Here is a 55,790-nt window from a genome sequence, read left to right on the forward strand (position 1 = left end):
GCGGCCGGGGAGGTGAACGAGAAGCTGTAGGTGTCGGCGACCACCAGCCCGGGCAGGGCGTAGCAGCCGGCGATGGCGGGCACGTCGCCGGCGGTCAGCGCCACGCCGTACCGGTCGAAGAAGTCGGTGAGCGTGTCGAGATCCGTCGAGGCCTTCACGAGCGTCTCAATTGCCGTCCGCCGGGCCCGTCAAACCTGCTCAGCGCGGCGGGATCCGCACCTCGATCTCGGCACCGAGCTGGGCACCGCCGGTGAGGTCGAGGTCGTCGCCACTCCAGAAGCGCCCCGGGTCGTACCAGTTCGGCCGGCGGCCCGCGGGAAGCAGCCCCATCGCCTCGTACGTCACCGCCACCACCTCGGCGCAGTACGCCGTCTCCAGCGCCCGGTCGCGCACCGGCACCCCCGAGCTGTCCGGCGTGGAGGGCCCCTGACGCCGCACGGCGGGCACCCGCCCCCGCGCCCAGCGCCAGGCGAGCTGCGCGGTGGACGGGAACGGGGTGCCGTCGAGCCGGGCCACGGTACGCAGCACGGCCTCCTCCATCGCCGCGTCGGCCGGCGGTTCGAGCTGGCGCAGCCAGGCGCGCTGCCCGTACCGGTTGGCCCACACGCAGACCGCGTCGCGCAGGTTGTGCAGCTGCACGCCCCGCTGGTGGGTGCCGGTCCACAGGTCCGGCAGCGACCGGCCCAACTCGGCGTGCCACATCAGCGGCGGCATGTCGTCGAGCACCACCGCCATCCCGACATGGTTCACCGGGCTGTTGGTGGTGAACTGGATGGCGCGGTCCGGCACGCTGCGCCCCCGGAACACCCACACGTCGCCGGTGCGGGTCAGCTCCACGGCCTCGTCCAGGCTGATGCTCATGGACGACTACCCTAGGCGGATGCGGCAACGGATGCGGTGGTGGAAGGTGCTCGGACTGGCCGGTCTGGCCGGCGTCGCGGCGTCCGGGGTGGTCATCGCCCGGGCCGAGCGGCGGCGGCGGGCGTACACCCCGGAGGAGATCCGGGATCGGCTGCGGGAGCGGCACGCGAAGGCCGCGGGGAGCTCGACCCCGTCCGACGACCGGGCCTGACCCGGCGCCGCGCCGCTCACCCGTCGTCGCGGGCCGCGCGGCGCACCGCCTCGTCAAGCGCCACCGGGTTACGCCCGACCAGCGCGCCGCCGTCGTCGAACAGCAGGATCGGGCGCTGGATCAGCTCCGGGTGCGCCACCATCGCCGCGATCCAGCGGGGTTCGGCGGCGTCGTCGCGGGGCCAGTCCGCCATGCCGAGGGCGACCGCCGCCGGCTCCCCGGTGCGGCAGATGTCCCACGCCCGGGCGCCGAGCCGGCGCAGCACCTCGGTCAGCTCGGCCGGGCCCGGCGGCTGCTCCAGGTACGCCCGCAGCCGATAGGGCACCCCCGCCTCGTCCAGGGTCGTCCGCGCGGCGGCGCACTTCGAGCAGGCCGGGTTGTGCCAGATCTCCATGACCGACATGGTGACAGATCCGCCGCTGGCCGCCGAATCGATCCACCGTGGACAACGGACGGGTACATGAACTCGGGAGTCGCCTCTACGAGGAGCTTCCGCCGTCTACACCGATGGGTCGGCGTCAGCGGTCGCTGCCGGCGCGGACCGGCTGGGGCTCGTCGACCCCGTCCACCGGCTCCAGCCGGTGGGCCCGGCGGCGCAGCCACCAGGTGCTGCCGATGCCGGCCAGGACCGCGATGACCAGCCCGGCCCAGGAGATGTCCTTGAGCCAGTGCTCGGCCGCCCGGCCGAGCGTGAAGAGCAGGTAGGTGGTGCCGAAGGCCCAGACCAGGCCGCCGGCCGCGTTCGCCACCAGGAACCGGCGGTACGGCACGTGCAGCGCGCCCGCCAGGGGGCCGGCGAGGATCCGCAGCAGCGCCACGAACCGGCCGAAGAAGACCGCCCAGACGCCGTGCCGGGCGAAGCTCTGCTCCGCGCGGGCGAGCTGTGCGGGACCGAGGTGGCGGGGGAAGCGCCGGCCCAGCCGGGCCAGGAGGGGCCGGCCACCGCGGCGACCCACGGCGTACCCGACGGAGTCGCCGACCACCGCACCCACGGCCGCGGCGGTGGCGACCCACTCGGGTTCGACCACGCCGGCGGCGGCCAGCAGGGCCGAGCTGACCAGCACGATCTCGCCGGGCAGCGGGACACCCATGCTCTCCACGCCGATGACCCCGGCGACGATCAGGTAGACCACGCCCGGCGGCAGCGCCGAGAGCCAATGCTGTACCTCGACCACCGTCACCCCTTCCGGTTCGACCTCGAACCCTACCTGCGCCCGCGCGTGAGAGCCGCCCGCTCAGCCCGGTACCACCCGGCCCCGCCAGTCGAGCGCGGGCACGCCTCGGAGCCGGGTGGGCAGGCGGGCGGAACGTGATGGATCATGGAGGCGCCTCGTCGTCCCGAACCCCGGCACGAGGTTGCGCCAATAGCAAGACGGACGTACGGTTTTGTTGACGATCAGAATCGGCGGTAAGTGCCACCTAACCTGGGCGGCGCCCCAGCCGGTGCGACAGACTGCTCAGGACTACTCACGGTCGCTGGTGTGAAGGAGTACGACGTGGCGAGCCTCGACACCTTCGGTGCGAAGACCCAGCTACGCGTCGGAGACGCGAGCTACGAGATTTTCAAGATCGGCAAGGTGGCGGGGCACGACCGACTGCCCTACAGCCTGAAGATCCTCCTGGAAAACCTGCTGCGGACCGAGGACGGCGCGAACATCACCGCCGACCACATCCGGCAGCTCGGCGGCTGGGACCCCACCGCCGACCCGAGCGTGGAGATCCAGTTCACCCCGGCGCGGGTGCTCATGCAGGACTTCACCGGCGTGCCCTGCGTCGTCGACCTGGCCACCATGCGGGAGGCCGTCCGCGACCTCGGCGGCGACGCCAGCAAGGTGAACCCGCTCGCCCCGGCCGAGCTGGTCATCGACCACTCCGTCATCGCCGACCTGTTCGGCCGTGAGGACGCCTTCGCCCGCAACGTCGAGCTGGAGTACGAGCGCAACAAGGAGCGCTACCAGTTCCTGCGCTGGGGCCAGACCGCGTTCAACGAGTTCAAGGTCGTCCCGCCGGGCACCGGCATCGTGCACCAGGTCAACATCGAGTACCTGGCCCGCACGATCATGGAGCGCAACGGCCAAGCGTACCCGGACACCGTGGTCGGCACCGACTCGCACACCACCATGGTCAACGGCCTGGGCGTGCTGGGCTGGGGCGTCGGCGGCATCGAGGCCGAGGCCGCGATGCTCGGCCAGCCGGTCAGCATGCTGATCCCGCGGGTCGTCGGCTTCAAGCTCTCCGGCGAGATGCCGGCCGGCACCACCGCCACCGACCTGGTGCTCACCATCACCGAGATGCTGCGCAAGCACGGCGTGGTCGGCAAGTTCGTCGAGTTCTACGGCCCCGGCGTGAGCGCCGTGCCGCTGGCCAACCGGGCCACCATCGGCAACATGTCCCCGGAGTACGGCTCCACCGTCGCGATCTTCCCGATCGACGCCGAGACCATCCGCTACCTGGAGCTGACCGGCCGCGACCCGCAGCAGGTCGCGCTCGTCGAGGCGTACGCCAAGGAGCAGGGCCTCTGGCACGACCCGAACCGCGAGCCGGAGTACTCGGAGCGCCTGGAGCTGGACCTCGGCACCATTGAACCGTCCCTGGCCGGCCCGAAGCGCCCCCAGGACCGGGTGCCGCTGGGCAGCGCCAAGACGCTGTTCCGCGGCGCGCTGACCGACTACGTGGCGGACGACTCCGCCGGTGAGCGTGACCTCAAGCCGGGCGTCGCCCGCGAGCAGCTGCCGCGCGGCGCCAACGGCCCGGCCGACGAGGCCAGCGCCGAGTCCTTCCCGGCCAGCGATCCGCCGGCCAACGAGTTCAGCGACCCGGCCGACGAGCCGCGCGACCTGGAGACGGCCGCGGCCGGCGCCGGCGGGCGCGCCACCAACCCGGTCCGGGTGACCAGCGCCGACGGCGTCGAGTACGAGCTGGACCACGGCGCCGTGGTGATCGCCGCGATCACCTCCTGCACCAACACGTCCAACCCGCAGGTGATGATCGGGGCGGCGCTGCTCGCCCGCAACGCGGTCGACAAGGGCCTGACCCGCAAGCCGTGGGTGAAGACCACCCTGGCGCCGGGCTCCAAGGTCGTCATGGACTACTACGACCGGGCCGGCCTCACGCCGTACCTGGACAAGCTCGGCTTCAACCTGGTGGGCTACGGCTGCACCACCTGCATCGGCAACTCCGGCCCGCTGCCGGAAGAGGTCTCCGCCGCGGTCAACGAGGGCGACCTCGCCGTCGTCTCGGTGCTGTCGGGCAACCGGAACTTCGAGGGCCGGATCAACCCGGACGTCAAGATGAACTACCTGGCGTCCCCGCCGCTGGTGGTGGCGTACGCGCTGGCCGGCACGATGGACATCGACCTGGCCAACGAGCCGCTCGGCGAGGACAGCCAGGGCAACCCGGTCTTCCTGCGCGACATCTGGCCGAACAGCACCGAGATCCAGGACGTCATCGCCCAGGCGATCGGCGCCACCGGCTTCAGCGCCGCGTACGCCGACGTCTTCGCCGGTGACGAGCGCTGGCAGTCGCTGCCCACCCCGACCGGTGACACGTTCGCCTGGGCGGACGACTCCACCTACGTCCGCAAGCCCCCGTACTTCGAGGGCATGCAGCAGGAGCCGAGCGCGGTCGTCGACATCACCGGCGCCCGGGTACTGGCCAAGCTGGGTGACTCGGTGACCACCGACCACATCTCCCCGGCCGGCTCGATCAAGGCCAACTCCCCCGCCGGGAGGTACCTCGCCGAGCACGGCGTGCCGCGCCACGAGTTCAACTCGTACGGCTCGCGCCGGGGCAACCACGAGGTGATGATCCGGGGCACCTTCGCCAACATCCGGCTGCGCAACCAGCTGGTCCCGGGCGTCGAGGGCGGCTTCACGGTCAACCACCTGACCGGCGAGCAGACCTCGATCTACGACGCCTCCACGGCCTACCAGGCCGCCGGCGTCCCGCTGGTCATCCTGGCTGGCAAGGAGTACGGCTCCGGATCGTCCCGCGACTGGGCGGCCAAGGGCACCATGCTGCTCGGCGTCCGCGCGGTCATCGCCGAGTCGTACGAGCGGATCCACCGCTCCAACCTGATCGGCATGGGCGTGCTGCCGCTGCAGTTCCCGGTCGACACGAACGCCGAGTCGCTCGGGCTCACCGGTACGGAGACCTTCTCCATCACCGGCGTGACGGCGCTGAACGACGGCGACACCCCGCGCACGGTGAAGGTCACCACCGACACCGGCGTGGAGTTCGACGCGGTGGTCCGGATCGACACCCCCGGTGAGGCGGACTACTACCGGCACGGCGGCATCCTGCAGTACGTGCTGCGTCGCATGATCGCCAGCTGACCTACCGGATCAGCGAAGGGCCCCTTCCCGCGCCAGCGGGGAGGGGCCCTTCTCGGCGTACCGGAGAAACTCAGCCGCCGGCGCGGCGGCGGGCCTCGCGGGTCTTCATCGCGTGTTCCAGCAGCGTGATGAGCACTTCCTTGCTCGACTCCCGGCGCCGCGCGTCGCAGAGCACGACCGGCACCCCCGGATCGAGGTTGAGCGCCGTCTGCACCTCGTCCAGTCGGAACTGCGTGGCGCCCTCGAAACAGTTCACCGCCACCACGAACGGTGTGCCCCGCCCCTCGAAGTAGTCGATCGAGGGGAAGCAGTCGGCCAGCCGGCGGGTGTCCGCGAGCACCACCGCGCCGATCGCGCCCAGCGCCAACTCGTCCCAGACGAACCAGAAGCGGTCCTGGCCGGGGGTGCCGAAGACGTAGAGCACCAGGTCGTCGCTGATGGTGATCCGGCCGAAGTCCATCGCGACGGTGGTGGTGCGCTTCTCCTCCACCCCGGAGAGGTCGTCGATGCCCACCCCGGTCTCGGTCAGCACCTCCTCCGTCCGCAGCGGACGGGTCTCGCTCACCGCGCCGACCATGGTGGTCTTGCCCACGCCGAAGCCACCGGCGATCAGGATCTTGATCGCCGTGGGCAGCGACGCGGCCCCCGCCGGCCGCTCAGAGGGCCCGTAGTCCATTGATAACCGCCTCGAAAACGCTGTCGTCGGGAAGGCCGGCGGGAGTGGCGCGCGGCTCACGGACCTGCACCAGACTGCGGGCCACCAGGTCGCCGAGGAGGACTCGGACGGTACCCACCGGCAGGTCGAGGTGGGCGGCGACCTCGGCCACGGACTGCATCCGCTGGCAGAGGCCGACGATGGCCATGTGCTCGGGGCCCAGCCCGGACTCCGACCCCACGTCAGTCCGGGTCGCCATCACCAGGGAGATCAGGTCGAACGTGCCGGTGACCGGGCGGGCCCGGCCACGGGTCACCGCGTACGGGCGCACCACCGGGCCCGCGTGGTCATCCACCCACTCGTGCTCCGCGGAGTCCCCCTGGCCGGTCATCGCGTCGGGGTCTCGCCGGTCGACTGCTCGGGTGTCCGGGTCGGCGAGGCGACGAACTTGCCGACCCGGGTCACCAACATCGCCATCTCGTACGCGATCAGGCCGACGTCGGCGTCCTCGGTCGCCAGCACCGCCAGGCAGGCGTTGCGCCCGGCCGCCGTGACGAAGAGGAACGAGGACTGCATCTCGATGATCGTCTGCTGCACCTGGCCACCGCCGAAGCGTTTGCCCGCGCCCCGGGCCAGGCTCTGGATGCCGGCCGCCATCGCCGCCAGGTGCTCGCCGTCGTCCCGGCTCAGTCCCTTCGAGGCGGCCATCAGCAGGCCGTCAGTGGAGAGCGCCACGGCGTGTTCCGCCTGCTTCACCCGGCCGACCAGATCGTCCAGCAACCACGTCAGGTCCGCGCTTGAAGCCGTCTTCTGCGCCACTCGTCGTCCTCTTCTCCCCCGGCTGGTGTCGCCGTTGCTCGTCTGCGCTCCGCCGTACCGGCCGGCACCGGGTGCCGCCCGGCCGGGTCGTCCTCAGGTCGCCGGCTCGTCGCCGGTGTCCGGCCCCGTTCCGCGGGTCGCCCCGCCCAGGAGTCGTGCTGCGTCGGTGCGGCCGCGCCGAGTTCCGCTCTGGTAGGAGCTCATCATCCGGCGGACCTGCTCCGGCGGACGCATCTCGTCGTCCTCCGGGTCAGCGTCCGACATGGACGGATCGTCACGCAGCTCCGGTGCGATGCTCGCCTGCCGGACCCGAACCGGCAGGCCGGAGTCGGTCCGGGCGGGTTCCGAGCCGGCGGCCGGTCCGTCGGCCACCGCCGCGGCGTGCGTCGGCGTCGGGGCGACGACGCCGTCCCCGAGGGACCGTCCGGCGGTGATCGGCAGGCCGGTAGGGAAGGTGGGGCCGTCCAGCCCCGGCGGCCCGGTCCGTCGCCTGGTACGAGCCGGCAGCCCCGACTCCGTGACCGGCGACTCGCCCGCCCCGTCCACGTCGGCCTCGTCGCTCTCGTCGGCCTCGTCGGCCCAAACGCGCACCGGGTCCGGCCGGGTCGGCGGCTCCTCCGACGTCGTCGCCGGACCCTCGGCCTCGGGGGTGGTCGGCTCGGCGAGCGCCACCGGCGCGCCCGGCTGCTCGCCGGTCGAGGCGGTCCGCCCGGGCGTGCTGTCCGCCGTGCCGCCACCCGCGCCGACCCGAAATCCGCCGGAGCTGATCGGGTCCGGGCCCTCGTCGGTGACCAGTTCCAGCGGGATCAGCACCACCGCGGTCGTGCCGCCGTACGCGGACTCCTTGAGCTGTACCCGCACGCCGTGCCGCTCGGTGAGCCGGCTGACCACGTACAGGCCGAGCCGGGCGGCGTTGGCCAGGTTCAGCTCGGACCGGTCGACGATCCGGTGGTTCGCGGCGGCGAGGTCCTCCTCGTTCATCCCGAGGCCCCGGTCCTCGATCTCGATGGCGAACCCGTTGCCGACCAGTTGGCCACGCACCTCGATGGTGGTGTGCGGAGGCGAGAACGACAGGCCGTTCTCGATCAGCTCGGCCAGCAGGTGGATAACGTCGCCGACGGCCCGGCCGGCCAGCGACACCGGGCCCAGCGGCAGCACGTTGACGCGGGTGTAGTCCTCCACCTCGGCCACCGCGCCGCGGACCACGTCGACCATCGGGACGTTGCGGCGCCACGCCCGGCCTGGGGCGGAGCCGGAGAGCACGATCAGGTTCTCCGCGTTGCGCCGCATCCGGGTGGCGAGGTGGTCGACCCGGAACAGGTCCTCCAGCTCCTCGGCGTCGTGCTCGCGGCGTTCCATCGCGTCGAGCAGGGTCAGCTGGCGGTGCACCAGCGCCTGGGTACGCCGGGCCAGGCTGAGGAAGACCTCGCGGACGCTGCGGCGCAGCTCGGCCTGCTCGACGGCGGTCCGGATCGCGGTCTCCTGCACCGCGTTGAAGGCCTTGCCCACCTGACCGATCTCGTCGTCGCCGAACTGCAACGGCGGCGCCTCCCGGGCGACGTCGACCTCCTCGCCCCGGCCCAGCCGCTCCACGACCCCGGGCAGCCGCTCGTTGGCCAGCCGGAACGCGGCCTCACGCAGCCGTTCGAGCTGCCGGACCAGCGATCGGGCGGTGGTGATCGACACCACGATGGACGCGATGACGGCGAGCAGGCCGAGGCCGGCCGCCAGCACCATCCGGATGATGACGCCGACCGCGACCGGCGTCGCCCGCTGCACCACGTCGTCGCCGCCGGCGAGCACCACCTGACCGGTCTCGCTGAGCGCGGACCCGATCGTGCCCTCCCAGGCGGCGACGGTCACCGGCACCCTGTTGTGGGCGCTCTGCATGACCCGGCTCTCCAGGTCGGCCAGCCGCACGTACGTCGGACCGGCCAGCATCCGCTCGTAGCGATCCTGGTCGGCGGCCGGGAGCCGGACGATGGACTGGCCGGCGGTGAATCGTCGGGCACCCACCACCTGGGCGAACTGCGCCTGCTCGGCGGGGGTGATCCGGCCAGCCGCCAGCACGCCGGCGAGCAGCGCGTCCTCCTGGGACAGCAACTCGCGGGCCCGGTTCAGGCCGATCAGCGCCGCAGTGTCCTCGGCCACCTGCTCGTCGTCGAGGTTGCCCAGCGCGTCGTAGACCCGGTAGATCCCCTCGATCAGCCCGGTGAAGGCGACACCCGCGCCCGCCCGGTCGATGCTCTTGTTGTCGACCGCGGCCCGGGTCGCGGGAAGCTCACCCAGCCCGGTGATCAGCTCGTCGATCCGCTGGTGCAGCTTGTCCGCGCCGAAGAGACCGACCTGCCAGTTCCCCGTGGACTTCGCGAACTCCGTGGTCAACTCGTCGGTGCGCTGCCGGACCTGGGCCAGTTCGGACCGCCGTTCGTCCCCGGAGCGGCCGAGGTAGCTCAGCGACGTCCGGCGCTCAAGCTGCAACTGGAGCAGCAGCGGCTCGGTGGGGTCGAAGACCCTGCTGTCCAGCGCCTGCACCCCGAGCAGGTTGATCCCGTCCCGTACGGTCACCCACGCGGTGAAGGACCAGAGCGCGACCAGGGAAGCGAGCAGGGCAACAACCTTGGTACGCAGGTTTGAGCTGCGGAAGCGCATTACACCGTCCCTGGCGTGGCCCGTGCGGATCGAGAGTCGGCGTGCCGCGACCTACACGCATCGACCCCGGCGCACGCTAGCAGTGTCACGGACGTCACTCAAGCGTTCCTGATCATGACGATAGCGTCCGGCGGCCGGTCGGCGCCGGCCCGGCCAGCTCGGGCCGGGCGGCGGCGAGATGCTGAGCGGCGACAACGGCCGAGCGGACGATGAGGACCGGAGCGTAAAGGTCCTTGTCGTGCCACAGTGGTGGGTCGTCCTGCCGGCCGGTCGTCGCGGACAGGTAGGCCACGCCCCGCCGCGCCGACTCGGCCACCCCGGGCCGCACCGGCCGGCTGACGCCGAGCAGCACGTGCAGCGCGTACGCGGTCTCCTCCCGACTGCCCGACCAGCGGCCCCACGACCCGTCGGCGCGTTGGGTGCCGACCACCCAGTCGACGGCCCGGTCCACCGACTCCGCCGCGACGGCGGCCGGCGCGTACCGGTCCAGCGCCATGACCAGGCACGAGGTGGCGTAGTACGGCGAGGCGTGCCAGCGGTCGCACCAGCGGCCGTCAGGGTGCTGCTGCTCCCGCAGCCAGCGGGCGAGGCGGAGCAGTCGACGGGCCGCGGGATCACCGTCGGCGGCGCTCCGGCCGGCATGCCAGCCGAGCGCCTCGAGCACGTGCGCGTTGGTGGTGACCGACCGGCCATCCTCCCCCGGCCAGGTGCAGAAGTGACCGTCCTGCTCGTAGCGGATCAGGCTGGCCGGGTGCACCGGGTGGCCGGCCCGGGCGAGCGCGTACAGCGTGACGGAGGTGGTGTCGGCGTCGGCCGGCAGCCCGGGTCCGGTCGGCGTGCCCTCCGGCCCGAGCGCCGCGGTCAGCTCGGCGATCAGGCTGGGCGCCGGACGGGCGCGCAGCCCCGCCCGGGCCAGGTTCGCCAGCACCCAGGACCGCTCGAAGACGGAGATCGGGGTGCAGCAGGGCACCGGCCCGTCGTGCCGCTGGACCGCCTCCTCCAGGTAGGCCACGCTCGGGTCGGTCGTGCCCCCCGGCTCGCCGAGCCAGGCGGCGGTGGCCGCGGGCGACGCGCCGACCGCGCCCACGACCGGTACGACGTCCGCGCGGTGCCGCGCGGCGGGCCCCAGCACCTCCAGGGCGTGCAGCAACTTCTGCGGCACGGGTCGACCGGCGGCGAGCAGTCCGCGCAGGGCGTCCAACCGCCGGCGGTCCATGCCGGCGGGCAGCAACAGGGGCGCCGTCGTGGGCAGCCACCGCGGGTCCGGCTGGTCGTCGAGACCGCGCAGGTGCCCGTTCACCGCGTCGACGAGGGTGGGCACGATCAGGTCGGCGGCGGGGGTGTCCGGCACCGACATCCGCAGGGCGGTACCGAGCCAACCGGAGAGCGCGGCCACTCCGCGCCGGGCGGCGGCGCGCAGCTCGTCCCGGGGCACCCCGGCGGGTCGGCCGGCCGCGAGGGTGCTCAGCAGGGCCTCGACCGCGCTCAGCGTGGGCACCAGCGCGTACCCCTCCGGCGCGCCCCAGCCGCCGTCGGCGCGCTGGTGGTCGACCAGGTGGCGCAGCCGCTGGTCGTGGCCGCGCAGCCAGGGTGCGAGGGTGACCAGCCGGCCGGTCTCGTACACCGAGGGGGTGAGCTGCCCGGCGGGCTGCCGGAGCAGGGCGGTGAGCAGGCCGTCCGCCGCGGTACGGTCCGGCGGGTCAGCACGGGCGGAGCGGCTGTCGTACTGGCGGGCATCGACCCACGGGGTGCTGGTCACAATGCTCCCCAGAAGTCGGCGGAGCGGTAGAACCCGCTGCTGAAGCCGATCTGCCGGGCCAGGTACCGGGCCTGCTCAGGGCAGCTGCGCTCCAGCGGGGCCAGCAGCTCCCCCGCCCGCGCCACCAGCTCGTCGATGCGGCGTTCCACCTGGCTCCGGTCGTCGACCAGCAGCAGGGCGTTGAGGTCCCCCCATCGCAGGTCCCGCTCGTACGTGCCGAGATCGTTGACGAGGCGCAGGATGCGCTGGACCTCGGCGCTGGCCTCGATGAGCGGGTCGAGGTGGGCGAAGGTGGCCGGGTCGCCGGAGTAGATCCAATGGGCGACGTTGACCACGGTGCAGGCCAGGTTGTCGGCGTTGTCCAGGTAGTCGTCGAGGCTCGGCAGCGCGACCGGGGCGCCGTCCGTCCCGGAGGCCTGCTTCCAGTCCCACTCCCGGGCCATGGCGTCGAGCACCTTGCGCAGCTCGGCCCGCCAGACGGGACGGAGATCGGGGAACGCCGCGACGGTGGCCAGTTCGTCGCGCAACTCCGCCAGGAAGCGGCCGAGCGGGTCATCCGCGGCGGGTACGCCGCCGTCGGCCACGGCCAGGCAGCGGACCGTGATCCGGTCGATCTCCGTACGGGAGGTGGCGACGTAGTCGACGAGCCAGTCCAGCGCGAAGCCCCAGAGCACGGCGCGGTTCGTGACCCGCAGTCGCGCGGCATCGCACCAAGGCGCGCCGAAGGCGATCGCCGCGGCGATGTTGCCGAACAGCGCCGCGTCGAACGGCCGGGCCGGGAAGAGCTCCGGGTACCCGGCCGCCAGCTCGGCGAGGTCGCGTTGCCCCCGCGCCGCCAGGGCCCAGATCCGGCCCTGCTCGGCCGCGACCCGCATCTGTTCGGGGACCACGTCGGTCAGCTGGGCGGACGGGGTCATGCGGTCCCGCCCAGGGCCGGCTCGAGCGTCACCTCCACCCGCTGCCGGGGGCGCAGCGCCGCAGCGACCTTGATCCCGGGCAGCTCCGGCCGGCGCAGCCGGAAGCGGTAGCGGCGCAGCACGGTGGCCACGATCAGCAGCGCCTCCAGGTAGAACAGGTGCATACCGAGGCACTGGTGCGGGCCCCCGCCGAACGGGAAGTGCGCGTACCGGTGCCGGCCGCGAACCCGCTCCGGCGCGAACCGGTCGGGGTCGAAGACCTCCGGCCGGTCCCAGAACATCGACATCCGGTGGGTGATGAGCGGACTGACCACGATGGTCGACCCGGCGGGGATGCGGACGCCGCCCACCACGTCCTCCTCGACCGCCCGCCGGGGGAAGAGCCAGCCGATCGGATAGAGCCGCAGCAACTCGTCCAGGACCTGCCGGGTGTACCGCAGCTCCTTGAGATGGGCGCCGCGGATCGGCCCGTCGCCGACCACCCGGTCGATCTCCTCGTTCAGCTGGGCGGCGACCTGCGGGGCCGCCTCGAGGTGCGGCCAGAGCCAGGTGAGGACGCTGATGGTGGTCTCGGTGGTGGTGGCGACCATGGCCACGGTGTCGTTGCGGACCTGCCACTCGTCGAGCCGGCGGCCATCGGGCGTACGGCCGCGCCAGAGCGTCGCGATGACGTCGTCGCCGTCGTCGTCGGCGGTCTCCCGGGAGGCCCGGACGATGGGCAGCAGCAGGTCGTCGATGGTCTGGACGGCCCGACGGAAGCTCCGGTCACCGGGCATCGGCACGGCCAGCGGGGCCCACGGTACGGCGATGCGGGGCATCACCGACCAGGCGATGACGTCCTGCGCCTCCATGATCCGCATGGCGTCGGGCACCGAGATCTTGTCGGCGAAGAAGACCCGCATGATGGCCCGGCAGACGATCCGGGCCTGCTCGACGCCCATGTCGACCGGGCTTCCGGACCGGGCCGGCGCGTCCAGCTCGGCGACCGCGTCGTCGATCACCTCAGCCAGGGTGTCCACCAGCGAGTCGATCCGCCGGGCGGTGAAGAGGGGTTGCAGGATGTGCCGGCTGTCCGTCCAGTGTCGACCGTCGCTGAGGATCCCCTCGCCGAACAGCCGCTTGAGCGGTCGCCACTGGAGCCCGTCCCCAGCGCGCACGTAGTTGTCGGACCGCTCACGCAGCACCCGTTGCAGGTGCTCGGGGTGGGTGACCAGGAAGGGCCGGAACGCGCCGAGGTTGAGTCGGACGACCTCCCCCCGGGACCGCTCGCCGCAGTCCACGAGCGCCCGGGCCGGATCCCGGAGCAGGCCGGGCAGGATCTGACGTAACGGCATCGAGTCCGCTCGCCGGGTACCGGCCTGCCTGGCTGCTGCTTCCACCTGCTGCGGGCCCCCTTCGGGCAACGGTTTGTGGTCGGACGACTGTGCCGAGTCACGGTCCCGGGAAGCATGACACCGTCCGAGCAATTTTCTCTAGACGGTGAAAGAAGAATTTTCGCAGTGGAAAGTTTTATAGTCCACAAAGGATGCCGTCGGGACAGCTCAACGGCGCAACTCCCGCCGGTACCGCCACTCGCGGCCGACCACTCGGTAGCCCAGTCGGCGGTTGACGGCAAGCATCGCCTCGCTCTCGGCGTCGTTGCTGGTCACCGCGTGCCGATAGCCGGCGTGCCACGCCCGGCGCAGGCCGGCCAGCTTGACCGGACGCGCGAGGCCCATTCCGCGGTACGCGCGCCGGGTGCCGGTCATGCCCGACTGGTAGCGGTCCCGCCCGTCGGTCAGCGCAAAGCTGAACGCCACCACCACATCATCCACCAGCGCCACCGAGGTCAGTGAGCGATCCAGGTCCGGTCGATCCCAATAGGCGGCTCGCCAGTCGTCGTAGGAGATCTCGTCCATCCCCACCTCGCCGGGCTCGTCCCGGGAGACGTCAAGGTCCGCCGCGTAGAGAGCCTTCGGGTCGGCCAGCTCCGCCGCCGAGGTGAGCCGGACCCCGGACGGCGCCGGAACCTGCGGCAGCTCGGTCGCGGCCAGGTCGAGGTGGAGCAGCCGGGCCAGCCGGCCGCGCCGGTAGCCGCGCCGCTCGGCCAGGGCGATCGCCGCCGGATCGTCGGCCACCTTGGCGTACGCGGTCAGCACGCCCAGCCCCGCGAGCCGCTCCTCAGCGGCGGCCAGCAGCGCGGCACCGGCGCCCCGGCCGCGGCGGTGCGGGTGCACGGTGACGTTGGCGAAGCCCAGCCCCGGCTCCGCGCTCTCGTGGAGCAGCCCGGTCCGCGCCACGCCCACCAGCTCCCCGGCAGACTCGGCGACGAGCGCGGCATGACGCTCGGCCGCCGGCGCCGAGGTGGCCTGCCAGCCAAGCAGCTCCGGCGTGACCACCTGGTACGGCGCGCCGGCCCGGAGCGCCGCCGCGGCGGCGCGGGCGTCGGCGGACCGGAAGGCACGGATGATGACGGCCATCGCCGGCAACCTACCCTTGCGCCACCACGCCCGAGCACCCCGCCACCGGATACCGTCGGGCGTCGGCGCCGCCCGGTTCGGGGCGTGCCGGCGGGGAGAACGTGGGCGTGTCCGGGCGGCCTGTGCCAGGCTCATGGGCATGGACGACAAGACCATCCTGAACCGGATCTCCGAACTGGTCGACGAGGAGCACCGGCTCCGCTCCGCCGCGCAGGAGCACGAGTCCGGCACCGACGACGAGGCCAAGGAACGGCTGCGGGCGTTGGAAGAATCCCTCGACCAGTGCTGGGACCTGCTGCGCCGCCGCCGGGCGGCCCGGCAGGCGCACGGCGATCCGGACGCTCAGGGCGAGCGGCCGGTGCCGGCGGTCGAGCGCTACCTCCAGTGAACCCGGGTCCCGGGCGGGGCGACCCGCCCGGGACCCCGTCGGCTCAGCGGACGCCCGCCTCCCGCAGCAGCAGCCCGGTCAGCTCGGCCGGATCGGCCTCGGGCGCCGGCAGCCCGCGCGCGACGAACCACGCGCCGACCACCCGGACGTCCCGGGCGAGGAACTCCGGACCCTGCGGGTTGGCCACCACGTCGACCACCTGCGGCAGGTCGATCATGACCAGCCGTCCCCGGTGCACCAGCAGGTTGTACGGGGACAGGTCGCCGTGCGCGTACCCGGCGCGGGCCAGCACGACCAGGGCGTCGACCAGTTGCTCCCACAGGTCGCGCAGCTCGGCCGGTTCCGGGCGGAGCTGGGCCAGCCGCGGCGCGGCCTGCCCCTCGTCGGCGTCGCCGACGAACTCCAGCATCAGCTCGGTGCCGAGCAACTGCACCGGGTAGGGCACGGCGATCCGCCCGGACTCGGCGCCGATCTCCCAGAGCCGGGCCAGCGCCGCGAACTCGGCCGCCGCCCACTGCCCGGCGATCATCTGCCGGCCGAACGCGGTCCGCCCGGCCATCGCCCGGTTCTCCCGGGACCGACGGACCCGCCGCCCCTCGAGGTAGCCGGCGTCGCGGTGGAAGAGCCGGTGCTGGGCGTCCCGGTAGCGCTTCGCCGCCAACAGGCAGGACCGGCCGGTCTCCGGCACGGCCCGGCGGACGAGGTGGACGTCCGCCTCCTTGCCGGTCTTCAGCACGCCGAGCTCGGTGTCCTTCGCGGCCAGTTCGGTGACCAGCCACTCGGGGTGGGGTTCCGGCCCGTGCACGGCCTCGTCCCAGGAGGACCAGCGGTCCTCGGGCTCGGGCTCGTCGTCGGGCTCGGTGAGGGCCGGCTCGGTGGGCCGGCCGTGCTTCAGGTAATACGGTTCGTCGTCGTCGAAGCGGCTCTTGCCGCGGCCACGGCGCTCGCGCGCCGGGAGGTCGTGTTCACGCACGGGTTCGGTGATCCCTTGGTCGAGGCTGGTGGAGGCAGGTGGAACGACCCTGCAAAGACGGCCATGACCGACCTCCTCTCCTCGACCGGGGCGTCGCCCGGCTGCGCCCTCGCGCGGCACCATGCTCGCCACCGGCCCGCCGCCGGTCAACCGAATTACGGAAACCGGGCCAGCGACCGGGGGCGGCTCAGCCGGCGAGCACGGTGGCCACCGCGGCGATCAGACCGTCCACCGTGCGGGTGGGCGCGAACCGGTTGTCCGCCCAGCTCCGGCCCCGGTGCAGCCAGACGCTGGGCAGGCCGACCGCGGCCGCCCCGCCGATGTCGGCCTCCGGGCTGTCCCCCACCACCCAGGCGCCACGCAGCGGCATCCGGGCGCGCTGGGCGGCGAGCGCGAAGATCCTCGGGTTGGGCTTGCTGACCCCGGCCTCCTCGGAGATCACCCACTCCGCGACGTACCGGTCCAGCCCGGTCCGGCGGATCTTCGCGTCCTGCTGGCGTACCGCGCCGTTGCTGACCACGACGGGCACCCAGCCCGCGTCGTCGGCGATCCGCAGCGCGCAGGCGACCAACGGGTCGAGCCGGGTGTTCGCGACCAGCCCGTCGTGCAGCTCGTCGACCAGGTCGATCGAGGGGATGCGCAGGTCGTACCGGTCCCGGATGGCGTCCGCGACGTCCCACCGGTCGGTCAGCCCGTCCGCGTCGACGGAGAGCAGCCAGTCGATGTCGGCGGGCGGCGCCCCGACGCTGTCCAGGAAGCGCACTCCCCACGCGCGGAACGCCCCGGTCCGGTCGAGCAGGGTGTTGTCCAGGTCCAGCAGGAGCAGCGGCACTCGCGCACCCTACGGGACCGAGGTGTGCGCCCGACAGGGCCGGGCGCACTCGCGCCGTCGGTCAGCCGGCCAGCACCGTTCGGGGGAGCCCGTCGTCAGCGGGACGGTCGCCCAGCATGGTGTGCGCCGCCCGGGTGGCCGCCAGCGCCGCCGGGTCCAGGGTGGCCAGCAGTACGTCCTCGCCCGCGTCGGCGCCGCGGGTCAGCGGACGGCCCTCCGGGTCGTACACCGCCGCGCCGCCGTTGAACCGCCACGGGTCGGCGCCGCCGACGGCGTTGGCGAAGACGACGTACATGGTGTTGTCCAGGGCGCGGGCGGCGTAGTAGAGGTCGCGCCGGTGCTGCGAGCCGGCCAGGTAGCCGCTGGGGCAGAGGTAACCGTGCGCGCCGTCGGCAGCGGCGGCCCGGCCGTGCTCGGGAAAGCAGCCGTCGTAGCAGATGCCCAGGCCGAACCGCCAGCCGTCGACCAGCAGGGTGGCGCCGCGCCGGCCCGCGTCGAACAGCTCACGCTCGCCGCCCCAGATCTGCTGCTTGTCGTACGCCGACCGGGCGACGCCGGCGGTGTCGACGACGAGGCAGGAGATGGTCCGCCGGCCGTCGGGGTGCCGGACGGCGGCGCCCACCACCACCGTGGTCCCGGCGCCCCGGGCGGCCTGCCGCAGCGGGTCGAGCCGCGGATCGTCAACCAGCCCGTCCGCGGCGGCGGCCAGGTCGGTGCCGGTGGGGTCGGCGGCCAGGGTCGGCGGGTGGTACGCCGGCAGGAACAGCTCCGGCAGCACGGCGATCCGGGCGCCGGCGGCCCGGCCGACCAGCCTCGCGGCGGTGGCGGCGTTGCCGGCGACGTCACCGGGGACCGGCTCGGCCTGCACGGCCGCCACGGTCAGCGGGTGCGCGGGCAGTGGGGTGGCCTGGTTCACGGGGGGATCCTAGACCGCCCGACCCGGCGCCGACTCTCCCGAACCCAAGCCGTACGTACGGTTTGCATCGTCCCGGGGCACCTGACACGATCGTTCCGTGCCCAGAGTAAGTCAGGACCAGCTCGACGCGCGCCGGCAGGAGATCCTCGGCGCCGCGCGGGCGTGTTTCGCCCGGCACGGCTACGAGGGCGCCACCGTACGGCGCCTGGAGGAGGCCACCGGGCTGTCCCGGGGCGCGATCTTCCACCACTTCCGGGACAAGGACTCGCTCTTCCTGGCCGTCGCCGAGGACGACGCCGCCGCGATGGTGGCGACCGTGGCCCGCAACGGTCTGGTGCAGGTCATGCGGGACCTGCTCGCCCGGGCCGTCTCCCCGGACACCACCGGCTGGCTGGGCAGCCAGCTGGAGGTCTCCCGGCGGCTGCGCACCGACCCGGCCTTCGCCCGGCGCTGGGCGGAACGCTCCGCCGCGATCGCCGAGGCCACCCGGGACCGGCTGGTCCGCCAGCGGGAGGCCGGGGTGCTCCGCGAGGACGTGCCGATCGACGTGCTCGCCCAGTTCCTGGAGCTGGCGTACGACGGGCTGGTGCTGCACCTGGCGATGGGCCGCCCGGCCGGGGACCTGGGGCCGGTGCTCGACCTGGTCGAGGAGGCGGTCCGCCGCCGCTGACCGGCCCGGCGCCGGTACGCCCCGCCGAATCTCGGTCTGGTAACTCGGTCCGCGGGCCGGACCACCGGTGGCGGGTCTGCTCCACAATGGGGCCGCGTTCCCTCGCGCGACAGGAGCAGAACATGACCGTTCTCGCCGCCCCGGGCGACACCTGGGGCATCCCCGGCCCGGTTTTCCTGCGCTGGTACCTCGTGGCGGTGGCGGCGGTGCTCGTCGGCACCCTGGTTCACCGCTTCCGCACCCTCGCCGGCACGTCCGCCGACGGCGTCGGGCAGCTCGGGCCGCAGCAGGTGGCGTACCTCAACGGCGGCGACCAGCTCGCGGTCTGGACGGCGCTCGGCGGGCTGCGGCGCGGCGGCGTGGTGGGCGTCCGGCCCGACCGGCGGCTCACCACCGGCGCCTCGATGCCCGCCGGGGTCACCCCGCTGGACCAGGCGATCTACAACGCGGCCGGCAAGCACGTCCACGCCCGGGAGCTGCGCCGCGACGAGTGGGTGGTCCGGGCGCTCGAACAGCTCCGCGACGGTCTGCAGGAACGCGGGCTGGCGCTCGCCCCGGCCCGTCGGGCCGCCGCCCGGCGGGGTCCGATACTGCTGGCCGCCCTGCTGGTGCTCGGCGGGATCCGGCTCTTCGTGGGGCTGTCGAACGGTCGCCCGGCCGGCTTCCTGATGCTCACCCTGGTCCCGGTCTTCGTCGCCGTGGTGCTGCTCAGCCGGGTGCCCTGGCGGACCCGCGCGGCCGACCGGGCGCTGCGCGAGCTGCGCCGCCGGCACACCTACCTGGCACCCGCCTCGGCGCCCGCGTACGCCACCTACGGCCCGTCGGACGCGGCGATGGGGGTGGCGCTGTTCGGCACCGCGACCCTGTGGACGATGGACCCCGGCTTCGCCGAGCAGGCGGAGATCCAGCGCCAGGCGATCTCCGGCAGCTCGTCGGGCGGAGGCAGCTCCTGCAGCGGCGGCAGCACCAGCTCCTGCGGCGGGGGCAGCTCCTGCGGAGGCGGCGGCGGCTGCGGCGGCGGAGGCGGGTGCGGCGGATGACCGGGCCGCACGGGGTGGGCATCGGCTGGCGGCCGGAGATCGCCGGATTCGTGGCCGACCTGCCCCGGCTGCGCTTCGTCGAGGTGGTCGCCGAGACGGTGGCCCCCGCGGGGCCGCTGCCCGCCGGTCTCGCCGAGCTGCGCGGGCGCGGGATCACCGTCGTACCGCACGGGGTGAAGCTCTCCCTCGGCGGCGCCGAGCCGGTGGATCCGGCCCGGCTGGCCCACCTGGCCGGGGTGGCCGCGCGGGTCGACGCGCCGCTGGTCAGCGAGCACATCGCGTTCGTCCGGGCCGGTGGGCTGGAGGCCGGGCACCTGCTGCCGCTGCCGCGCAGCCGGGAGGCCGTCGCCGCGGTGGTGGCGAACGTCCGGCGGGCCCAGGCCGAGCTGCCGGTGCCGATCGCGTTGGAGCCGATCGCCGCGCTCTTCGACTGGCCGGACGACGAACTGGACGAGGCGGCCTTCCTGACCGAGATCCTGGACGCCACCGGGGCGCTGCTGCTGCTGGACGTGGCCAACGTGCACGCCAACGCCCGCAACCGGGGCGCGGATCCGCTGGCGCTGCTGGACCGGCTGCCGCTGGACCGGGTCGCCTACGTGCACGTGGCGGGCGGGGCCGACCAGGGCGGTTTCTACCACGACACGCACACCGACCCGGTCCCCGCCGAGGTGCTCGACCTGGTCGGCGAGCTGTGCGCCCGGCACCGGCCGCCGGCCCTGCTGCTGGAGCGCGACGGGCACTACCCGCCGGCGGCGGAGCTGCGCGGCGAACTCGACGCGCTCGCCGCCGCCGCCGGGTTCCCGGTGGTCACGTGACCGGGGGCGACCTGGCCGCGCGGCAGGCGGAGCTGGTCGCGGCGCTGGTCGCCGGGGGTCCGCTGCCGGCCGGGTTCGCCCCCGCGCCGGTCGACGCCGCGCGCCGGGCGTTGCTGCGCAAGCGCGGCGGCGACGTGGCCCGGCACTGGCCGCTGCTCGCCGCGGGACTGGGTGCGGCCTGGCCGGCGACGTTCGGCGGCTGGGCGGCGGGCCGCCCCACGAACGGGTCGCTGCGCGACGGCTGGGACCTGGCCCGGGAGCTGCGCGATCGCGGCACGCTGCCGGCGCTCGGCGCGGAGGAGTTGGCCGCCCGGGAGGCCGCCGCCCGCTACGACGGCCACCGCCCGCCCCGGCCGCGCCGGCTCCCGGCCGTGGGCCGGGCCGGCGGCGCCGTCGCGGTGCAGCTGGCGGGTCGGGTACGCCTGCTGCGCCCCGCCTCCCGCTGAGCCGGCTGGCGCGGCGATCCGGCGTACGGCAGGATCGGCCGCATGGATCTCGGACTGGCTGACCGGGTGTACGTGCTCACCGGCGCTTCCCGTGGCCTGGGCTTCGCCACCGCGCAACACCTCGTCGCCGACGGCGCCCGGGTGGTGCTCTCGGCCCGCACACCGGAGCAGGTGGCCGCCGCGGTCGAGGCGCTCGGCGGCCCGGAGCGGGCGATCGGGCTGAGCGCCGACCTGACCGATCCGGAGACGCCGCTCCGGCTGGTCAGCGCCGCCCGGGAGCGGTTCGGCCGGCTCGACGGCGCGCTCGTCTCGGTCGGCGGACCGCCGCCGGGCACCGCCGCCCAGGTGACCGACGAGCAGTGGCGGGAGTCCTTCGAGACGGTCTTCCTCGGCACCGTCCGCACCGTCCGCACGGTCGCCGCCGCGCTCACCGACGGCGGCGCGATCGGGCTGGTGCTGTCCACCTCGGCCCGCAGCCCGGTACCCGGCCTCGGTATCTCCAACGGCCTGCGCCCCGGCCTGGTCGGGGCGGCCAAGGACATGGCCGACGAGTACGGCGCCCGCGGGGTACGCGTGATCGGCCTGCTGCCCGGGCGGATCATGACCGACCGCAGCCAGCAGCTCTTCGCCGCCACCGGCGACGCCGAGCGAGCACGCGCCGAGGCGGAGGCCGGCATCCCGCTGCGCCGGATCGGCGAGCCCGCGGAGTTCGGCCGGGTGGCCGCGTTCCTGCTCTCCCCCGCCGCCAGCTACCTCACCGGGGCCACGGTGCCGGTCGACGGCGGCGCGCTGCGCGGCCTGTGACGACGAACCGGTGACGGACGGACATCCGGCAGCGCCGGAGCCGCCCGGCGACGGGCGGGCGGCAGCGTCCGGCCGGCGCCGACGGCGGGCAGCCCCGGAGCGGGCCGACGCTGATCCGGCGGCGGCTTCCGGCGGGCGCCGGCGGGCCGGTGAACCGATCGACGGCGGTATGGCGATGGTGCCGTCCGCCACCCGCCGCGGCCCGCGGCCCACCCGCGAGGAGCTGGCCGCGGCGGCGGACCGGACGATCCCGGATGTGATCGCACCGCGGCTGGACGTGCTGTTCGTCGGGATCAACCCGGGGCTCTGGTCGGCGGCGACCGGCTGGCACTTCGCCCGGCCGGGCAACCGGTTCTGGCCGGCGCTGCACCGCGGCGGCTTCATCCCGCGCCAGCTGCACCCCAGCGAGCAGGGCGAGCTGCTCGACTGCGGGCTGGGCATCACCAACATGGTCGCCCGGGCCAGCGCCCGGGCCGACGAGCTGACCGCCGACGAGCTGTTGGCCGGCGCGGACCTGCTCACCGCGAAGGTCGCGCGGTACCGGCCGCGGTGGGTGGCGGTGGTCGGGGTGACCGCGTACCGGATCGGCTTCACCCGGCCGAAGGCGGCCTTCGGCCCGCAGCCGGAGCTGCTCGCCGGCGCCCGGCTCTGGGTGCTGCCCAACCCGAGCGGGCTGAACGCGCACTTCACCGTGGCGACGCTGGGTGCCGCCTTCGCCGAGCTGCGCGCCGCGACGACCGCCGGCTGAGCTCCGGTGGCGGGCGCCGCCGGGTCAGTTCGCGGCGGCGGGCGGCATCGCCTCGTCGGCCACGTAGGTCGCCATCGGCATGGTGATCACCGGCTCCGGGCCGGTGGCGTCGACGAACGGGGTGGGCGAGTCGGCGACCGCGAACTGGGTGCGGTACAGCTCGGCGTAGAGGCCGCCGACGGCGACCAGCTCGTCGTGCCGACCCCGCTCGACGATCCGCCCCTCGTCGAGGACGAGGATCTGGTCGGCGTCCCGGACGGTGGAGAGCCGGTGCGCGATCACCAGCGCGGTACGCCCGGTCAGCGCCACCGACAGCGCCCGCTGCACGGCGGCCTCACTCTCCGAGTCGAGGTGCGCGGTGGCCTCGTCGAGGATCACGATCGACGGGGCCTTGAGCAGCAGCCGGGCAATGGCGATGCGCTGCTTCTCGCCGCCGGAGAAGCGGTAGCCCCGCTCCCCCACGGTGGTATCCAGCCCGTCCGGCAGGGACCGGACCAGGTCGGCGACCTGCGCCCCGGCCAGGGCGGCCCAGATCTCGTCGTCGGTGGCGTCCGGCTTGGCGTAGCGCAGGTTCTCCGCGATGGTCTCGTGGAACAGGTGCGAATCCTGGGTGACGACGCCGATCTCGTCGCGCAGCGACGCGAGGGTGGCGTCCCGGACGTCGACGCCGCCGACCACGACCTGGCCGTCGCTGACGTCGTAGATCCGGGAGATGAGCATGGACAGCGTCGACTTGCCGGCGCCCGAGGGGCCGACCAGGGCGACCATCTGCCCGGGCTCGACGGCGAACGAGACGCCCTTGAGGACCGGTTCGTTGACCGTGCGGTCCAGGGTGGCGACCTCCTCCAGGGAGGCCAGCGACACCTCCGCCGCGCTGGGGTAGCGGAATCGGACGTCGCGGAATTCCACCCGGCCGTTGCCCCGGGGTACGGGCACCGCGCCGGGCTTCTCCTCGATGCCGGGGCGCAGGTCGAGCACCTCGAAGACCCGGTCGAAGGAGACCAGCGCGCTCATCACGTCCACCCGGACGTTGGACAGCGCGGTCAGCGGCCCGTACAGGCGGGTGAGCAGCAGCGCGAGGGTGACCACCGTGCCGGCGCTGACCGCACCGGTGACCGCCAGCCAGCCGCCGAGACCGTAGGTGAGCGCCTGGGCCAGCGAGGCCACCAGCAGCATGGCGACGAAGAAGGTGCGGGAGTACATCGCGGACTGGATGCCGATGTCACGGACCCGTTCGGCCCGGCCGGCGAACCGGCGGGCCTCGACGTCCGGCGAGCCGAAGAGCTTGACCAGCAGGGCCCCGGCCACGCCGAACCGCTCGGTCATGGTCGCGTTCATCTTCGCGTCGAGGTTGTACGACTCCCGGGTGATCTCGGCGAGCCGCTTGCCCACCCGCCGGGCCGGGATGATGAAGATCGGGAGCAGGATCAGCGACAGCACCGTGATCTGCCAGGAGAGCGTGAACATCACGCCGGCGGTGAGCACCAGCTGGATGACGTTGCTGACCACCCCGGACAGCGTGGAAGTGAAGGCCCGCTGGGCGCCCAGCACGTCGTTGTTGAGCCGGCTGACCAGGGCGCCGGTCTGGGTGCGGGTGAAGAACTGCAGCGGCATCCGCTGCACGTGGTCGTAGACCCGGGTGCGCAGGTCGAGGATGATCCCCTCGCCGATCCGCGCGGAGTACCAGCGCTGGGCGAGCGAGAAGAGCGCGTCGGCGACCGCCAGCGCGGCGATCACCAGGGCGAGCCGGACCACCGTCGAGCCCGCCTCGGTACCGCCGCGGTTGATCGCGTTGATCACGTGACCGGCGAGCACCGGGGTCGCCACCCCGATGACCGCGGAGATCACCACGGTGACCAGGAAGACCACGATGTCCCGCCGGTACGGCTCGGCGAAGGCGACGATCCGCCTGGCGGTGCCGCGCTTGAGCTGGTGGCTGGAGACCTCGTCGCGGCTGCGCATCGACCGGAGCATGCTCCAGCCGCCCATGCCGCCACCGGCCATCGGGTTGGACACTCGTCACCTCCGGGGTCGTCGGCAGCGGAGAACCGTCGGGTCAATTCTCCCGACGACTACGACAACCTCGCGAGTAACCCGGATCTTCCCGAACGGTCCTTACTACTATTCCCCCCGGCCGGCCAGGTCCCGCAGCCGACGGGTCTGCGCCTCCCGCTCGGCGCGCTGCTGCTCGGCGTGGGTACGCCCGGCAGCGCCGGCGAGCAGCGCCTTGATCTCGACCACCGCGTCCCGGTCGCCGGCCAGCAGGCCGGCGGTGAGGTCCCGCACCGCGCCGTCCAGCTCCACGCGGGGCACGACGAGGTTGGCGAGCCCGATCCGGTCTGCCTCGGCGGCGTCCATCCGGCGGCCGGTGGCACAGATCTCCAGGGCGCGGGCGTAGCCGACCAGCTCCACCAGACGCTTGGTGCCGGCGAGGTCGGGGACCAGGCCGAGGGTCACCTCGGCCATGGAGAACGTGGCGTCCTCGGCGAGCACCCGCAGGTCGCAGGCGAGGGCGAGCTGGAACCCGGCGCCGATGGCGTGCCCCTGCACGGCGGCCACCGAGATCACGTCGGGGCGGTGCAGCCAGGTGAAGCCGGCCTGGTACGCGGCGATCCGGTCGGCGCACTCCTGCTCGGGCAGGGTGGACAGCTCGGCGAAGGACCCGGGACCGGAGGCGCCGGCCACCGACAGGTCAAGACCGGCCGAGAACGCCCGCCCCTCGCCGCGCACGACGACGACACGGACGTCGCCGGGCAGGTCCCGGGAGAAGTCGCTCATGGCGCGCCACATCGCCGGGGTCTGGGCGTTGAGCACGTCGGGCCGGCACAACGTGACCGTGGCGACCGGCCCGTCGCAGTCGAGTCGTACCCCGGTCGTCTCGGCGGTCACCGGACGACCCGGAGCACGACGCTGATGGACGACGCTGGTGGCCGGGTCACGCCTTCTTGCGGCGCCGGGCGCCGCCGCGCTGCCGCAGCTGCACTCCGGACTCGGTGAGCACCCGGTGGATGAACCCGTAGGAACGGCCGGTCGAGGCGGCCAGGGCGCGGATGCTCTCACCCGAGGTGTACCGCTTTACCAGGTCCTTGGCGAGCGTCTGACGCTCGGCTCCGACGATCCGGCGACCCTTCTCAGTGCTGGTGGCTGTGCCAGTGGAGGCCATGCTGATTCCTCACGTCGCAGACTGTGCGGTTCGGATACGGTCCCACCTATTAGACCGTCTCGAACGATCATGCGCCAGATATCAACTCTTCGCCAACCGACACGCTATGCGATGTCAGCTTCCCGATAGAGTGATCCTCCTGACCGGCTGACGGCCCGCCGCCCGACCGTCCCGCCGCGCCGTCCGTCCGACCGATCGATCATGGTTCGTCGGCTCGGCCCGACGCCCCCGTACGCTGCCTCGGGTGACCGACCTGCCCGCCACCGCGGCCGCCGCGGCCGCCGTCTTCGCCGCCACCAACATCGATGACATCGTCGTGCTGACGGTGCTCTTCGTGGCGGCCCGGCAGGCCGGGCGGCCCCGCCCCTGGCACATCGTGGCCGGCCAGTACCTGGGCATCGGCGCGCTGGTCGGCGCGGCGGTGGTGGTCGCCGCCGGGCTGCTGGTCGTCCCGGACCCGTGGACCGGCCTGCTCGGCCTGCTGCCGATCGGGCTGGGGATCCGCGCACTGCTGAACCGGGCGGACGCCGACGCACCGCCGGCCGTCGTCGTCGGCGGCCTGCTCGGGGTGGCCGGGGTGACGATCGCCAACGGGTCGGACAACATCGCCGTCTACGTGCCGGTGTTCCGGTCCCTCGACCTGGGCGCCGGGCTGGTGTTCCTGCTGGTCTTCGCCGCGCTGGTGGCGGTCTGGTGCGCGGCCGCCGCCGGGCTGGGCAGTCATCCCCGGGTGGTCCGGCTGATCGGCCGCGCCGGCCACTGGCTGGTCCCGGCCGTGTTCATCGGGATCGGCGTGGTGATCCTGGTCAGCTCCGGCGTCCTCGCCTGGCTGGCCGGCCTCGCCGGCTGACCCGACCCCGCCGACCGACCCCGGCCGCGGCGGACGGCCGCGACCGGGCGGTCCGGGTCAGGCCAGCTCGACCAGTTCGAGGAGGTCGTCACTCCAGGCGTCCTCGTCACCGTCGGGCAGCAGGATCGCCCGGTCCGGCTTGAGCGCCAGCACCGCGCCCGGGTCGTGGGTGACCAGCACGATCGCGCCCGGGTACCGGGCGATCGCGTCGAGCACCTGCTCCCGGCTGACCGGGTCGAGGTTGTTGGTCGGCTCGTCGAGCAGCAGCACGTTGGCGCCGGAGCAGACCAGGGTGGCCAGCGCCAGCCGGGTCTTCTCGCCGCCGGAGAGCACCCCGGCCGGCTTGTCGACGTCGTCGCCGGAGAAGAGGAACGCGCCCAGGATCTTGCGCAGGTCCGTGTCGGTCTGGTCGCTGGCCGCGCTGCGCATGTGCTCCAGGATCGTCCGGTCCACGTCCAGCGTCTCGTGCTCCTGGGCGTAGTAGCCGAGCCGCAGCCCGTGCCCGGCGTGCACCTCGCCGGTGTCCGGCTCGAGCAGGCCGCCGAGCATGCGCAGCAGGGTCGTCTTGCCGGCGCCGTTGAGGCCCAGGATGGCCACCCGGGAGCCGCGGTCGACCGCCACGTTGACGTCGGTGAAGATCTCCAGCGACCCGTACGACTTGGACAGGCCGGTCGCGGTGAGCGGGGTCTTGCCGCACGGCGCCGGGGTGGGGAAGCGCACCTTGGCCACCTTGTCGGCGTGGCGTACCTCCTCCAGGCCGGAGATCAGCTTCTCGGCGCGGCGGGCCATGTTCTGCGCGGCGACCGTCTTGGTGGCCTTGGCCCGCATCTTGTCGGCCTGGGCCATCAGGGCGCCGGCCTTCTTCTCGGCGTTGGCCCGCTCCCGGCGGCGACGCCGCTCGTCGGTCTCCCGCGCCTCCAGGTACGCCTTCCAGCCCAGGTTGTAGACGTCCACCACCGAGCGGGTGGCGTCGAGGAACCAGACCTTGTTGACCACCGATTCCAGCAGCGAGCCGTCGTGGGAGATCACGATCAGGCCACCCTTGTGGTTGGCGAGGAAGCCGCGCAGCCAGGTGATCGAGTCGGCGTCGAGGTGGTTGGTGGGCTCGTCGAGGAGCAGGATGCCGCCGCCGTTCTCACCGGCGTCGCGGAACAGGATCCGGGCCAGCTCGATCCGGCGGCGCTGACCGCCGGACAGGGTGCCGATGGTCTGCGCGAGCGCCCGGTCGGGCAGCCCGAGGTTGGCGCAGATCCGGGCCGCCTCGGCCTCGGCGGCGTACCCGCCCAGGGCGGCGAACTGGTCCTCCAGGGCGCCGTAGCGGCGGACCAGCTTCTCGTCGGTGTCCTCGGCGAGCTTGGCCTCCAGCTCCTGCATCTGCGCCATCAGCACGTCCAGCCCGCGGGCGGAGAGCACCCGGTCGCGCCCGGTGACCTCCAGGTCGCCGGTCCGCGGGTCCTGCGGCAGGTAGCCGATCGCGCTGCGCCGGTCGATCTGCCCGCCGTACGGCTGTCCCTCGCCGGCCAGCACCTTCAGGGTGGTGGTCTTGCCGGCGCCGTTGCGCCCGACCAGACCGATCCGGTCACCCGGCTGCACCCGCAGGGTGGTGTCGGACAGCAGGATCCGGGAACCGGCGCGCAGTTCCAGGCCGGTGGCACTGATCATTTCGGGGCACTCGCTCTCGGGATTCCGGAAGGGCTGACTCAGGGCACGCGAAAGCGCCGGCGGGTTCGTTGTTCCCGTCGGCGCGGGGCGGTTCAGCCTTCGCAGCGCAGCACCCGCCAAGTGTACCGGGCCCGCTCGGTCACCCCCGTCGGATTACCGCGCAAGATCATCGGGTACCGAAAACCTCGTCCGGACCCGGTCCGGTACCGCAACCACCAGACACGGACTAATCGGTGATCGGGGTCAACATGGAGCTGAACGAGAACGCGCGGATCGACACCAGCCAGGTGGAGGACCGGCGAGGGTCCGGCGGAGGCGGCGGGATGGGCATACCTATCCCGATCGGCGGCGGGGGCCGCGGCGGCCTCGTCGGCCTCATCATCGCCGTCCTCGTCGCCCTGGTGGGCGGCGGGTTCGGCCTCAACGCGGCGACCAACGGCGGGGGCTCCGACCAGGGCGACAACACCTCGCTGGAGCAGAAGTGCTCGACCGAGGACGCGCTGCAGCAGCTCGACTGCCGCAACACCCTCTACGTCAACTCGATCCAGGCGTACTGGACCAAGGCCCTGCCCGAGGCCTTCGGCGACCAGTACAGGCCGTCCAAGACGGTCTTCTTCAGCCAGGGCGTGAACACCGGCTGCGGGCAGGCCGACTCCGGCGTCGGGCCGTTCTACTGCCCGGCCGACGACCTGGTGTACATCGATCTCACCTTCTACCGGCTGCTCGCCGACCAGCTCGGCGCCGAGGGCGAGTTCGCCCAGCCGTACGTGCTGGCCCACGAGTACGGCCACCACGTGCAGGACCTGCTCGGCACCGAGGCGCAGATGCGCCGCCAGCAGCAGCGCGACCCGAACAACGCCAATGCGCTGTCGGTGAAGCTGGAGCTGCAGGCCGACTGCTACGCCGGCGCCTGGGCCAAGAACGCCACCGGCACCTCGGACGCGCAGGGGCAGAAGATCTTCAAGAGCATCACCGAGCAGGACATCCAGCAGGCGATCGACACCGCCGAGAAGATCGGCGACGACGCGATCCAGCAGCGTTCGGGCCGGCCGGTGAACCCGGACGAGTTCACCCACGGCACGTCCGAGCAGCGTCAGCAGTGGTTCACCAAGGGCTACTCCACCGGCGACCCGAAGGGCTGCGACACCTTCGGCGGCACCCTCTAGGCCCTCCGCACGACGAGGACCCCGGCGACCCGGTGGGAGCCCACCGCGCCGGGGTCCTGATGACCGGACTGCCGCCGCGCCTCCGGCTGGCCGCCTACGTGGTCCCACGCGGCGACCGGGCCCGAACTGCTGGGCGGTTCAGGCCTCGGTGGGCGGCGCGTCGCGGACCAGGATCCGGACCGCGCGGGCGGCGGCGATCGCGCCGACCAGCACCGCGTGCCGAGGCTCCGGCACATCGAGGAGACGCTCGGCGCGCAACGCGGCCAGCGGCGCGAGCCGCCGCTCGGCGAGCACGGTGTCCACCGCCCGACGGTCCCCGCCGCCGACCAGGGCGCTCAGGGTCGGCGCCTCCGGCAACAGCAGCCGGCCGGCCAGGTCCACCGCGTCGGCCAGCGCTGCCTTCGCCTGGTTGTCCCGGCGCCGGGCGAAGCGCTGCTGGGACCAGCCGCCCGCGGCGGTCCGCCCCTGCACGTACCGGGTGTCCACCTTGGAGACCACCAGCTCCTCCCCCGCGGCGACGCCGACCGCCACCGCGCCCTTGCGGGCCAGCAGCAGGCCGAGCCGACGCGGCGCGGCCGCCGTGGTCACGAAGCCGGGCACGTCGGCCGCGGCCGGCGCGCCGGGCGGCGTGTGCAGCTCGGCCGTCGCGCCGTCGGGGGCGGCGAGCAGCAGGCCGTACGCCTCGATGGTGGTGGTGGGCGGGCCGTGCCGGTCGGCGAAGCCCTCGACCCAGCGGGCGACGCGGGTCGGGTCGACCTCGACCCACCGGCCGCCCCCGGCTGCGGGTCGGCTGGTCACCGCCCGACCGTACGGCACGGCGGGCCCGGTCCGCGCTCCCGACCCCCGATCAGCCCGCCAGCAGGGTGGCGACCGCGAGCGCGGCGATCAGCGCGCTGGAGACCAGCCCGGTGACCAGCCGGCCGCGGGGTCCGGCCAGTGCCCGGCCGACCAGCGTGCCGCCGCCGGCGACGAGCAGCTGCCAGCTCGCCGAGGCCAGGAAGGCGCCCGCCACGAAGAGTGCCGCGGCGGCGGCGTCCGGGTCAGCCGCGTCCCGCCGGCCGAGCACCAGCGCCGCGAAGTAGAGCACGGTGGTCGGATTGAGCAGGGTCAGCCCGAGTACGCCGACGAAGGCCCGGCCCGGGGTGGTGAGCCCGGTGCCGGCGCGCGCCGGCGCGGGCCCGGCGTCCGGTCGGCGGGCGCGCCAGGCGGAATGCAGGCCGTGGGCGGCGAGCCCGAGCAGCACCAGCGCGGCGGCCACCCGCAGCGGCCCGGCGACCGGGGCGATGACGCCGGCCAGCCCCGCCCCGCCGATCGCCGCGACGGCCGCGTAGAGCCCGTCGGCGGTGGCCACCGCCAGCGCCGCGGCGGCGCCGACCCGGAACGAGGTGCGGGCGCTGAGGCCAAGGATGAGGATCGCGATGGCGCCGACCGGGATGGCGACGCCATAGCCGGCCACCAGGCCGGCGAGGAGGGCGTCACCCATGGCGGGCGGGCCCGGACCACCTCCCGGCGTCGGCCTGCTGGTGTCGCCCCGCGTCGACGACGGCGTGGGCGGGGACAGCGGGGCGGATGCGGAGATCGGTCACCGGGTCATTGTGGCCGCGCCGGAGGGGCGGTGGAAGCGGATTTCGCGCCGACGGCCGGGGCCGCCGCCGGGAACCGAGGCGGGGCGCCCGGGGCCCGACAAGATCGTCTGACGTCCTCGGTCTTTCCACCCGGCGGGTCAGGCCCGCGAACCGCAAACGATCATGGCGGGCGGAGGGCATCCGCCCGCCGGCAGGCGGGGAAACGCGTCGAGCGCGGTGCCCGTAGGGGCACCGCGCTCGATGACGACCGACCGCAGTCGGGTCAGACGTTGAAGCCGAGGGAACGGAGCTGGTCCCGACCCTCGTCGGTGATCTTGTCCGGGCCCCATGGCGGCAGCCAGACCCAGTTGATCCGGATGTCGTTGACCAGTCCCCCGCCGGGGCCGGTGGTCAGCGCCTGCCGGGCCTGGTCCTCGATCACGTCGGTGAGCGGACAGGCGGCCGAGGTCAGCGTCATGTCCAGCGTGGCCACGTTGTCGTCGCCGACGTGCACGCCGTACACGAGGCCGAGGTCGACCACGTTGATGCCCAGCTCGGGGTCGACGACGTCCTTCATCGCCTCTTCGATGTCTGCGACGGCGGCCTTGCCGCCGGTCGCCGTCGGCGCCGTGCCGGCCTCCGCCACAGCGCCGGCGGCCGTGCCGGTGGTCTCCTCAGAACTCATGCCTTCACCTCCGTCGGGCTCACGCCCACGCCGGCGCGTGCTGCGGCGTCCTTGAACGCCATCCACGACAGCAACGCGCACTTGACCCGGGCCGGATAGCGCGCGACACCCGCGAACGCCACCCCGTCTCCGAGTACCTCCTCGTCCGGCGTGACCTGGCCACGCCCGGACATCAACTCGACGAACGCCTCGTGCACCGTGGCCGCGTCGTCCGCGGCCCGGCCGCGCAGCAGCTCGTGCAGCACGCTCGCCGACGCCTGGCTGATCGAACAGCCCATGCCGTCGTACGAGATGTCGGTGAACACCTTGCCGTCGGTGGCCACCCGTACGGTGATCTCGTCACCGCAGGTCGGGTTGACGTGATGCGCCTCGCCGACCCGGGCGTCCGAATCCGCCGCGTCCCGCAGGCCACGGCCGTGCGGGTGCTTGTAGTGGTCCAGGATGATCTCCTGGTAGAGCTGGTCGAGCTGCATCAGTCGAACACCTTCCGCACCTGCTCGAGACCGGTCACCAGCGCGTCGATCTCCGCCGTGGTGGTGTACAGGTAGAACGACGCCCGCGTCATGGCCGGCACACCGAACCGGGTGCACACCGGCTTCGCGCAGTGGTGCCCCACCCGCACCTGGACGCCGAGCGAGTCGAGGACCTGCCCCACGTCGTGCGGGTGGATGTCGCCGAGCGCGAAGGAGATCGTCCCGCCCCGGCCGACCGGCACGTTCGGACCGAAGATCCGCAGCCCGGGCACGGTCGCCAGAGCGTCCAGCGCGTACGCCGTCAGCTCCTTCTCGTGCCACTGGATGGCCCGCATGCCGACGCCGGTGAGGTAGTCCACGGCCGCGCCGAGCGCCACCGCCTCGGCGATCGGCGGGGTGCCCGCCTCGAACCGGGCCGGCGGCGCGGCGAACGTCGACCGGGCCATGCTGACCGTCTCGATCATCGAGCCGCCACCGAACACCGGGGGCATCGCGGCGAGCAGCTCGCCCCGGCCCCAGAGCACGCCGACGCCGGTCGGGCCGCACATCTTGTGGCCGGTGAAGACGATGAAGTCGGCGTCGTAGTCGACCACGTCCATCGGCATGTGCGGCACCGACTGCGAGCAGTCGAGCAGCAGCAGCGCGCCCACCTCGCGGACCCGCCGGGTGATCCGGGACGTGGCGTTGACCGTGCCCAGGATGTTGGAGACGTGCACCAGCGAGACGATCTTCGTCCGCTCGGTGACCAGGTCCGCCAGCCCGGACTCGTCCAGCCGGCCCTGCTCGGTGAGCGGGAACCAGCGCAGGGTCGCGCCGGTCCGCTCGGCCAGCAGCTGCCACGGGACGATGTTCGAGTGGTGCTCCATCTCGGAGATCACGATCTCGTCGCCCGGGCCCAGCCGGAACCGCGGGTCGGCGTCGGGCCGCAGCGAGGCGTTGGAGAACGCGTACGCCACGATGTTGATCGCCTCGGTGGAGTTCTTGGTGAACACCACCTCGTCCACGCTCGGCGCGTTGATGAACGCGGCGACCTTCGCCCGGGCTCCCTCGTACGCCTCGGTCGCCTCGGTGCCCAGGGTGTGCACCGAGCGCGACACGTTGGCGTTGTGCATCGCGTAGTGCTCGCCGAGCACGTCGAGCACCTGCCGCGGCTTGTGCGAGGTGTTGGCGCTGTCGAGATAGACCAGCCGGTGGCCGTTGACCTCCCGGTCGAGGATCGGGAAATCGGCGCGCACCGCAGCCACGTCGAAACGCGGCACGTCGTCGTACTGCGGCATCCCCTCGGGGATGGCGATCGTGGTCATCTCAGCAGCCCCTGTCGTGTCAGGCCCGCGCGGCGCCGGCTCCGGCGGCGTACCGCTCGTAGCCGGATTCCTCGAGCTTGTCGGCCAGCTCCGGGCCACCCTGCTCGACGATCCGGCCGGCCACGAAGACGTGCACGAAGTCGGGCTTGATGTAGCGCAGGATCCGGGTGTAGTGGGTGATCAGCAGCAGGCCGGTGTCGCCGGTGTCGCGCACCCGGTTGACGCCCTCGCTGACCACGCGCAGCGCGTCCACGTCGAGGCCGGAGTCGGTCTCGTCGAGGATGGCCATCTTCGGCTTGAGCAGCTCCAGCTGGACAATCTCGTGCCGCTTCTTCTCACCGCCGGAGAAGCCCTCGTTGACGTTGCGCTGGGCGAACGCCGGGTCCATCTGGAGGCGCTCCATGGCGCCGCGCAGCTCGCCGCCCCAGGTGCGCAGCTTCGGCGCCTCGCCGTCGATGGCGGTCTTGGCGGTACGCAGGAAGTTGGCGACCGAGACGCCGGGCACCTCGACCGGGTACTGCATGGCCAGGAAGAGGCCGGCGCGGGCCCGCTCGTCGACGGACATGGCCAGCACGTCGGAGCCGTCGAGGGTCACCGAGCCGCCGGTGATCTGGTACTTCGGGTGGCCGGCGATCGAGTACGCCAGGGTGGACTTGCCCGAGCCGTTCGGGCCCATGATCGCGTGGGTCTCACCCGACTTCACGGTCAGGTCGACACCGGCCAGGATCGGCTTGAGCTCACCCTCGGGCAGCTTGACCGACACCTTCAGGTCGCGGATCTCCAGGGTGCTCATCAGCGGGTCACTCCATTGCTCGGCGTCAGGCTGACGTAGATGTCGCCGTCGCGGACTTCGACGGGATAGACGGGAACGGGTTCGGTCGCGGGCAGCCCGGTGGGCTCACCCGTCCGTAGGTCGAAACGGGATCCGTGCAGCCAGCATTCCAGCGTGCAGCCGTCGACCTCGCCCTCGGAGAGGGCCACCGCGGCGTGCGAGCACTCGTCGTACACGGCGTAGAAGTTGTCGTCCTCGCCGTGCACGATGGCAATCTGGGTGCCGTCGACGTCGGCGCTGATCACGGTGCCCTTCGGCACGTCCTCGGTCGAGCAGATCTTGATCATCAGGCGCCGGCCTTGGTGAGTCGCGCCTCGATCGCGTCGCCGAGCCGCTCGCGCAGCTCCTCGACCGGGATCTTGTTGATCAGCTCGGCGAAGAAGCCGCGGACCACCAGGCGGCGGGCCTCGCCCTGCGGGATGCCCCGGGCCATCAGGTAGAACAGCTGCTCGTCGTCGAAGCGGCCGGTCGCGCTGGCGTGGCCGGCGCCGGCGATCTCGCCGGTCTCGATCTCCAGGTTCGGCACGGAGTCCGCCCGGGCGCCGTCGGTGAGCAGCAGGTTCCGGTTGATCTCGTACGTGTCGGTGCCGGTCGCCTCGGCGCGGATCAGCACGTCACCCACCCAGACGGTGTGCGCGCTCTCGCCCTGCAGGGCGCCGCGGTAGCCGACGTAGCTGCGGCAGTCCGGCACGGAGTGGTCGACCAGCTGGCGGTGCTCCAGGTGCTGCCCCGAGTCGGCGAAGTAGACGCCGTACAGCTCGGCCTCGCCGCCGCGGCCGGTGTACTCCACGGAGGTGTACTGCCGGACCAGGTCGCCGCCGAGGCTGACCTGTACGTGGATCACCTTGGCGTCGCGACCCAGCTTGATCTTCACGTGCTGGGCCTGGACCGCGTCGTCGGCCCAGTCGGCGACGGTGACCAGGGTCAGCTTCGCGCCGTCGGCCACCGAGACCTCGACGTTGTCCGCCAGGGTGCCGGTGCCGACGTGCTGGAGCACGATGACGGACTCGGAGAGCGCGCCCACCTCGATGAAGGTGTGCGCGAACGCCACCAGCTCGGACGGTCCGCCGTGCACGGTGATGATCGCCGGGTCGGTGACCACGGCCTCCCGGGCCACCTGCACCAGCATGCCGAGCTCCGACTCGCCGTAGGCCCGCGCGCTGATCCGGTCAACCGGGGTTAGCACGCTGCCCCGCCGCGGGTCGTCCTTCGCCAGTGTGCCGACCGTGACCCCGGCGGGCAGTTGCCCGTACTCGTGGGCGGGCCAGTGCGCCGACTCGTCCGACACGGCGCCGTCGAGCAGGCCGCGCAGGCGCTTGAGCGGGGTGAAACGCCACTCCTCCTCCAGGCCCGTCAGGGCCGGGAAGTCGGCGGCGTCGTACGAGCGGAGCGCCTGCGTCTTGGTGCTGGGCGGCGCGGAAGCCTGGGTAGTCATCTCTTCCTTGGTCTGTCTGCGACGACGGTGTCAGTTGAACCGGACGGCGGGCCGAGCCAGGCACGGCCCGCCGTAAGCGCGGGCGGCGTCAGCCGACCGCGCCCTCCATCTGGAGCTCGATCAGGCGGTTGAGCTCCAGGGCGTACTCCATCGGGAGCTCCTTGGCGATCGGCTCGATGAAGCCGCGCACGATCATCGCCATCGCCTCGTCCTCGCTCAGACCCCGGCTCATCAGGTAGAAGAGCTGGTCGTCGCTGATCTTGGAGACGGTCGCCTCGTGCCCCATCGACACGTCGTCCTCACGGATGTCGACGTACGGGTAGGTGTCCGAGCGGGAGATGGTGTCGACCAGCAGGGCGTCGCACTTGACCGTGCTCCGGCTGCTGTGCGAACCCTCCAGCACCTGAACCAGGCCGCGGTAGGACGTGCGGCCGCCGCCCCGGGCGATCGACTTGGAGATGATGGTGGAGGAGGTGTGCGGCGCGGCGTGCACCATCTTGGCGCCCGCGTCCTGGTGCTGGCCCTCGCCGGCCATGGCCACCGAGAGCACCTCGCCCTTGGCGTGCTCGCCGGTCATGTAGACCGCCGGGTACTTCATGGTGACCTTGGAGCCGATGTTGCCGTCGACCCACTCCATGGTCGCGCCCTCGTGGCAGACGGCGCGCTTGGTGACCAGGTTGTAGACGTTGTTCGACCAGTTCTGGATGGTCGTGTAGCGGCAGCGCGCGTTCTTCTTGACGATGATCTCCACGACCGCGCTGTGCAGCGAGTCGGAGGAGTACATCGGCGCGGTGCAGCCCTCGACGTAGTGCACGTACGCACCCTCGTCGACGATGATCAGCGTCCGCTCGAACTGGCCCATGTTCTCCGTGTTGATCCGGAAGTAGGCCTGCAGCGGGATCTCCACGTGCACGCCCTTCGGCACGTAGATGAACGAGCCACCGGACCACACGGAGGTGTTCAGCGCGGCGAACTTGTTGTCGCCGACCGGGATCACCGTGCCGAAGTACTCCTTGAAGACGTCCTCGTGCTCGCGCAGCGCGGTATCGGTGTCCAGGAACAGGACACCCTGCTCCTCGAGGTCCTCACGGATCTTGTGGTAGACGACCTCGGACTCGTACTGCGCCGCGACCCCGGCGACCAGCCGCTGCTTCTCCGCCTCGGGGATGCCCAGCCGGTCGTAGGTGTTCTTGATGTCCTCGGGCAGGTCCTCCCAGGAGGTGGCCTGCTTCTCGGTGGACCGTACGAAGTACTTGATGTTGTCGAAGTCGATCCCGGTGAGGTCGGCGCCCCAGGCCGGCATCGGCTTGCGGCCGAACAGCCGCAGGCCCTTCAGGCGCAGGTCGAGCATCCAGGCCGGCTCGTTCTTCTTGGCCGAGATGTCCCGCACCACCGCCTCGTTGATACCGCGCTGGGCGGTCGCCCCGGCGACGTCGGAGTCGGCCCAGCCGTACTCGTAGCGGCCCAGGGCGGCGAGCTGCTCATCCTGGGTCAGGGGCTGGACGATCTGCTCGGTCATTTATCTGTCCTCACAGTGGTGACGGTGTTACCGGACTGGGCACGCGGCTGGGCCGGGATGTGCGTGGTGCACACCCCGTCGCCGTGCGCGATGGTGGCCAGGCGCTGCACGTGGGTGCCGACCAGACGGGAGATCACCGCGGTCTCGGCCTCGCACAGTTGGGGAAAATCGGCGGCCACGTGCGCCACCGGACAGTGGTGCTGACAGAGCTGGCCGCCGGAGGCGATCGTGGACGCGTTGGCAGCGTATCCCTCGGCGGTCAGCGCTCCCGCGAGCGCCTCCGCCCGGGCCATCGGATCGTCGCCGGCGCCCTCCATGGCGGCCCGGCAGCGGGCCTCCAGTGCGGCCACCTGGTCGGCGGCGAACGCCGCGACCGCCTCCGGCCCGCCGTTGCCGGCGATCCAGCGCAGCGCGGCGGTGGCCATGTTGTCGTAGTGGTGGGTGCCGCAGCGCACCCGGGCCGCCTCGGTCAGCAGGAACACCTTGGCCGGACGGCCGCGGCCGCGGCTGCCCCGCACGGCCTGCTCCCGCGCGACCACGTCGCCGTCGGCGAGCATCGCGTCGAGGTGCCGGCGGATCGCCGCCGGGCTCAGCCCGAGCGCCGAGCCGAGCTGGGCGGCGGTGGTCGCCCCCCGCTCCAGCAGCAGCTGGGTCACCCGGTCCCGGGTGGAAAGATCGGTGGACGCGGCCGTACCGGCGACCGGGGCGGTCGCCGACAGGTGCCCGGAGAGCTCCGCCGCGTTTTTCACAACGCCAACGTTACGTAATTCGTCCGGGGGCTGCAAACCCGGGTCCCGGTGATCCGGAACACCGGCCCGGCGGAGTCACCCGATCGGGTACCACTACGGTGCGTAGGATTCGCTCCGTGAAGCCTTCCGTCCGGTTCCCGGCCTCCGCCTCGCTGCTGCGCCGCCTCGCGTACGCCTCGATCATCGCGAACGTCGCGATCGTGGTCACCGGCGGGGCCGTCCGGCTGACCGCCTCCGGCCTCGGCTGCCCCACCTGGCCCCGGTGCACCGACGGGTCGTACGTCACCACGCCCGAGATGGGCGCACACGGCGTGATCGAGTTCGGCAACCGGCTGCTCACCTTCGCGGTCGGCATCATCGCGCTCGCAGTGCTGCTCGCCGTGCTGGCCCAGCGACCCCGCCGCCGTGGCCTGCTGCCGCTGGCCCTCGCGGTCTTCCTGGGCATCCCCGCGCAGGCGGTGATCGGTGGCATCACCGTGCTGACCAACCTGAACCCGTGGGTGGTCGGGCTGCACTTCCTCGCCTCGATGCTGGTCATCGCCGCCGCGTACGCCCTCTGGCGGCGCACCGTCGAGCCGGACGGCCCGACGACCCCCACCGTCCCCGCCCCGCTGCGCACCCTCGCCCTGCTCACCACCCTGGTCAGCGCGGCCGTGCTGGTGGTGGGCACCTGGGTGACCGGCAGCGGGCCGCACGCCGGCGACCAGGGCGCCGCCCGCAACGGCCTCGCCCCGGAAGCGATCTCCCAGGTGCACGCCGACGGCGTGTTCCTGCTGGTCGGCCTCTCCGTCGCGCTGCTGTTCGCCTTCCGGGCGGTCGGCGCGGCACGGGCCGCCCGGGCCGCCGCCGTGCTGGTGGCGGTCGAACTGGGGCAGGGCCTGATCGGCTTCGTGCAGTACTTCACCCACCTGCCGGCGGTGCTGGTCGCCGCGCACATGCTCGGCTCCTGCCTGGTCCTGCTGGCCAGCCTCGCGGTGCTCTGGTCGACCCGGGAACGCCGCCCGGTCGGCCCCGCCATGGAGTTCGTCCGCGAGCAGCCCGTCTCCGCCACCGCCTGACCCCCCGCCCGGCCACGGGTCAGGGGCGGCGGGCCAGCTGGGTGACGATTGCGTCGGCCAGGCGGTCGGGGGCGCCGTCGGCGTGGCCGATGAACAGCGACGGCTCGGTCAGCTCCAGCTCGACCAGGACCGGCGAGCCGTCCGGGCCGGGGATGAGGTCCACCCGGGCGTAGAGCAGCCGGTCCCGGCCGCCCGGCACCACGGCCAGGGTCCGGTCGGCGACGGCCAGCTGCTCCGGCGTGGCCGTCCGCGGGGTGATTTCTTCGGGCTTGTAGAGCCCGTCGACGCCGAGATCCGGCCCGGTGAGCATCGGCCCCTTGCGGATCGCGTGGCTGAACGCCAGGCCGTCCGCACCGGCCAGGAAGAGCAGGGCGGTCTCCCCGACGACGTCGACCGCCTCCAGGTACGGCTGGACCATGGTCACGCGGCCCCCGTCGGAGAGCCGCCGGACGTGCCGGACGGCCAGCTCCCGGTGCTCCGGATCGGCCAGGTCGTAGCGGCCGGTGTCCTGACTACCGGCGCTGACCGCGGGCTTGATCACGTACTCGCCGGAGTCGGCCGGCGCCCAGCTCTGGCCGGGGGCCACCCACGCCGTGGGCACGGTGGGCACCCCGGCGCCGGAGAGCTCGGCGAGATAGCGCTTGTCGGTGTTCCACCGCACCACGTCGGCCGGGTTGACCAGCGTCGGCACGGTCCGGGCCCAGGCCACGAACTCGTCGCGGCGCAGCGCGTAGTCCCAGGGCGAGCGGAGCACGACCAGGTCGTACGCCGACCAGTCGGCTGCCGGGTCGTCCCAGGACACCGCCTCGGCGGCGATGCCGCGGGCGGCGAGGGGGGCGAGCACGAGGCGGTCGTCCGGATCGAGGTGGGGCAGGTCGGTACAGGTGACGAGAGCGACCCGGGGTTCCCCCCGGGTCGGCTGGTGGTGATTGGTCAATTTATATCGGTCAACGGGCCATGGTGCGCCGGGCCATCGACCGCCACAGGTCGTTGCTTGGACGCATCTGATCCATCAGTTCACGCTCCCAGGCGTTCTCGACGGTGACTCCCGCCTTGGCGCAGGCCTGCCGCGCGACGTCGGTGCCGTCCGCGAACTGGTCGGCCCACGCCCCGTCCTCACCGACGAGGACAATCCGCGCACCGCGCTTGCCGACGTACTCGATGACCGCCTTCGCGCCGCCGTGCCCGGCGGCGAACGACTTGATGCCCGAGACCAGTCCGTTGGGGGCCGGCTCTCCAGCGGCCTGCTGAGCCGTCAGCGTCGTATCGGAACCATCTGCCATGACGCGAAGCCTAAGCAGACTTCCACCCACATGTGCGAGAACGATGAACTAATTGTGATGCCAATTACCCGCAGGTTTAAGGAAGACCACAGGTGATTAGGCCTGACATGTCCTACTAAGGCCGGACGAAGCGGACAGGCGGGATCGTCACTATCTGTCCGACTTGAGCCGCGCCGGCTCAGGGCGAAGAAAACTCTGGAAAACCGCTGCGACGTGGGAAAAGTCATCCACATCGGTGATTCGGGCCGGCGGAACCTAGATCAACGCGTCGAGCGCGACGGCCGCGAAGAGAATCGTCAGGTACGTGGTCGACCAGTGGAACAGGCGCATCGGCTTGACCGCCTCGCCGCGCGCCGCGCGCCGGCAGAGCTTGTGCGCCTCGACCACGAAGATGCCGCCCACCACCAGCGCGGTGACCCCGTAGATCGGGCTCATCCCCAGCGGCCAGACGGCCAGCGAGGACAGCAGCGTCAGCCAGGAGAAGATGATGATCTCGGCGTTGACCCGCCGTACCGAGGCCACCACCGGCAGCATCGGGATGCCGGCCCGGGCGTAGTCGGCCTTGTACTTGATGGCCAACGCGTAGAAGTGCGGCATCTGCCAGAAGAAGACCACCGCGAACAACCCCCACGCGGCGGGGGCCAGCGAGCCGGTGACCGCGGCCCACCCGATCAGCACCGGCGCCGCCCCGCACGCGCCACCCCAGAAGGTGTTGGCGGCCGTCGTCCGCTTCAACCAGAGCGTGTAGACCAGGTCGTAGTAGGCGATCGCGGCCAGGGTCAACCCGGCCGCCAGCCAGTTGGTCGCGGCCGCCATCAGGGCGACCGAGACCACCGCCAGCACCAGCCCGAAGACGAGCGCGTTGCGCGGCGTCACGGTGTGCGCCGGCAGCGGCCGCCGCTTGGTGCGCCGCATCAACTGGTCGATGTCCCGGTCGATGTAGCAGTTGAGGACGCTGGCCGCGCCCGCCGCGAGCGAGCCCCCGACCAGCACCACGGCCACCAGCCAGAGCGACGGCATGCCGCCGTCGGCGAGCATCATCGCCGGCACCGTGGTCACCAGCAGCAGCTCGACGATCCGCGGCTTGGTCAGCGCCACGTACGCCGCGACCACCGCCCGCAGCTCTCGGCGCCCGGTCGCGGACGCCTCCCCCACCGTGCGCACCGGCGGCTGCCCGGCAGAGTTGCTGACGGGGCGCTCGGTGATCATGCTCACGGATTGCCACCTTCCGGCGTCGGCAGGGGGAGATCGGGGTCGGCCCGGACCCCGTCCGGGGTCAACACACCGCCCCACACACTACGCGTCGTCGTTTTGGCTGCCCGGGGGACCCGACAACGGTGCGGGGCGTCACAGTCGGCGTGGCACGACCGATCCGGTCAGAGACGTACGGAACAGCATGCAGAGATCCCCGGGCGGAGGTTTAGCACCGGTCGATAGGGTCATCAGTGAGGGTTCCGCCCATCTGCCGAGGAGCACAACCATCGTGGCTGCCAACCGACCCGAGCTTCCCGCTCTCAACTGGTCCGACCTCGACCGCAGGGCCGTCGACACGGTCCGCGTGCTGGCCATGGACGCCGTGGAGAAATCCGGCAACGGCCACCCGGGCACGGCGATGAGCCTGGCCCCGGCGGCGTACCTGCTCTTCAACCGGGTCATGCGGCACAACCCGGCCGACCCGAACTGGCCCGGCCGCGACCGGTTCGTGCTCTCCGCGGGGCACTCCAGCCTGACCCTCTACATCCAGCTCTTCCTCTCCGGCTACCCGCTAGGCCTGGACGACCTCAAGGCGCTGCGGCAGTGGGCCTCCCTCACCCCCGGCCACCCGGAGCACGGGCACACCCCGGGAGTGGAGACCACCACCGGTCCGCTCGGCCAGGGCCTCGGCAACGCCGTCGGCATGGCGATGGCGGCCCGTCGCGAGCGTGGCCTCTTCGACCCGACGGCCGAGGCCGGCGAGTCGGTCTTCGACCACGACATCTGGTGCATCGCCTCCGACGGCGACATCGAGGAGGGCATCTCCCACGAGGTCAGCTCCCTCGCCGCCCACCAGCAGCTCGGCAACCTCACGGTGATCTACGACGACAACGAGATCTCCATCGAGGACGACACCCGGATCGCCAAGAGCGAGGACGTCGCGGCCCGCTACGAGGCGTACGGCTGGCACGTGCAGACCGTCGACTGGCGCCGCGGCGACGCCGACCAGGGCGACTACCACGAGGACGTGGACGCGCTGTACCAGGCGCTGGTGGCGGCCCGGGCCGAGACCGGCCGTCCCTCCTTCATCGCCCTGCGCACGATCATCGGCTGGCCCGCGCCCAACAAGAAGAACACCGGCAAGATCCACGGCTCGGCGCTCGGCGCCGACGAGGTGAAGGCCACCAAGGAGATCCTCGGCTTCGACCCGGAGAAGACCTTCGACGTCGCCGAGGAGGTACTCAAGCACACCCGCCAGGTGCTGGAGCGCGGCGCCGCGGCCCAGCAGACCTGGACTGCCGCGTACGACGCCTGGGCGGCCGCCAACCCGGAGCGCAAGGCGCTCTGGGACCGGATGGCCGTCCGCAAGCTGCCCGAGGGCTGGACCGACGCGCTGCCCACCTTCCCCGCCGACGCCAAGGGCGTGGCCACCCGGGCCGCCTCCGGCAAGGTGCTGGAGGCCCTCGCGCCGGTGCTGCCGGAACTCTGGGGCGGCTCCGCCGACCTGGCGGAGAGCAACAACACCACCATGAAGGGCGAGCCGTCCTTCATCCCGGCGGTGCACGCCACCAAGGACTTCCCGGGCGACGAGTACGGCCGCACCCTGCACTTCGGCATCCGTGAGCACGCCATGGGCGCGATCCTCAACGGCATCGCCCTGCACGGCGGCACCCGCCCGTACGGCGGCACGTTCCTGGTGTTCAGCGACTACATGCGCCCGTCCGTCCGACTCGCCGCGCTGATGAAGCTGCCGGTCACCTACGTCTGGACGCACGACTCGATCGGCCTCGGCGAGGACGGCCCGACCCACCAGCCGGTGGAGCACCTGACCGCGCTGCGGGCCATCCCCGGCCTGGACGTGGTCCGCCCGGCCGACGCCAACGAGACCGCCTGGGCGTGGCGGCAGGCCCTGGAGCACACCGACCGGCCGACCGCGCTGGCGCTCAGCCGCCAGCCGCTGCCCACCCTCGACCGGGAGCAACTCGCCAGCGCGGAGGGCGTCACCAAGGGCGGCTACGTGCTGGCCGAGGCGTCCACCGGCAAGCCGCAGGTGATCATCGTCGGCACGGGCTCCGAGGTGCAGCTCTGCCTGACTGCCCGGGAGCGGCTGGAGGCCGACGGCACCCCCACCCGGGTCGTCTCGATGCCCTGCCAGGAGTGGTTCTACGAGCAGGACGAGGCGTACCGGGAGTCGGTCCTGCCACGCGGGGTAAAGGCACGGGTGAGCGTGGAGGCGGGGATCGCGATGTCATGGCGCGGGGTCGTCGGCGACAGCGGCGAGAGCGTGAGCCTGGAGCACTACGGGGCGAGCGCTCCGCACACCGTGCTCTTCGAGCAGTTCGGGTTCACCCCCGACCGGATCGTGGCCGCCGCGCACGCGGCGCTGACCCGGGTGGGCGACATCACCGGTTCTACGACCGGCAACTGAGGGGAGCGTGGACGGTATGACGGACAGGCTGGGTGAGCTGAGCGCCGCGGGTGTGGCGATCTGGCTCGACGATCTTTCGAGGACGCGGCTGAGCTCAGGTGGGCTGGACCAGCTCCGCCGGGAGAAGCACCTGGTCGGGGTGACCTCCAACCCGACCATCTTCGCGAAGGCGATGAGCGCCGCGGACGAGTACAACTGGCAGCTGAAGGACCTCGCCACGCGTGGCCTGGAGGTCGAAGAGGCGGTCCGGATGCTCACCACGTACGACGTGCGGTGGGCCTGCGACGTGATGCGGCCGGCGTACGACGCGACCGCCGGGGTGGACGGCCGGGTCTCCCTCGAGGTGGACCCGCGGCTGGCCCACGAGACGGAGAAGACGGTCGCCGAGGCGAAGGGGTTGTGGTGGCTGGTCGACCGCCCCAACCTCTTCATCAAGATCCCGGCGACCGAGGCGGGGCTGCCGGCGATCACCGCGACCCTGGCCGAGGGGATCAGCGTCAACGTCACGCTGATCTTCGGGCTGGACCGCTACTCGGCGGTGATGGACGCGTTCCTCGCCGGCCTGGAGCAGGCGAAGGCGAACGGCCACGACCTGTCCAAGATCGGCTCGGTCGCGTCGTTCTTCGTCTCCCGGGTCGACACCGAGGTCGACAAGCGGCTGGAGAAGATCGGCTCGGACGAGGCGAAGGCGCTGCGCGGCAAGGCCGCCATCGCCAACGCCAAGCTGGCGTACGAGCGCTACGGCAAGGTCTTCGCCTCCGACCGCTGGCAGGCCCTGGCCGACGCCGGCGCCCATCCGCAGCGCCCGCTGTGGGCGTCCACCTCGACGAAGAACCCGGACTACCGGGACGTCATCTACGTCGAGGAGCTGATCGCCCCCGGCACGGTGAACACCATGCCGGAGTCGGTCATCCACGCGTACGCCGACCACGGCGAGACCCGGGCCGACACCATCACCGGCTCGTACGACGAGGCCCGCAAGGTCTTCACCGACCTTGAGTCGGTCGGCGTGGACATGGCCGACGTGATCCTCACCCTCGAGCGCGAGGGCGTGGAGAAGTTCGAGGCGAGCTGGCTGGAGCTGCTCGACGGGGTGAAGAAGTCGCTGGCCGAGGCGGCGAAGGGCGCCGGCAAGCCGGGGCAGGCCGCCAAGGGCAGCGCGCGGGCCGCCGAGCAGGCCGGGGGCAACGCGTGACGAACGGCGACGGACGCGTCCCGGGCCGGCCCGGGACGCGCCACTCCGTCCCCGCGGGGGTGGCGAGGTGAGCGATCTGCTGGCCGGCCCGGCGGACGCGTCCGCCGGGCTGGCCGTGTACGGCGCCGACCCGGTGGACCGGTCCGCGCCGGCGTCGGTGCGCGACGCCCTGGTGGCCCGGGGCGTCCCCGCCGCGCTGGCCGCGAAGGACCGCACCCTCTGGGGTCCGGAGGCGGAGGCGACGGCGAAGATCCGGCTGGGCTGGCTGGACACCCACCGGCGCAGTCGGGAACTCCTCCCCCAGCTCGCCGAGCTGACCGCGGAGCTGGAAGACCTCGACCACGTGGTGCTCGCCGGGATGGGCGGCTCGTCGCTCGCCCCGGAGGTGATCACCCGGACCCTGGGCCGGCCGCTGACCGTGCTGGACACCACCGACCCGGGGCAGGTCCGGGCGGCGCTGGCCGACCGGCTGGAGCGGACCGTCGTGGTGATCTCCAGCAAGTCCGGCTTGACGGTCGAGACCGACAGCCACCGGCGGGCCTACTGGCAGGCGTTCCTGAACGCCGGGATGACCGAGGCGGAAGCCGCCCGGCACTTCGTGGCGGTCACCGACCCGGGCTCCGCGCTGGCGCAGACCGCCGCCGAGATGGGCGTGGTCACCATCTTCGCCGATCCCGAGGTGGGCGGCCGGTACTCGGCGCTGACCGCATTCGGCCTGGTGCCGTCGGCGCTCGCCGGGGCCGAGGTGATGGAACTGCTCGACCAGGCCGAGGCGCTGGCCGGGTCGCTCGGCCGGGACCGGGACAACCCGGGCCTGGCACTGGGGGTCGCCCTCGCCGCGGCCGCCACCACCGGTCGCGACAAGGTCGCCCTGGTGCCGGACGGCACCGGCATCGACGGGCTGGGCGACTGGGTCGAGCAGCTGCTCGCCGAGTCGACCGGCAAGGCCGGCCTCGGCATCCTCCCGGTGGTGCTGGAGTCCCCGCAGGCGCCGGGCGCCACCGGCCCGGACGTGCTCACCGTCGCGTACGGCGGCGCGCTGGCCGCCGGGGACGTGCCCGGCGGCGGCGGCAGCCCGGACGTGGCGGTCAACGGACCGCTCGGCGCGCACTTCCTGACCTGGGAGTACGCCACCGCGATCGCCGGGGTGGTGCTCGGCGTCGACCCGTTCGACCAGCCGAACGTCGCCGAGAGCAAGGAGAACACCAACCGGATCCTGGCCGCCGGGGTACCGGCGGAGACGCCGTCGTTCGTCGAGGGCGCGATCGAGGTGTACGCGCCGCCGGCCGCCCCGGGCGACCTGGTCGGCGCGCTGCGGTGGCTGCTGGACGGGCTGGGCGACGACGGGTACCTGGCGGTCATGGCGTACCTCGACCGGCAGGCCGACGCGGCGCTGGCCGGGCTGCGCCCGCTGCTCGCGGCGGCCGGCCGGCCGGTGACCTTCGGGTGGGGGCCGCGCTTCCTGCACTCGACCGGCCAGTACCACAAGGGTGGCCCCCAGGTCGGTAGGTACCTTCAGGTGACCGGTGCGGTCGCCGAGGACCTGCCGGTGCCGGGCCGCCCGTACACCTTCGGAGAGCTGCAGGCGGCCCAGGCCGCCGGCGACCGGCAGGCCCTGGCCGGCCGGCAGCGACCGGTGCTGCGGCTGCACCTGACCGAGCGGGCGACGGGCGTCGCCCAGCTGCTGGAAGCGGCCGGACGGACACGGACGTGACGATGAATGACGTGAACCGAGCGGAGCGAGGAGGCGGCGTGAACCCGCTGCGCGACGCACAGGACCGGCGGCTGCCGCGGATCCCGGAGCCGTGCGCTTTGGTGATCTTCGGGGTGACCGGGGACCTGGCCCGCAAGAAGCTGTTGCCGGCGGTCTACGACCTGGCCAACCGGGGTCTGCTGCCGCCCGGTTTCGTGGTCCTGGGCTTCGCCCGGCGGGACTGGGGTGACGGCGACTTCGAGTCGCTGGCCCACGAGGCGGCGAAGAAGCATGCCCGGACCCCGTGGCGGGAAGAGGTATGGGCGCGGCTGGCCGGCAACATCAAGTTCGTCGGCGGCTCGTTCGACGACGACGCCGCGTTCGACCAGCTCCACGCGTCGCTGGACGAGCTGCACGACACCCACGGCATCTCGGGCAACGCCGCCTTCTACTTCTCCATCCCCCCGGCGGCCTTCCCGGTGGTGCTCAAGCAGCTGGCCCGCACCGGCATGGCCGACAACGCCAAGTCCGGCGGCTGGCGGCGGGTCGTGGTGGAGAAGCCGTTCGGCAACGACCTGCCCTCGGCGAAGTCACTCAACGACCTGGTCGACGACGTCTTCACCCGCCAGGACGTCTTCCGGATCGACCACTACCTGGGCAAGGAGACGGTCCAGAACATCCTCGCCCTGCGGTTCGCGAACAACCTCTTCGAGCCGCTGTGGAACTCCAAGTACGTCGACTCGGTGCAGATCACCATGGCCGAGGACGTCGGCATCGGCACCCGCGCCGCCTTCTACGACACCGTCGGCACCGCCCGCGACGTGCTGCAGAACCACCTCCTGCAGCTCCTCGCCCTGGTCGCGATGGAGGAGCCGACCAGCTTCGACGCCGACGAGATCCGGACCGAGAAGCTCAAGGTGCTCAAGGCGATCACCGTGCCGCAGGACGTGGCCGCGGACACCGTCCGCGGCCAGTACCTGCCCGGCTGGGTCGGCGGCGAGCGGGCGGTCGGCTACCTGGAGGAGGAGGGCGTCCCGCCGGACTCCACCACCGAGACGTACGTGGCGGTCCGGCTGGGCATCCAGAACCGGCGGTGGGCCGGGGTGCCGTTCTACATCCGGGCCGGCAAGCGGCTGCCCCGGCGGGTCACCGAGGTGGCCATCATGTTCAAGAAGGCGCCGCACCTGCCGTTCAACCAGGCGGACATGGAGTCACTCGGCCCCAACCAGCTCGTCATCCGGGTCCAGCCCGACGAGGGCGTGGTGCTCAAGTTCGGCTCCAAGGTGCCCGGCACGACCATGGAGGTCCGCGACATCGCGATGGACTTCCAGTACGGCGAGGCGTTCACCGAGTCCAGCCCCGAGGCGTACGAGCGGCTGGTGCTGGACGTGCTGATCGGCGACCGGACGCTCTTCCCGGACGCCGCCGAGGTGGAGCAGAGCTGGCAGGTGGTGGACCCGCTGGAGCACGCCTGGGCGGGGACGAAGCCGGAGCCGTACCGGGCCGGTGAGTGGGGACCGCGGGCCGCCGACGAGATGCTGGCCCGCGAGGGCCGGGCCTGGCGGCGGGCATGACCGAACAGAGCTGGAGGATCCGTTGATCGGGCTGTGGGACACCACCGGCAACGAGGTGGTCAAGGCGCTCGCCGCGGAGCGACGCAGCGCCGGCGGGGTGGCCAGCGGCATGGCGCTCACCCTGGTCGTGGTGGTGGACGAGAAGCGCGTCCGGGAGGCGGAGGCGGCGGCGACGATCGCCGCCGCGGCCCACCCGTGCCGGATCCTGGTGGTGGTCCGCTCGGACGTCGAGCGGGACCGCAACCGGTTGGACGCGGAGATCGTCGTCGGCGGCCGGCTCGGCCCGTGCGAGGCGGTGGTGACCCGGATGTACGGCCGGCTCGCCCTGCATGCCGAGTCGGTGGTCATGCCGCTGCTGGTGCCGGACGTGCCGGTGGTCACCTGGTGGCACGGCGAGCCGCCGGCCGAGATCGCCACCGACTTCCTCGGTGTGGTCGCCGACCGGCGGATCACCGACGCGGCGCAGGCCAGCGACCCGGTAGCCGCGCTGAAGCAGCGGGCCGCGGACTACGCCCCGGGCGACACCGACCTGGCCTGGACCCGGATCACCCCGTGGCGCACGCTGGTCGCCGGGGCGTTCGACACCACCCAGGCCCGGGTCACCGAGGCGACGGTCGTGGCGCCGCGGAGCGACCCGACGGCGGCCCTGATGCGCAGCTGGCTGGCCGCCCGGCTGGGCATCGACCCGGTCTGGGAGTACACCTCCCAGCACCCCCGGCTGCGGGAGGTGCAGCTGCGCTGCGCCAACGGCGATACGCTGACGCTCACCCGGGAGGACAACATCGCCATCTTCCGGGTTACCGGGCAGGAGGATCGGACCCTGCCGCTGGTCCGCCGGCCGCTCGGCGACGAGCTGGCCGAGGAGCTGCGCCGGCTCGACGCCGACCAGGTCTACGCCGAGGCGCTGGGGGCCATGGCCGGCCTGACCGGACTGGACCAGCGTCCCGCCACCCGGGTGCACGTGTGGAAGGATCCGGCGACCGCCCAGCGGGCCGAGGCCGGCGTCACCGCGCACGCCGGCACCAGCGCGACCCCCTGATCCGGTCCGCGTGGAGTGGGGCCGGCGCCGGCTCGCGCCACGCCGGCGGGCAGGCGCGACGGACGGGCCGACCGGCCCCCGGGCACACGAACAGGGACCGCGCGAGAGCGGTCGGGAAACGAAGGCACAACATGAGTGAGGCGAGTGTCGCCGTACATGCCGACGCCGACCTGCTGGCGCAGGCGGTGGCGGCCCGGTTGGTGGTGAAGCTGCTGGACGCGCAGGCGGACCGGGGCCAGGCGTCGGTGGTGCTGACCGGTGGGCGGATCGCCGCGGCGGTGTACCGGGCGGTGGCGGCGCTGCCGGCCCGGGACGCGGTGGACTGGGCCCGCGTCGACGTCTGGTGGGGTGACGAGCGGTTCCTGCCGGCCGGTGACCCGGAGCGCAACGAAACCCAGGCCCGGGCGGCACTGCTCGACGTCGTGCCGCTGGACCCGGCCCGGATCCACCCGATGCCGCCGTCGGACGGGCCGGCCGGCAACGACCCGGAGGCGGCCGCCGCCCGGTACGCCGAGGAGCTGGCCCGGGCCGCCCGGCCGGGGCACGCGGCGCTGCCCCACTTCGACGTGCTGATGCTCGGCGTCGGGGAGGACGGGCACGTCGCGTCGGTCTTCCCGGAGCACCCGGTGCACCACGACAACCGGCCGGTCAGCGCCGTCCGGGGCAGCCCCAAGCCGCCACCGGTGCGGACCACGCTCACCCTGCCGGCGATCAACACCGCCGAGGAGGTCTGGCTGGTGGCCAGCGGGGCCGACAAGTCCCGGGCGGTCGGCATGGCCCTGGCCGGGGCGGGGCCGGTGCAGCTGCCCGCGGCGGGCGTGCACGGCGTCGGTCGTACCCTCTGGTTGCTGGACCGGGCGGCGGCGGCCGAGGTGCCGCCGCGGCTGCGCAGCCTGCGCTGAACGACGGACGGCGAGTCCCGGTCCCGTGGGGGCCGGGGCTCGCGCGTCTCAGCCGCCGCCGCGGCGCTGGCGCAGCGCGGCCAGGGCCTCGGCGAGGATGGCCTCGCCCTGCTCGGGGGTGCGCCGTTCCTTCACGTACGCCAGGTGGGACTTGTACGGCTCGGTCCGGGCCCGGCCCGGCGGGTTCTGCGCGTCCGGCCCGGCGGGCTGCCCGCAGCGCGGACAGTCCCAGACCGGCGGCGCCTCCGCCTCGGCGGCGATGAGGATCTCCACCTGGTGGTCGTTGCGGCACCAGTAGGCGACCGCCCGGCGCGGGGCGGGCGCGGACCGCTCGGTCGGCCGCTCGGGCCTGGATCCGATCCGGGCGCCACGGATGACGTTGCCACTCGGCACGGCTGCTCGCTCCTGTCGACGTCAGGGGACCACCGCTCGGGCGGGCGGTGGGCGACGCGGTGCAGCGGAAAAAGAACTGCGCGCGGCCCGTCGTGACGGACCGCGCGCAGATTGTACGACCAGACGGGCTCGCTCAGGCGCCGCTGCTCATCTGCAGCCGCAGCCACAGACCGATCCCGACGATGCACGCGAACCAGACGATGCCCACCAGAACGGTGTAGCGGTCGAGGTTCTTCTCGGCCACCGAGGAGCCGGCCAGGCTGGAGCTGACACCGCCGCCGAACATGCTCGACAACCCGCCGCCCTTACCTCGGTGCAGCAGGATCAGCAGGGTGAGCAGGATGCTCGTGATGATCAACAACACGATCAACGTGTACGCGAACGCGATCGGCATGGCTGGGGTCAGTCCTCTCGTAGCGATCATCTGCCCGGGCAGGTCGGGCACGCGGCACCGGCCGGCGGACGGGCGGAGTCAAGAATAGCGAGCCGTCAGCGAGCGATGTGCTCCGGGAACCGGCAGATCTGCGCGAATTCCTCGGCGTCCAGGCTCGCCCCGCCCACCAGGGCCCCGTCCACGTCCGGCTGGGCCATGATCGAGGCGATGTTCGACGCCTTGACCGACCCGCCGTAGAGGATCCGGACCTGCTGCGCGGCGCCCTCGTGGAAGGTCTGCACCAGGCGCTTGCGCACCTCGCCGCAGACCTCCTGGGCGTTCTCCGGCGTGGCCGTCTTGCCCGTGCCGATCGCCCAGACCGGCTCGTACGCGACGACGACCTTGGCGACCTGCTCCGCGGTCAGCCCCTTCAGCGCGCCGTCGAGCTGGTCGCAGCAGTGCGGCACGTGCTTGAGCTGCTCGCGGATTTCCAGGCCCTCACCGATGCACAGGATCGGGGTGAGCCCGTTGGCCAGCGCCGCCGCCACCTTCGCGTTGACGATCGCGTCGTCCTCGTAGTGGTACGCGCGCCGCTCGGAGTGCCCGACCACCACGTACGTGCAGCCCAGCTTCGCCAGCATCGCCCCGGAGATGTCTCCGGTGTAGGCGCCGGCCTGGTACGGCGACAGGTCCTGCCCGCCGTAGCCGATCAGCAGCTTGTCCCCGTCCACCGCGGTCTGCACGGTGCGCAGGTCGGTGAAGGGTGGCAGAACCACCGTCTCGACGGCGGTGAGCTGCTGCTCGGTCAGGCTCGCGGCCAACTTCTGCACCAGCAGGTTGGCCTCGAGGTGGTTCAGGTTCATCTTCCAGTTGCCGGCCATCAGCGGCCGGCGGGTGACGCCCGCCATCAGTCCTCCAGTGCCGCGATGCCGGGAAGGGTCTTGCCCTCGAGGTACTCCAGGGAGGCGCCGCCACCCGTGGAGATGTGGCTGAAGGACGACTCGTCCAGACCCAGCGCGCGCACCGCGGCGGCGGAGTCACCGCCACCGACCACCGTGAACGCGTCGGACTTGGCGATCGCCTCGGCCACCCCGCGGGTGCCGTTGGCGAACGCGGCCATCTCGAACACGCCCATCGGGCCGTTCCAGAAGATCGTCTGCGCGCCGCCCGGCTCGCCGCACGCGGCGTCCTTGATGGCGGCGGCGAAGCCGGCCACCGTCTCCGGACCGATGTCCAGACCCACCCGGTGGCTCGGGATGCCGTCGGCGCGGAAGACGTCGTGGTCGGCGTCGGGGGCGAAGGCGGTCGCGGCCACCACGTCGACCGGGAGCATGATCTTGCCCTCGGACCGCTGCAGGAGGTTGCCGCAGGTCTCGACCATCTCCTCCTCCAGCAGCGAGCTGCCCACCTCGTGGCCCTGGGCCTTGAGGAAGGTGAAGCACATCCCGCCGCCGATGAGCAGCCGGTCGACCGTCGGCAGCAGCGCCTCGATCACCGCCAGCTTGTCGGAGACCTTGGAGCCACCGAGCACCACGACGTACGGGCGCTCCGGCTCGCTGGTCAGCTTGCTCAGCACCTCGACCTCGCGCAGCACCAGCCGGCCCGCGACGTGCGGCAGCCGCGCCGGCACGTCGAAGACGCTGGCGTGCTTGCGGTGCACCGCGCCGAAGGCGTCGTCCACGTACGCGTCGCCGAGGGCGGCGAGCTGGTCGGCGAAGGCGCCCCGCTCGGCATCGTCCTTGCTGGTCTCCCCCTTGTTGAACCGGAGGTTCTCCAGCAGCGCTACCTGGCCGTCGGCCAGCCCCTCCACGGTGGACCGGGCGGAGTCGCCGACGGTGTCGGTGGCGAAGTGCACCGGCGCGCCGAGCAGCTCGCCCAACCGTCCGGCGACCGGGCCGAGGCTGAACTGCGGGTCCGGCGCGCCCTTCGGGCGGCCCAGGTGCGAGCAGACGACCACCTTGGCGCCGGCCTGCACCAGCGCGCCCAGCGTCGGCAGGACCGCCCGGATGCGCCCGTCGTCCGTGATGTCACCGGTCTGCTTGTCGAGCGGGACGTTCAGGTCGGCGCGCACCAGCACGCGCCGACCCGAGACCCCCTCGGCGAGCAGGTCGTCGAGGGTCCGGATGCTCACAGCGACGAACCCACCAGCTTGACCAGGTCGACCAGGCGGTTGGAGTAGCCCCACTCGTTGTCGTACCAGCCGACGACCTTGACCTGGTTGCCGACGACCTTGGTCAGCGGCGCGTCGAAGATGCAGGACGCCGGGTCGGTGACGATGTCCGTGGAGACGATCGGGTCCTCGTTGTAGACCAGGATGCCCTTGAGCGGACCGTCGGCGGCGGCCTTCAGCGCGGCGTTGACCTCGTCCACCGTGGTCTCCCGGCCGACATTGACCGTCAGGTCGGTGACCGAGCCGGTCGGGATCGGCACCCGCAGCGCGTAACCGTCCAGCTTGCCCTTGAGGTCCGGCAGCACCAGGCCGATCGCCTTGGCGGCGCCGGTCGACGTCGGGACGATGTTCAGCGCGGCGGCGCGGGCCCGGCGCAGGTCCTTGTGCGGCGCGTCCTGGAGGTTCTGATCCTGGGTGTACGCGTGGATGGTGGTCATCAGACCGTGCTGGATGCCGAACGTGTCGTGCAGGACCTTCGCCATCGGGGCGAGGCAGTTGGTGGTGCACGAGGCGTTCGAGATGATTGTGTGCTTGGCCGGGTCGTACTGGTCGTGGTTGACGCCCATGACGACCGTGACGTCCTCGTTCTTCGCCGGGGCGGAGATGATCACCTTCTTGGCCCCGCCGTCGATGTGCGCCTTCGCCTTGCTGGCGTCGGTGAAGAAGCCGGTGGACTCGATGACGACGTCGGCGCCGACCTCGCCCCACGGCAGCTTCGCCGGGTCCTTCTCGGCGTACGCCTTGATGGTCCTGCCGCCCACGGTGATCTCGTCAGCGGTGGCCTTCACCTCGTGCGGGAGGCGACCCAGGATGCTGTCGTACTTGACAAGGTGGGCGAGCGTCGCGTTGTCGGTCAGGTCGTTGACCGCGACGACCTCGACGTCAGCGCCGGACGCCAGCACTGCCCGAAAGAAGTTACGGCCGATCCGGCCGAAGCCGTTGATGCCAACCCGGATGGTCACAGGTCCCATCTCCTCGCGTTCTGGTCCGCCGGCGTCAGACCCGGGCCGGCGGAGGTGTGTTCGCCGACCGTTGGAGCCGGCCGTTGACGGTTCATCTCGGCCACCCCGCCGCGGTCCTGTGGACCTGACCGCCCGAGGCGGTGAGCACGGCGAGGGGTGCCTGTGCCGGCCTCCTTGCCGTACGCAGCGACCCTATCCGAGCGTGCGCCGCCGCGCTGCGGCGGGTCGTGATCCCGCTCGCCTGCTGGCGCCTCACCGTCCTATCAGACCACGAGCATGTCCGGCGTGACGGCCGCTTCGGTATCCGGGATGCCCAGGTCGCGAGCCCGCTTGTCGGCCAGCGCCAGCAACCGGCGGATCCGCCCGGCGATGGCGTCCTTGGTCAGCGGCGGGTCGGCGAGGGCACCGAGCTCCTCCAGCGAGGCCTGCCGGTGCTCCAGCCGCAGCCGGCCGGCCGAGGTCAGGTGGTTCGGGGCGTCTTCGGCGAGGATCTCCAGCGCGCGGGTGACCCGGGCTGCCGCCGCCACCGCGGCGCGGGCCGAGCGGCGCAGGTTGGCGTCGTCGAAGTTCGCCAGCCGGTTAGCGGTGGCCCGGACCTCGCGGCGGACCCGGCGCTCCTCCCAGGCCAGCACGCTGGAGTGGGCGCCGATCCGGGTGAGCAGCGCGGCGATCGCGTCGCCGTCCTTGACCACCACCCGGTCCACCTGGCGCACCTCGCGGTTCTTGGCCACGATGCCGATCCGGCGGGCCGCGCCGACCAGGGCGAGCGCCGACTCCGGGCCGGGGCAGGTGATCTCCAGCGCGCTGGAGCGGCCCGGCTCGGTGAGCGAGCCGTGCGCCATGAACGCGCCGCGCCAGGCGGAGACCGCGCAGCAGACGTTGGCGGCGACCACGTGCGGCGGCAGGCCCCGCACCGGGCGGCCCCGCACGTCGAGCAGGCCGGTCTGCCGCGCGAGGGCCTCGCCGTCCTTGACCACCCGCACGATGAAGTGGCTGCCCTTGCGCAGCCCGCCGGAGGCGAGCACGTGAATCTCGCTGGGGTAGCCGTAGACCTCGGCGATCTCCCGCCGGAGCCGCCGGGCCACCGCGCCGGTGTCCAGCTCGGCCTCGACCACGACCCGCCCGGAAACGATGTGCAGCCCACCGGCGAAGCGCAGCAGGGCGGCCATCTCCGCCCGCCGGCAGCAGGGCTTGGGCACGTCGACCCGGCTCAGCTCGTCCTTGACCGCGGCTGTCATCGCCATTCTGCGCCCCTCCACGGACCCGTACCGGCGTGTCGCCGGTGATTACGTACGTGCTTAACGATCGGCGCCCAGGACAGGCACCAGCGCGGCGCCCAGGGCGGCCGGATCATGGCGGGGCGTGCCGTCGGTGACGGCGACGGGAGCGAGGGCCAGCCGGGCACCAAGCGATTCTGCCGCACGTCGCACCGCTTCAGGATCACCCACCGCCCTGGAGTCCGCCAGCACCACGTCCACCTTCAATTCGGACAGATAGCGCCGCAGGGTGGCCAAATGGTCGGCCAGGGAGAGTCCGAGGGTCTCCTTTTCGGCCACCAGGTTGAGCGTGACCAGCCGTCGGGCCGGGCTCGACACGATGGCGTGGGCCAGCCCGGGCACCAGCAGGTGCGGCAGCACGCTGGTGTACCAACTGCCGGGCCCGAAGATCAGCCAGTCCGCGTCGTAGACGGCGGCCACCGCCTCCGCGCAGGCCGCCGGCGCCGCCGGGGTGAGCCGCAGGGACTCGACCCGCCCGGTGGTGACCGCGACCTGGTGCTGGCCACGCAGCACGCGTACCTCGTTCCGACGGTCCGGGTCGGCGCCG

Annotated in this window: 57 protein-coding genes (2 of these 57 cut by a window edge); 18 read left to right on the forward strand and 39 right to left on the reverse strand. The window is 72.8% G+C overall.

Annotated features, from left to right (window positions below; genetic code table 11):
- Together I8N68_RS20920 and I8N68_RS20925 are read right to left on the reverse strand one after the other, a co-directional pair.
- A protein-coding gene (locus I8N68_RS20920) for a DUF6841 family protein (RefSeq protein WP_200212625.1) crosses the window boundary here: on the reverse strand, positions 1-158 show its 5' portion. Its footprint begins 232 nt before the window's first position; 158 of the gene's 390 nt are visible here — the first part of the coding sequence; it begins with the start codon at positions 156-158; its stop codon lies off the left edge, out of view.
- Between the two features lie 40 nt (positions 159-198).
- Positions 199-861, reverse strand: a complete 663-nt coding sequence (locus I8N68_RS20925; protein ID WP_200212631.1) for a hypothetical protein — start codon at positions 859-861, stop codon at positions 199-201.
- Positions 862-892: 31 nt separating this feature from the next.
- On the opposite strand from I8N68_RS20925, the gene I8N68_RS20930 reads away from it, so the two are divergent.
- Positions 893-1,072, forward strand: a complete 180-nt coding sequence (locus I8N68_RS20930) for a hypothetical protein (protein WP_200212836.1) — start codon at positions 893-895, stop codon at positions 1,070-1,072.
- Between the two features lie 16 nt (positions 1,073-1,088).
- Here the strand turns inward: I8N68_RS20930 and I8N68_RS20935 are convergent, their stop codons facing one another.
- Positions 1,089-1,466: an ArsC/Spx/MgsR family protein gene (locus tag I8N68_RS20935; RefSeq protein WP_200212638.1), complete on the reverse strand. Its 378-nt coding sequence runs from the start codon at positions 1,464-1,466 to the stop codon at positions 1,089-1,091.
- Between the two features lie 124 nt (positions 1,467-1,590).
- On the reverse strand, positions 1,591-2,247 hold the full coding sequence (locus I8N68_RS20940; protein WP_200212640.1) for a DedA family protein: 657 nt from the start codon (positions 2,245-2,247) through the stop codon (positions 1,591-1,593).
- Between the two features lie 306 nt (positions 2,248-2,553).
- Here I8N68_RS20940 and I8N68_RS20945 point away from each other — a divergent pair, with 306 nt between their 5' ends.
- Complete coding sequence (locus I8N68_RS20945; protein WP_200212642.1) at positions 2,554-5,406, forward strand: aconitate hydratase; 2,853 nt, start codon at positions 2,554-2,556, stop codon at positions 5,404-5,406.
- A 70-nt stretch (positions 5,407-5,476) separates the two neighbouring features.
- Here I8N68_RS20945 and I8N68_RS20950 read toward each other — a convergent pair whose 3' ends face one another.
- From I8N68_RS20950 to I8N68_RS20985, 8 genes are all read right to left on the reverse strand, one after another.
- A complete protein-coding gene (locus I8N68_RS20950; protein WP_200212644.1) occupies positions 5,477-6,082 on the reverse strand; it encodes a GTP-binding protein in 606 nt (201 codons plus the stop codon).
- Positions 6,063-6,452, reverse strand: coding sequence for a DUF742 domain-containing protein (locus I8N68_RS20955; protein WP_200212646.1), 390 nt, complete (start codon positions 6,450-6,452; stop codon positions 6,063-6,065). Before I8N68_RS20955 ends, I8N68_RS20950 begins: the two co-directional genes overlap by 20 nt.
- Positions 6,449-6,880, reverse strand: a complete 432-nt coding sequence (locus I8N68_RS20960; RefSeq protein ID WP_200212648.1) for a roadblock/LC7 domain-containing protein — start codon at positions 6,878-6,880, stop codon at positions 6,449-6,451. The genes I8N68_RS20955 and I8N68_RS20960 overlap by 4 nt, the downstream gene beginning before the upstream one ends.
- Before the next feature lie 93 nt (positions 6,881-6,973).
- Complete coding sequence (locus tag I8N68_RS20965; protein WP_200212650.1) at positions 6,974-9,532, reverse strand: sensor histidine kinase; 2,559 nt, start codon at positions 9,530-9,532, stop codon at positions 6,974-6,976.
- Between the two features lie 112 nt (positions 9,533-9,644).
- On the reverse strand, positions 9,645-11,291 hold the full coding sequence (locus I8N68_RS20970; protein ID WP_307812904.1) for a prenyltransferase/squalene oxidase repeat-containing protein: 1,647 nt from the start codon (positions 11,289-11,291) through the stop codon (positions 9,645-9,647).
- Positions 11,288-12,208: a terpene synthase family protein gene (locus I8N68_RS20975; RefSeq protein WP_200212652.1), complete on the reverse strand. Its 921-nt coding sequence runs from the start codon at positions 12,206-12,208 to the stop codon at positions 11,288-11,290. The genes I8N68_RS20970 and I8N68_RS20975 overlap by 4 nt, the downstream gene beginning before the upstream one ends.
- Complete coding sequence (locus I8N68_RS20980) at positions 12,205-13,542, reverse strand: cytochrome P450 (protein ID WP_200212657.1); 1,338 nt, start codon at positions 13,540-13,542, stop codon at positions 12,205-12,207. The genes I8N68_RS20975 and I8N68_RS20980 overlap by 4 nt, the downstream gene beginning before the upstream one ends.
- A gap of 207 nt (positions 13,543-13,749) precedes the next feature.
- The gene (locus tag I8N68_RS20985; protein ID WP_200212658.1) at positions 13,750-14,667 is read right to left on the reverse strand and encodes a GNAT family N-acetyltransferase; all 918 of its coding nucleotides are present in this window, start codon (positions 14,665-14,667) and stop codon (positions 13,750-13,752) included.
- Positions 14,668-14,800: 133 nt separating this feature from the next.
- On the opposite strand from I8N68_RS20985, the gene I8N68_RS20990 reads away from it, so the two are divergent.
- Positions 14,801-15,055: a DUF2630 family protein gene (locus I8N68_RS20990; RefSeq protein WP_200212659.1), complete on the forward strand. Its 255-nt coding sequence runs from the start codon at positions 14,801-14,803 to the stop codon at positions 15,053-15,055.
- 43 nt (positions 15,056-15,098) lie between these two features.
- Here the strand turns inward: I8N68_RS20990 and I8N68_RS20995 are convergent, their stop codons facing one another.
- The 3 genes from I8N68_RS20995 to I8N68_RS21005 all read right to left on the reverse strand — a co-directional run bounded on the left by I8N68_RS20995 (position 15,099) and on the right by I8N68_RS21005 (position 17,776).
- Positions 15,099-16,028, reverse strand: coding sequence for a serine protein kinase RIO (locus I8N68_RS20995; protein ID WP_200212660.1), 930 nt, complete (start codon positions 16,026-16,028; stop codon positions 15,099-15,101).
- A 187-nt stretch (positions 16,029-16,215) separates the two neighbouring features.
- Positions 16,216-16,860 carry an HAD family hydrolase gene (locus I8N68_RS21000; protein ID WP_200212661.1) on the reverse strand — a complete coding sequence of 215 codons (645 nt, stop codon included), beginning with the start codon at positions 16,858-16,860 and terminating at the stop codon, positions 16,216-16,218.
- A 61-nt stretch (positions 16,861-16,921) separates the two neighbouring features.
- Positions 16,922-17,776 carry a carbon-nitrogen hydrolase family protein gene (locus I8N68_RS21005; protein WP_200212663.1) on the reverse strand — a complete coding sequence of 285 codons (855 nt, stop codon included), beginning with the start codon at positions 17,774-17,776 and terminating at the stop codon, positions 16,922-16,924.
- A gap of 97 nt (positions 17,777-17,873) precedes the next feature.
- On the opposite strand from I8N68_RS21005, the gene I8N68_RS21010 reads away from it, so the two are divergent.
- The 6 genes from I8N68_RS21010 (at position 17,874) to mug (ending at position 22,299) form a co-directional block, all read left to right on the forward strand.
- Entirely contained in the window at positions 17,874-18,446 is a 573-nt protein-coding gene (locus I8N68_RS21010; protein ID WP_200212665.1) for a TetR/AcrR family transcriptional regulator, read from the forward strand.
- A gap of 122 nt (positions 18,447-18,568) precedes the next feature.
- Positions 18,569-19,486 carry a TIGR04222 domain-containing membrane protein gene (locus tag I8N68_RS21015; protein ID WP_200212671.1) on the forward strand — a complete coding sequence of 306 codons (918 nt, stop codon included), beginning with the start codon at positions 18,569-18,571 and terminating at the stop codon, positions 19,484-19,486.
- Positions 19,483-20,301: an MbnB/TglH/ChrH family RiPP precursor modification enzyme gene (locus I8N68_RS21020; RefSeq protein ID WP_200212678.1), complete on the forward strand. Its 819-nt coding sequence runs from the start codon at positions 19,483-19,485 to the stop codon at positions 20,299-20,301. Before I8N68_RS21015 ends, I8N68_RS21020 begins: the two co-directional genes overlap by 4 nt.
- Positions 20,298-20,747 (forward strand): SCO6045 C-terminal-like domain-containing protein, encoded by a 450-nt coding sequence (locus tag I8N68_RS21025; protein ID WP_200212685.1) that lies wholly within the window; start codon positions 20,298-20,300, stop codon positions 20,745-20,747. Before I8N68_RS21020 ends, I8N68_RS21025 begins: the two co-directional genes overlap by 4 nt.
- A 42-nt stretch (positions 20,748-20,789) precedes the next feature.
- Positions 20,790-21,551 (forward strand): SDR family oxidoreductase, encoded by a 762-nt coding sequence (locus I8N68_RS21030; protein ID WP_200212691.1) that lies wholly within the window; start codon positions 20,790-20,792, stop codon positions 21,549-21,551.
- 169 nt (positions 21,552-21,720) lie between these two features.
- The gene (gene mug, locus I8N68_RS21035; RefSeq protein WP_200212693.1) at positions 21,721-22,299 is read left to right on the forward strand and encodes a G/U mismatch-specific DNA glycosylase; all 579 of its coding nucleotides are present in this window, start codon (positions 21,721-21,723) and stop codon (positions 22,297-22,299) included.
- 24 nt (positions 22,300-22,323) lie between these two features.
- Here the strand turns inward: mug and I8N68_RS21040 are convergent, their stop codons facing one another.
- The 3 genes from I8N68_RS21040 to I8N68_RS21050 all read right to left on the reverse strand — a co-directional run bounded on the left by I8N68_RS21040 (position 22,324) and on the right by I8N68_RS21050 (position 25,462).
- On the reverse strand, positions 22,324-24,303 hold the full coding sequence (locus tag I8N68_RS21040) for an ABC transporter ATP-binding protein (RefSeq protein ID WP_200212840.1): 1,980 nt from the start codon (positions 24,301-24,303) through the stop codon (positions 22,324-22,326).
- A 117-nt stretch (positions 24,304-24,420) separates the two neighbouring features.
- On the reverse strand, positions 24,421-25,188 hold the full coding sequence (locus tag I8N68_RS21045; RefSeq protein ID WP_200212699.1) for an enoyl-CoA hydratase/isomerase family protein: 768 nt from the start codon (positions 25,186-25,188) through the stop codon (positions 24,421-24,423).
- 46 nt (positions 25,189-25,234) lie between these two features.
- Positions 25,235-25,462 (reverse strand): helix-turn-helix domain-containing protein, encoded by a 228-nt coding sequence (locus I8N68_RS21050; protein ID WP_200212706.1) that lies wholly within the window; start codon positions 25,460-25,462, stop codon positions 25,235-25,237.
- Between the two features lie 244 nt (positions 25,463-25,706).
- Between I8N68_RS21050 and I8N68_RS21055 the strand changes: the two genes are divergently transcribed.
- Positions 25,707-26,312, forward strand: coding sequence for a cadmium resistance transporter (locus I8N68_RS21055; protein ID WP_307812905.1), 606 nt, complete (start codon positions 25,707-25,709; stop codon positions 26,310-26,312).
- A gap of 57 nt (positions 26,313-26,369) precedes the next feature.
- Here the strand turns inward: I8N68_RS21055 and I8N68_RS21060 are convergent, their stop codons facing one another.
- Positions 26,370-27,974, reverse strand: coding sequence for an ABC-F family ATP-binding cassette domain-containing protein (locus tag I8N68_RS21060; RefSeq protein WP_200212712.1), 1,605 nt, complete (start codon positions 27,972-27,974; stop codon positions 26,370-26,372).
- A 248-nt stretch (positions 27,975-28,222) separates the two neighbouring features.
- Here I8N68_RS21060 and ypfJ point away from each other — a divergent pair, with 248 nt between their 5' ends.
- The gene (gene ypfJ / locus I8N68_RS21065; RefSeq protein WP_200212844.1) at positions 28,223-29,140 is read left to right on the forward strand and encodes a KPN_02809 family neutral zinc metallopeptidase; all 918 of its coding nucleotides are present in this window, start codon (positions 28,223-28,225) and stop codon (positions 29,138-29,140) included.
- 138 nt (positions 29,141-29,278) lie between these two features.
- Here ypfJ and I8N68_RS21070 read toward each other — a convergent pair whose 3' ends face one another.
- The 10 genes from I8N68_RS21070 to I8N68_RS21115 form a co-directional block, all read right to left on the reverse strand.
- Positions 29,279-29,938: an acVLRF1 family peptidyl-tRNA hydrolase gene (locus I8N68_RS21070; protein WP_200212718.1), complete on the reverse strand. Its 660-nt coding sequence runs from the start codon at positions 29,936-29,938 to the stop codon at positions 29,279-29,281.
- Positions 29,939-29,987: 49 nt separating this feature from the next.
- The gene (locus tag I8N68_RS21075) at positions 29,988-30,623 is read right to left on the reverse strand and encodes a LysE family transporter (protein WP_200212723.1); all 636 of its coding nucleotides are present in this window, start codon (positions 30,621-30,623) and stop codon (positions 29,988-29,990) included.
- 365 nt (positions 30,624-30,988) lie between these two features.
- Positions 30,989-31,390 carry a metal-sulfur cluster assembly factor gene (locus I8N68_RS21080; RefSeq protein ID WP_200212725.1) on the reverse strand — a complete coding sequence of 134 codons (402 nt, stop codon included), beginning with the start codon at positions 31,388-31,390 and terminating at the stop codon, positions 30,989-30,991.
- Positions 31,387-31,863 carry a Fe-S cluster assembly sulfur transfer protein SufU gene (gene sufU / locus I8N68_RS21085; protein WP_200212728.1) on the reverse strand — a complete coding sequence of 159 codons (477 nt, stop codon included), beginning with the start codon at positions 31,861-31,863 and terminating at the stop codon, positions 31,387-31,389. Before sufU ends, I8N68_RS21080 begins: the two co-directional genes overlap by 4 nt.
- Positions 31,863-33,167: a cysteine desulfurase gene (locus tag I8N68_RS21090; protein WP_200212730.1), complete on the reverse strand. Its 1,305-nt coding sequence runs from the start codon at positions 33,165-33,167 to the stop codon at positions 31,863-31,865. The genes sufU and I8N68_RS21090 overlap by 1 nt, the downstream gene beginning before the upstream one ends.
- A 19-nt stretch (positions 33,168-33,186) precedes the next feature.
- A complete protein-coding gene (sufC, locus tag I8N68_RS21095) occupies positions 33,187-33,960 on the reverse strand; it encodes a Fe-S cluster assembly ATPase SufC (protein ID WP_200212732.1) in 774 nt (257 codons plus the stop codon).
- Positions 33,960-34,286 carry a non-heme iron oxygenase ferredoxin subunit gene (locus I8N68_RS21100; protein ID WP_200212735.1) on the reverse strand — a complete coding sequence of 109 codons (327 nt, stop codon included), beginning with the start codon at positions 34,284-34,286 and terminating at the stop codon, positions 33,960-33,962. The genes sufC and I8N68_RS21100 overlap by 1 nt, the downstream gene beginning before the upstream one ends.
- Complete coding sequence (gene sufD, locus I8N68_RS21105; protein WP_200212737.1) at positions 34,286-35,434, reverse strand: Fe-S cluster assembly protein SufD; 1,149 nt, start codon at positions 35,432-35,434, stop codon at positions 34,286-34,288. Before sufD ends, I8N68_RS21100 begins: the two co-directional genes overlap by 1 nt.
- 88 nt (positions 35,435-35,522) lie before the next feature.
- Complete coding sequence (sufB, locus tag I8N68_RS21110) at positions 35,523-36,953, reverse strand: Fe-S cluster assembly protein SufB (RefSeq protein ID WP_200212739.1); 1,431 nt, start codon at positions 36,951-36,953, stop codon at positions 35,523-35,525.
- Positions 36,950-37,702, reverse strand: coding sequence for a helix-turn-helix transcriptional regulator (locus I8N68_RS21115; RefSeq protein WP_200212741.1), 753 nt, complete (start codon positions 37,700-37,702; stop codon positions 36,950-36,952). Before I8N68_RS21115 ends, sufB begins: the two co-directional genes overlap by 4 nt.
- Positions 37,703-37,818: 116 nt before the next feature.
- On the opposite strand from I8N68_RS21115, the gene I8N68_RS21120 reads away from it, so the two are divergent.
- Positions 37,819-38,760: a COX15/CtaA family protein gene (locus I8N68_RS21120; protein WP_372433782.1), complete on the forward strand. Its 942-nt coding sequence runs from the start codon at positions 37,819-37,821 to the stop codon at positions 38,758-38,760.
- A 19-nt stretch (positions 38,761-38,779) separates the two neighbouring features.
- On the opposite strand, the gene I8N68_RS21125 is transcribed toward I8N68_RS21120, so the two are convergent.
- The 3 genes from I8N68_RS21125 to I8N68_RS21135 all read right to left on the reverse strand — a co-directional run bounded on the left by I8N68_RS21125 (position 38,780) and on the right by I8N68_RS21135 (position 41,258).
- Positions 38,780-39,697 (reverse strand): ATP-grasp domain-containing protein, encoded by a 918-nt coding sequence (locus tag I8N68_RS21125; protein ID WP_200212744.1) that lies wholly within the window; start codon positions 39,695-39,697, stop codon positions 38,780-38,782.
- A 10-nt stretch (positions 39,698-39,707) separates the two neighbouring features.
- Positions 39,708-40,043 (reverse strand): hypothetical protein, encoded by a 336-nt coding sequence (locus tag I8N68_RS21130; RefSeq protein WP_200212745.1) that lies wholly within the window; start codon positions 40,041-40,043, stop codon positions 39,708-39,710.
- Between the two features lie 255 nt (positions 40,044-40,298).
- On the reverse strand, positions 40,299-41,258 hold the full coding sequence (locus I8N68_RS21135) for a heme o synthase (protein ID WP_200212746.1): 960 nt from the start codon (positions 41,256-41,258) through the stop codon (positions 40,299-40,301).
- Between the two features lie 268 nt (positions 41,259-41,526).
- Here I8N68_RS21135 and tkt point away from each other — a divergent pair, with 268 nt between their 5' ends.
- The 6 genes from tkt (at position 41,527) to pgl (ending at position 50,068) form a co-directional block, all read left to right on the forward strand.
- On the forward strand, positions 41,527-43,665 hold the full coding sequence (gene tkt, locus I8N68_RS21140; RefSeq protein WP_200212747.1) for a transketolase: 2,139 nt from the start codon (positions 41,527-41,529) through the stop codon (positions 43,663-43,665).
- A gap of 16 nt (positions 43,666-43,681) precedes the next feature.
- Positions 43,682-44,860 (forward strand): transaldolase, encoded by a 1,179-nt coding sequence (gene tal, locus I8N68_RS21145; protein WP_200212748.1) that lies wholly within the window; start codon positions 43,682-43,684, stop codon positions 44,858-44,860.
- A 67-nt stretch (positions 44,861-44,927) separates the two neighbouring features.
- Positions 44,928-46,574 carry a phosphoglucose isomerase-related protein gene (locus I8N68_RS21150; RefSeq protein ID WP_200212750.1) on the forward strand — a complete coding sequence of 549 codons (1,647 nt, stop codon included), beginning with the start codon at positions 44,928-44,930 and terminating at the stop codon, positions 46,572-46,574.
- A 2-nt stretch (positions 46,575-46,576) separates the two neighbouring features.
- A complete protein-coding gene (gene zwf, locus I8N68_RS21155; RefSeq protein WP_200212752.1) occupies positions 46,577-48,127 on the forward strand; it encodes a glucose-6-phosphate dehydrogenase in 1,551 nt (516 codons plus the stop codon).
- Positions 48,128-48,149: 22 nt separating this feature from the next.
- A complete protein-coding gene (locus I8N68_RS21160) occupies positions 48,150-49,166 on the forward strand; it encodes a glucose-6-phosphate dehydrogenase assembly protein OpcA (RefSeq protein ID WP_200212754.1) in 1,017 nt (338 codons plus the stop codon).
- Positions 49,167-49,297: 131 nt separating this feature from the next.
- Complete coding sequence (gene pgl / locus I8N68_RS21165) at positions 49,298-50,068, forward strand: 6-phosphogluconolactonase (protein ID WP_200212756.1); 771 nt, start codon at positions 49,298-49,300, stop codon at positions 50,066-50,068.
- A gap of 48 nt (positions 50,069-50,116) precedes the next feature.
- Here pgl and I8N68_RS21170 read toward each other — a convergent pair whose 3' ends face one another.
- From I8N68_RS21170 to I8N68_RS21200, 7 genes are all read right to left on the reverse strand, one after another.
- Complete coding sequence (locus tag I8N68_RS21170; RefSeq protein ID WP_200212758.1) at positions 50,117-50,461, reverse strand: RNA polymerase-binding protein RbpA; 345 nt, start codon at positions 50,459-50,461, stop codon at positions 50,117-50,119.
- A 133-nt stretch (positions 50,462-50,594) separates the two neighbouring features.
- Positions 50,595-50,855: a preprotein translocase subunit SecG gene (gene secG / locus I8N68_RS21175; RefSeq protein ID WP_109944112.1), complete on the reverse strand. Its 261-nt coding sequence runs from the start codon at positions 50,853-50,855 to the stop codon at positions 50,595-50,597.
- A 95-nt stretch (positions 50,856-50,950) separates the two neighbouring features.
- Positions 50,951-51,742, reverse strand: a complete 792-nt coding sequence (tpiA, locus tag I8N68_RS21180; RefSeq protein WP_200212760.1) for a triose-phosphate isomerase — start codon at positions 51,740-51,742, stop codon at positions 50,951-50,953.
- Positions 51,742-52,965: a phosphoglycerate kinase gene (locus I8N68_RS21185; RefSeq protein ID WP_200212762.1), complete on the reverse strand. Its 1,224-nt coding sequence runs from the start codon at positions 52,963-52,965 to the stop codon at positions 51,742-51,744. Before I8N68_RS21185 ends, tpiA begins: the two co-directional genes overlap by 1 nt.
- Entirely contained in the window at positions 52,962-53,966 is a 1,005-nt protein-coding gene (gap, locus tag I8N68_RS21190; RefSeq protein WP_200212766.1) for a type I glyceraldehyde-3-phosphate dehydrogenase, read from the reverse strand. The genes I8N68_RS21185 and gap overlap by 4 nt, the downstream gene beginning before the upstream one ends.
- Positions 53,967-54,229: 263 nt before the next feature.
- Positions 54,230-55,210 (reverse strand): DNA-binding protein WhiA, encoded by a 981-nt coding sequence (gene whiA, locus I8N68_RS21195; RefSeq protein WP_200212777.1) that lies wholly within the window; start codon positions 55,208-55,210, stop codon positions 54,230-54,232.
- A 54-nt stretch (positions 55,211-55,264) separates the two neighbouring features.
- Positions 55,265-55,790, reverse strand: the 3' portion of a protein-coding gene (locus tag I8N68_RS21200; protein ID WP_200212790.1) for a gluconeogenesis factor YvcK family protein. Its footprint extends 470 nt past the window's final position; 526 of the gene's 996 nt are visible here — the last part of the coding sequence; its start codon lies off the right edge, out of view; its stop codon occupies positions 55,265-55,267.

Origin of the sequence: Micromonospora coerulea, from assembly GCF_016598485.1 — a bacterium.
Taxonomy (GTDB): domain Bacteria; phylum Actinomycetota; class Actinomycetes; order Mycobacteriales; family Micromonosporaceae; genus Micromonospora; species Micromonospora coerulea.

Bases quoted from the DNA above. Each gene is read 5' to 3' on its own strand.
- secG (WP_109944112.1), bottom strand. From the start codon at position 50,855: ATGCCGATCGCGTTCGCGTACACGTTGATCGTGTTGTTGATCATCACG.
- I8N68_RS21130 (WP_200212745.1), bottom strand. From the start codon at position 40,043: ATGGCAGATGGTTCCGATACGACGCTGACGGCTCAGCAGGCCGCTGGA.
- I8N68_RS21090 (WP_200212730.1), bottom strand. From the start codon at position 33,167: ATGACCACGATCGCCATCCCCGAGGGGATGCCGCAGTACGACGACGTG.
- I8N68_RS21015 (WP_200212671.1), top strand. From the start codon at position 18,569: ATGACCGTTCTCGCCGCCCCGGGCGACACCTGGGGCATCCCCGGCCCG.
- whiA (WP_200212777.1), bottom strand. From the start codon at position 55,210: ATGGCGATGACAGCCGCGGTCAAGGACGAGCTGAGCCGGGTCGACGTG.
- sufD (WP_200212737.1), bottom strand. From the start codon at position 35,434: ATGACTACCCAGGCTTCCGCGCCGCCCAGCACCAAGACGCAGGCGCTC.
- sufC (WP_200212732.1), bottom strand. From the start codon at position 33,960: ATGAGCACCCTGGAGATCCGCGACCTGAAGGTGTCGGTCAAGCTGCCC.
- I8N68_RS21020 (WP_200212678.1), top strand. From the start codon at position 19,483: ATGACCGGGCCGCACGGGGTGGGCATCGGCTGGCGGCCGGAGATCGCC.
- ypfJ (WP_200212844.1), top strand. From the start codon at position 28,223: ATGGAGCTGAACGAGAACGCGCGGATCGACACCAGCCAGGTGGAGGAC.
- I8N68_RS20975 (WP_200212652.1), bottom strand. From the start codon at position 12,208: ATGACCCCGTCCGCCCAGCTGACCGACGTGGTCCCCGAACAGATGCGG.
- tal (WP_200212748.1), top strand. From the start codon at position 43,682: ATGACGGACAGGCTGGGTGAGCTGAGCGCCGCGGGTGTGGCGATCTGG.
- I8N68_RS21050 (WP_200212706.1), bottom strand. From the start codon at position 25,462: ATGGCCTCCACTGGCACAGCCACCAGCACTGAGAAGGGTCGCCGGATC.
- I8N68_RS20985 (WP_200212658.1), bottom strand. From the start codon at position 14,667: ATGGCCGTCATCATCCGTGCCTTCCGGTCCGCCGACGCCCGCGCCGCC.
- I8N68_RS20935 (WP_200212638.1), bottom strand. From the start codon at position 1,466: ATGGAGATCTGGCACAACCCGGCCTGCTCGAAGTGCGCCGCCGCGCGG.
- sufU (WP_200212728.1), bottom strand. From the start codon at position 31,863: ATGCAGCTCGACCAGCTCTACCAGGAGATCATCCTGGACCACTACAAG.
- I8N68_RS20990 (WP_200212659.1), top strand. From the start codon at position 14,801: ATGGGCATGGACGACAAGACCATCCTGAACCGGATCTCCGAACTGGTC.
- I8N68_RS20925 (WP_200212631.1), bottom strand. From the start codon at position 861: ATGAGCATCAGCCTGGACGAGGCCGTGGAGCTGACCCGCACCGGCGAC.
- I8N68_RS21080 (WP_200212725.1), bottom strand. From the start codon at position 31,390: ATGAGTTCTGAGGAGACCACCGGCACGGCCGCCGGCGCTGTGGCGGAG.
- I8N68_RS20955 (WP_200212646.1), bottom strand. From the start codon at position 6,452: ATGACCGGCCAGGGGGACTCCGCGGAGCACGAGTGGGTGGATGACCAC.
- I8N68_RS21030 (WP_200212691.1), top strand. From the start codon at position 20,790: ATGGATCTCGGACTGGCTGACCGGGTGTACGTGCTCACCGGCGCTTCC.
- I8N68_RS21060 (WP_200212712.1), bottom strand. From the start codon at position 27,974: ATGATCAGTGCCACCGGCCTGGAACTGCGCGCCGGTTCCCGGATCCTG.
- pgl (WP_200212756.1), top strand. From the start codon at position 49,298: ATGAGTGAGGCGAGTGTCGCCGTACATGCCGACGCCGACCTGCTGGCG.
- I8N68_RS20980 (WP_200212657.1), bottom strand. From the start codon at position 13,542: ATGCCGTTACGTCAGATCCTGCCCGGCCTGCTCCGGGATCCGGCCCGG.
- I8N68_RS21100 (WP_200212735.1), bottom strand. From the start codon at position 34,286: ATGATCAAGATCTGCTCGACCGAGGACGTGCCGAAGGGCACCGTGATC.
- I8N68_RS20965 (WP_200212650.1), bottom strand. From the start codon at position 9,532: ATGCGCTTCCGCAGCTCAAACCTGCGTACCAAGGTTGTTGCCCTGCTC.
- I8N68_RS20930 (WP_200212836.1), top strand. From the start codon at position 893: ATGCGGTGGTGGAAGGTGCTCGGACTGGCCGGTCTGGCCGGCGTCGCG.
- sufB (WP_200212739.1), bottom strand. From the start codon at position 36,953: ATGACCGAGCAGATCGTCCAGCCCCTGACCCAGGATGAGCAGCTCGCC.
- mug (WP_200212693.1), top strand. From the start codon at position 21,721: ATGGCGATGGTGCCGTCCGCCACCCGCCGCGGCCCGCGGCCCACCCGC.
- tpiA (WP_200212760.1), bottom strand. From the start codon at position 51,742: ATGGCGGGCGTCACCCGCCGGCCGCTGATGGCCGGCAACTGGAAGATG.
- I8N68_RS21075 (WP_200212723.1), bottom strand. From the start codon at position 30,623: ATGGGTGACGCCCTCCTCGCCGGCCTGGTGGCCGGCTATGGCGTCGCC.
- I8N68_RS21040 (WP_200212840.1), bottom strand. From the start codon at position 24,303: ATGGCCGGTGGCGGCATGGGCGGCTGGAGCATGCTCCGGTCGATGCGC.
- I8N68_RS20950 (WP_200212644.1), bottom strand. From the start codon at position 6,082: ATGGACTACGGGCCCTCTGAGCGGCCGGCGGGGGCCGCGTCGCTGCCC.
- zwf (WP_200212752.1), top strand. From the start codon at position 46,577: ATGAATGACGTGAACCGAGCGGAGCGAGGAGGCGGCGTGAACCCGCTG.